We start from the raw sequence: 57,671 nt of genomic DNA on the forward strand, positions 1-57,671 counted from the left end.
CGCGGGGATGGCGACATCCAGGATCGCGCTGGCCGATGCCGCATCGGCCAGCGGCTGCGCAGTCAGACGCAGCTGGCTTGCGTCCAGCGCTCCATCGCCTCGCAGCACGACACCGATGAACACCTTCTGCGCATCCATCGGTACCTGCAGCGCAATGGAGCGGCTTGCACGCGTCGTACCGCCGACCGGATCGGCTTGTGAGCTTTCGAACGCCAGGCGTTTGCCATGCGCATCGTCGGCGCGCATCCATAGCGTAGCGCCCTGCGATGCGTTGGAGGTCGCCAATACACCGGACAACAGCAACGACTGGCCGCGCAAGGAAACCGCGTCCAACGCTGCGGAGGCAGCCCCGAACGGCGCAGTGCGCGCGGCAACTGCGGTCAGACGCAACTGCGCACCTTCACCAGACTGCACGTCGCCTTGCACGGCAGTCAGTTGGTAATCAGTGCCACCGGCAGCCGCGTACCAGTTCGGAATCGCCGCCATCGCATGCACGCTGCACAACAGATTCAGCAGCAGCCACCATCGCATCCATGCGTATTGCATCCGTCACCCGTCGCACGCTGAGGTCGGACGCAACTCTAGCAGCCATTGCATGCGCGGCAAGGCCGTACGCGAGCTGCGACATCCAAGCCGCCGGACGTGGCGACGTGTGGCAACGTGGCCGCAGATCGCGCGCAGCAACCGCAGCGGTTTGACGGCACATGCCGCGTCGCGCAGTCATCGATCCCGCTTGGCGCGGGCGTATGCGCGCCGACCGCTACGCTTACGCGCCCTGCCCGGCCATGCCGTCGTGCGCATGCCGGTCGAGCGGTCGTCACTGGTGCGCGGGCTGCGCGTGGACGGGCTGGGCATGCTGCTGGGCGGCGTGTTCAACGCCTTTCCCGACACTTCGTATTCGCAGAACATCGGCCTGGTCGGTCTGACCGGCGTGGTCAGCCGCTGGGTCTGCGTACTGGCCGGCGCGCTGCTGGTCGTGCTCGGCCTGATTCCCAAACTGGCGATGCTGACCGCCGCGATCCCGCCCAGCGGGCTCGGCGGCGCCGGGCTGGTGATGTTCAGCATGGTCACCGCCAACGGCATCCATACGTTCGGCCAGGTGGACTTCGCCGGCCGGCGCCACAACCTGCTGATCGTCGCGGTCGGCCTGGGTCTGGCGATAGTGCCGGTGACCGCCGAACACTTCTTCGACCATCTGCCGCGCGCCCTGGGCCCGCTGCTGCACAGCGGCATCCTGCTGGGGACGGTGTCGCCGGACACGCAGGCGCTGATGCGCTAGATGGCCGCCGACGGCGAACTCGACACGCTGGTCCCCGAGCGCGTGTGGCAGGAACTGCGGCGGGCGCTGACCTCGACCCAGCCCTCCGCCTTCCTGCGCACGCTGCACGATGCCGGCGCCCTGGGCGCCCTGCTGCCGGAACTGGAGGCGCTGTACGGCGTGCCGCAGCGCGCCGAGTTCCATCCCGAGGTCGACACCGGCCTGCACCAGGAACTGGTCAGCGACATCGCTGCGCGGATCGCGCCCGGCGATGCCTGATCGGCTTCGCCGCGCTCACCCACGACCTCGGCAAGGCGGTGACCCCGCGCGAGCAGTGGCCGCGCCATGTCGTGCACGAGCAGCGCGGCGTGGCGCCGCTGCAATCGCTGTGCGAGCGCCAGAAGGTGCCGCAGGACTACCGCCAGCTCGCCGTCCTGGCGTGTCGCGAGCATCTGAACGTGCGCCGCATCGCCGAACTGCGCGACGCCACCGTGCACGCCCTGCTACTACGCTGCGACGTATTCCGGCGACCGGAGCGCGTCGCGCGGCGGGCGCGCGTCTGCGAGGCGGACAAGCGCGGACGCCTGGGCAGCGAGGACGCCGACTACCCGCAGGCCGCCGAACTCGTGCGGCTGCATGCGGCGGCACTGGCGATCAATGCGCGCGACGCCGGCATCAAACCTCGATTTTCCAGTCCACCCCAGCCTGTTGCTTCCATGTCTCGATCGGCAGCTGTCGAGTAAGCTGATTACCCAGCCCATGCCAGGGCTTCTGGCCAACATAGCCATTGATTCAAGCAAGTGCATTGTCGATTCCCGGCAGTTGAATTCATGAACGCACAAGACCTGGACGAGCCGGGCCTTGTGAGCGGCAATGTCGGTTGTGCCGATCAGTGAGCGAAAGAATCACCGCAGTTCCTGCCGGTAGCCGCCAGCTCGCTGTCAAGATGCGCAAACTGCTCATCGCTGCGCCTGATCCCGAAGAATGTCAGTATTCGGCGATCTATCGTTTTGAAACATGCCGAAAGAACAGTGCCACGGCTGAAGGATTTCCCTATATCCTGATTGATCCTGAAAAAAATCTGCCGACTCCGCCAGTCGATAAAAGTCACTGACACTGCCTCGAATCCAAAGCGTTTTCGCACGTAAGGATAAGCTGCCTTGAAGAAGCTCTCCTTTACCGAGAAAATCAAAGTGAATACCGCGTCTTGAGTCTCTCCCTTCGCCTCGCCCTGTCCTAACAATGGAGTCTCATCCCCATTGACGACCAGTTCCTCAATGTTTCTCCTGATCTCCGGCGCGACAATGTCTTCAACGTCAATGCCAATCGCACGGAAATTCCGCGCATTCGCCGTCATTGCTATGGAATACCCCTGGCAATGACTGATTGAACCGGTAACTTCGCTCGGCCAAAGAGGCATACGCCCTTCTCCAATACCGATCAGATCACGATCACGGGCGGGACTCCATGCCGCAATCGAGCGATGTGCGCAATAACGACCGGCCACGAATTCCGACTTGCGCTTGACAACGGCTTTATCGATAAAAGCGCCATAAGCAGCTCCGATCTCTGCGATCAGGTGCGGCGCATAGTGTGCGCTGTCGAATCCTGTCTTGAAAATGGATAGTCCCGGGTCAAACCAGGAGACATAACCAGGATCGATCAGGAATTCATCCATTCAGAAGCTCCTGAAGACGCGCCATCGCGCGCTGTTCGCCAGGCGCATCACGACAGGATCTACGCGCAAAACCGGCAGTTCATCGACTGCGCCACTCAGCCGCAGCCTGCTGCGCCTTCCACATCGCATCGTATCGGCCAGCGCTGGCCAACAGGTCCCGATGCTGGCCCTGCTCCACCAGCCGGCCGCCCTCTACCACCAGGATGCGGTCGGCGCCGGCGATGGTGGACAGGCGGTGGGCGATCACGATCACCGTCCTGTCGCGCACCAGTGCGTCGATGGCCCGCTGCACCGCCAGCTCGCTCTCGGTGTCCAGCGCGGCGGTGGGCTCGTCCAGAACCACGATCGGCGCGTCCTTGAGCAGCGCCCGGGCGATCGAGATGCGCTGGCGCTCGCCGCCGGAAAGCCGATCGCCGATCTCGCCCAGCCGCGTGTTCCAACCCTGCGACAGGCGCTCAATGAAATCCAGACACTGTGCGGCCCGGGCGGCGGCGCGCACCTGTGCATCATCCGCATCCGGGCGCCCGATGCGGATGTTGGCCAGCACCGTGTCATCGAACAGATGGACGTCCTGAAACACCACCGACACCAGCCCGTTCAACATCTCCGGCTGCATGCGGCGGATATCGACGCCGCCGATCGTGATGCTCCCCGCCTGGGGATCGGCATGGCGCAGCAGCAGACGGGCCACGGTGGTCTTGCCGGAGCCGGATGGACCCACCAGCGCCGTCATGGCCTGCGCGGGCAGCGTCGCTGTGAAATCCGCCAGCGCGGCGCTGCCGGCGGCATCGGCGTACTGGAAGCAGACCCCCTCGAAGCGAACGGCGAAGTGATCCGGGACCGTGTGCGGCGACTGCACGGGTAGCGCGGGGATGGCCATCAGCGCCTCGATCCGCTCCAGCGCAGCCTCCATCATCTCCAGCACCATGGTGTAGCTGACCAGCGTCGCCATCGGTTCGGACAGGCGCACCACGATCACCATGACCGCCGCCACCGCTGCGGGATGCAGCGTCCCCGACACCACCCAGCCGGTCGCCGCAACGACGATCGCCAGCAGCCCCAGCTCGACCAGACTGGCGGTGACCACCGATGGCCGCACGCCCTGGCGGTGAGCGGCGGTCTGGATCTGCCGCAGGCGCTCGAAGCCTGCGTGCAGCAGCGTCACCCGCCCGCGCTGCTGGCAGGCTGCGCGCAGCGCGGACAGGCCCTGGGTGTACTCGACGAGATCGGCATTGCAGCGCCAGTGCGCAGCGTTCAGCTGGCGCATGTCACGGGCGAACGCCGGACGGCGCCAGCGGTGCAGCAGCCACAGCACCGGCAACACCGCCAGCAGTAGCGCCCCCAGGCGCAGGTCGAACGCCAGCACCGCCAGCGCAAGCGCCAACGGGGCGACGGTGGCCATCAGAATCAGGTTGGCGATGGCCACGAGATAGTTGAGCTGTTCGTCCACATTGCCCAGCAGCAGCGCGTTCATCTCCCCGGAGCGCTTTTCGCGCAGCCGCTCCAGCGGCATGCGGCGCAGCTGCTCGCCCAGTTGCAGGCGCAGCGCATGGGTGGCCCGGGCCAGCCGACCGCCGTACTCGAAGTCCTGCGCACGCCAGCGCAGCGCCGTGGCCCCTCCGGCCAGCACCGTCATGGCGGCGAGCCATCGCAGCCCCCGGGCCGGATCCGGCGCCGGAAACACGGCCGCCAACAGCGGGAACACGCAGGCCAGCGCCAGTCCCTGCAGCATCGCAGCTGCGGCGAGCCCCGCCAGGCAACGCCGCAGCGCCGGCGCGTGCGCCCCCATCACCGCCAGCAGCCGGCCCCAGGCCGTGCGGGTGGAGGCCAGCCAGCCGGAGGGCGGCCGCGGCAATCGCCGCCCCGCGCTCACGCGCCTGCCTCGGTCGAGTGATCGGCCGACTGCGCACCGGACGGATGTGACCCGCGCAGGGCCCAGCGCTGCGCCTGCGCGTGGTGGGCCCAAAGCCGCGCATAGACGCCACCGGCGGAAGCCAGCGCCGTGTGCTGTCCGGATTCGACCAGCCGTCCGCGCTCGAACACCAGGATCTGGTCCGCGTCGCGTACCGTGGCCAGGCGGTGCGCCACGATCAGCACCGTCTTGCCGCGCATCAGCGCAGACAGGGCGGTCAGCAATGCGAGTTCGTTTTCCGGATCCGCGAACGCGGTCGGCTCGTCCAGCACCAGAATCGGCCGGTTCTGCAGGATCGCGCGGGCGACCGCGATGCGCTGCCGCTGCCCGCCCGAGAGCGCCGCGCCGCGTTCCCCCACTGGGGTGTCGTACCCCTGCGGCAGCGCCTGGATGAACGCATGCGCCTGGGCGGCGGTGGCGGCCGCGACCACCGCGACCAGGTCCGCATCCGGCGCGCCCAGACGGATGTTGTCGGCCACCGTGCCGGCAAACAGGAAGGTGTCCTGGAACACGAACCCGACCTGAGCCATCAGCACCTCCATCGGCAACGCGCGCACATCCACGCCGCCGATGCTCACCCGCCCTTCCAGCACGTCCCAGAAGCGCGGGATCAGACGGGCCGCGGTGGTCTTGCCGGCGCCCGAGGGGCCAACCAGCGCGGTGACGGTGCCGGGTTCGGCGCGGAAGCTCACCCCGCTCAATGCCAGTCGCTCGGGCGTGTCCCCCACATGGCAGGCACGTTGTGGCCCTTGCGCATAGCCGAAGCTGACGTTCTCGAACACCACTCCAGCATCCGTCGGCGGGGTGACGCACACGGCCGGCACCGGCTGGATGGGCAATGCCAGCACGTCCTGGATGCGCGCCGCGCTCAGCTGGGCCTTCGCCACCATCTGGCGCAGCATCATCATCGGCATCATCGCCTCGGCCATACCGGCGCCCAGCAACAAGGCGCCCACCCAGATACCGAAATCGAGCTCGCCGCGCACCAGCAGCCACGCGCCCATCCACAGCAGCAAGAGCAGTGTTGGCAGCGGGTTCAACACGGCGAAGGAAAAGCGCGCCGAGAATCCCGCCTGGCGGTACCAGAGCGTGAGCACGTCGAAATACCCGTCCAGTGCCTGCCGGTAGCGGCCGAAGGTCGATTGGCCGGTGTCGAAGCTGCGCACCACCGGCATCGCCTGCACGAACTCGATCACCGCCGCACTCACCCGTTCGCGGGCCTGGTTGTAACGCCGGCCAATATCGGCCCCGCCCCGCAGCGCCAGCGCCAACACGCCGAACCCCAGTGCCAACGGCGTCGCTGCGGCCAGCGCCAGCCGCCAGTCGAGCCACAGCAGCGCGATGCCGGCGCAGGCAGGCATCACGAAGGCCCGCGCATACAGCGGCGTACTATCGGCGACGAACACGTGCAAGGCCTTGACGTCATCGTGCAGCACCTTCGACAGCGCCGCCGCCCCCCAGCGCTGGATCTCGCCCAACGGCACGCGCGTCAGGTGCTCGGCCATTTGCTGCCGTAACAATGCCTCCAGGCGGAAGGCGGCGGCATGGGACTGGTTGAACCCGGACAGGCGCATCGCATAGCCGCCTACCACGCACACCAGCGCAACCAGCAGCGGGGCCACCGGCCAGCGGCCCTCCTCGGCAAGTTGGCGTGCCGCCTGCACCAGCGCCAGCAGCGACCCCAGATTCAGCAGCGCGGCGACGGCGGCCTGGCACATCGCCAGCCGGATCCGGCCGCGCACCGGCTGCATGATGCGCCAGGCAAACGGCTCGCCGCCTGCCGGCAGATGCGGGGACGGCGCGGCCGCGGACGACGAACCGGCGCTGTCGTCTGCGCTGCCTGCCGTCCTAGAAGTCATGCCGGACGCCGACGCCCAGCGTGCGCCCGCGCGCGGGCGCTCCCACGTAGGTGGGCACGGCCGGCGCGAACCCGTACAGGTCGTACTGCTCGTCGAGCAGGTTGCTGCCGAACACGTAGATCTCGGTGCCGCCGGAGGCGACGCCGACCCGCATGTCCAGCTTCTGGTACTTGTCCAGATCGAAGTGGTTCTGCGCATCGGCCGCACGCGCGCCGACGTACCCGTAGTCGAGCCGGGCATTCAGGACCGGCGCGGAGAGCCAGCCGACCGCAGACAGCGGCCGGGTATAGGCCGCACCCACGGTACCGCCCCACCTTGGCACGTCGGGCGAACGGCTGCCCTTGCGGATATCGCCGCCGGGCACGCCCTTCACGTTGCTGGTGATCTCGGCGTCGATGAAACTCAGCCCGCCCGACAACGAAAATCCCTCGCCCAGCCGCCAGGTCCCCTGCAGTTCGGCACCCTGGCTGCGCGTGTCCGCATTCACCGTGGAGGTGGAGAGCGTCGCCGGATCGAAGCCCATCAGATGATCGTCCCTGACGCGCGTGGAGAACAGCGCCGCATCCAGCATGAAGCGACTGTCGGCCGACTCGGTCTTGATGCCGACCTCGATCGCGTTGGAAGACGCCGGCTTGAACGGCACGCTGTCGGCCACCTGGGTCGGGAAGTCGCCGATGCCACCCGATTCGTAGCCCCGCGACACTGCGCTGTACAGGTTGGTGGTCGGCGTCAGCGCGTAGGACAGCGCCACTCGTCCGGTGGAATAGTCGTCGCGCAGTCTGCGGTAGTCGGCCACCATTCCGGCGTAGAGCGCATCGTACGACTTGTGGTCCCAGGTATGGCGCAGGCCGCCGGTCAGCTTGAGCACGTCGGTGAGCGGCCAGGTGACTTCGCCGTACACGGCGTGGCTATCGGTCTGGTAGTCCCGGTCCATGGTTTGATTGCTGCCGATGTACAGCTGATCGAAACTGCGCTGCGCGCGCGACAGGTTCACCCCGGTCACCCAGAACACCGACGCGCCCGGCAGCGAGGTCCAGCGCAGGTCCTGGCTGAGCGTGTTGCCGTCCATCCGGCTGTGCTGCATGTTCTCTGCCGGCACGCCGAACATGGCCTGCATCGCGCGGGCGTCGTAACCGCCCACGAAGTCGGTATCGAACCTGGTGTAACCGGTCACCGAGGTCAGCCGCCCCACCGGCAGATCGTGATTGACGGTGGCCGCATAGCGCTCCACCGTCTTGCTGTTGTCGTCGTACAGGCCCGGGGTGACGTCCATGGCCGGCTGTCTGTCATACGGCCGCAGTACCGCCAGGCCGGGGCTGCGCCTGGCGTCCTCGCGATCGGCAGTGAACAGCAGGTTGGTGCCGGCGCGGTTTTCCCATAGCACGCTGCCGCGGAACATCAGGCTGCGCGGCCTGGACAGCGGCTCGCCGGTGCGTGCGTTGTCCACCCAGTGGTCCGAGCCGCTGTTGCGGATTGCAAAACGCCCGCTGAGTGCCTCCGACAGCGGACCGCTGACGACGGCTTCCTGCAGATGCTGGCCTTCCTGACCAATCTCGCCGCGCACGTAAGCCTGCAGATCGCGGGTAGGCTTGTAGGTGATGACATTGATCGCGCCGGCCCGGCTGTTGCTGCCGAACAACGTGCCCTGCGGGCCCTTGAGTATCTCCACGCGCGCGACGTCCAGCGTGCCCAGCGACATGTTGCGCATGGACAGGGGCACGCCGTCGATCGACAGCGCCACCGCGCCATCGTCGGTGCTGACCGGATTGATCGAGCCGGTGCCACGGATAAGCACGTTCGCACTGTGCGGCGAGCCATCGCTCCAGAGGTTCACTCCGGGCGTGGCGCGCAGTGCATCCTCCAGCGTGAGCTGACGGCGGATTTCGAGCTCATCGCCGCCGATCACGCCGATGCCGAAAGGAATATCCTTGGCGTGCTCTGCTGCAAGGCGCGCCGTTACGGTCATCCCTTCCAGCTCCGTCACCTGTCCGTCCACCGGGAGGCTGGCATCTGCCGAGGCAGCGTCGGAGGATCGATCCGACACCATGTCTCGCGCAGCCGACACGCCGGGCGCAACGGCCAGCGCAGCCAGCAGCGCCAGGGTCAAGGGATTCAGCGGTTGGAGACGGACTGGCGGCTTCTGCGCGACGGACGGGTGCTGCACGGACGGGGCTCCTGGGCGGATGAAAGCAAACGGATGCGTGTTCGGTCCCGCACGCTGCCCCGGCAACACCTGCCGACAGCAGTACGAAGAACGTTGAAACAGATATGTCATGTGATGCTGCGCCCGCTGATTCCTTAACCAAGCCGAAGCGACCGTTGTCACACCTCTTCAACAGTTAACGATAATGATTCTTATTTTTCGCACCACCCGGATCGGTTCACACTTCATCCGGATCCGCACCGTCCCATAAAGCAGGTCGCATGAACTCCTCCACCCCCACACCGCACACCGCCTCCGAGGTAACTGTTTCCTCCCTGCTCGCCGGCGCGGCGGTGCCGGATCTGCAACCCGACGCCTCCTGCGGGCTGATCCATGTGACGCCGCAGGTTGGCGTCGACGTACTCCTATGGCGCGCGCACTTCCCGCGACCGCTGACCATGAGCGTGCGCGACGACTGGGACCGGGTGCATTTCTCCTGCGCGCTGCAGGGACGCTGCCGCTTCGCGATGCGCGAACGCGGCGGCGAGATCGAGCGCGTGCTGGAGGAAAACACCAGCTGCATCAACTACACCCCGGGCTGCAGCAGCAAGTCGTCCTATGCGGGGAGTTTCGAGCAGGTCACCGTCTCGGTACGCCCGGATCTGCTGGCCGACTGGATGCCGGAACTGGGCGGATCGCTGCGGCGGGACCTGGCTGCCATGCACTGCTGCAACATGCAGCGCTGTGGCGCCGAAATGCAGACCACGGCGCACGCCCTGAGCCAGGCCCTGCAGGCGGCGTCTGCCCAACCGGACCTGCGGCCCACCGCGTCCCCGCTGTGGTTGCTGGGCCAGGCACTGGTGCTGGTAAGCCTGTCCGTCGAGGCCCACTGCGAACAGACGCCTTCGCAGCAGCAAACGCTGCGTCCGGCCCTCCACAAGAAGCTGTTGCGCGCGCGCGACCTGTTGCTGGCGGATCTGAGCAAGGCGCCCACGATCACCGCACTGGCGCGCGAAACCGGCCTCAGCGTGGCGGCGCTCAAGCGCGGTTTCCGGCAGCTGTTCGACCACAGCATCTACGGGCTCTTCCAGCAGGAGCGGATGCACATGGCGCGCCAGCGTCTATGCAGCGGGCATACCCCGGTCACCGTGGTGGCGGCCGACCTGGGCTACACCAATGCGAGCCATTTCACGGCCGCCTTCCGCAAGCAGTTTGGCGTCAATCCTTGCGCCTTCAAGCACCAGCGCTGAGACATCGCCAGCTCCGGTCGGCTGATCGACGGCTGCGCTGCCGCCCCCCGCAAGCCGAACCTGCCCCAACGCCCCGTCCTGACCGGATACGGGCCGAGAAAAACCCGATCCGGGCGGCAGTGCAACTACGAATACTTATCATTTACCGCTCACCAGGGCGTCGCAACGCCCTGCCTCGGCGGCCGCGCAACGATCGCCGGGCTCGTGCGCACCGTCGCGCTCCTGACACAAGCGGTCCGGCGTGGCGTGCCGCTTCCTGCCGATTGCCCGCTACTCCCTCCAAAGGCGTTGCATGACTCAGTTTGTCGACACCCGGGACTGGCCTCTGGTCGCGCTACATATGCCGGAACATGTCCCCGACGCGCAGGCCGATGCGCTCCTGGCACAGCTCCAGGCCGTCTATGCGCGTGCCGAACCGTACGTACTGCTGATGCAGGGCGCGCAACTGCCGCGCCAGTCGGCGCAGTTCATGGCCGCCTACACCCGCTGGAGCCGGGACAGCTTTGCGCTGCAGCAGCGCTATTGCCTGGGCGCGGTGCGTGTGGTGGAAGACCCCGCCATGCGTGACGAGTACTCGCGCCAGGCCGATGGCTGGAACGCATCCGGGCAGGCCGCGTATCCCTACCGGATCGTCGCCACACACACCGAAGCCCTTGCGCAGGCCGGCGTCTGGCTTGCGGCCGCGCAAGCCACCGGCACGGTCCCAGCGGAACCGGCACAGCAAGCATGAGCACTCGGCAGCCGCCATGTCCCCACCGCAGGCGGCCGCTTCTCCCGGGTACCGGCGTGCGTCATGTCGGCATGCAACGATCCACAGGAGCTCGCCCGTGACATCTGACACCGAACTGGATCTCCCGAGCGAGGACCGCGCGGGCACCGCCGCGTCAGAGGCCAATCCGCCGCAGGCCGAGCAGACCTTGCGTGCCGAGCTCGCGGCGGACCTGGGCATCGCGGCCGCACACCTGGACGAGCACGCCAGCCTGATCCAGCTGGGCATGGACTCCATGCACCTGATGGTCTGGTTGAACCGGCTGCGCCAACGCGGCCACAGGGTGACGCTCAGGGAGCTGTATGCCGAGCCCAGCCTGGCCGGCTGGAGCCGCCTGTTGCGGCGCCGGACCACTGACGTTTCCGCGCTGCCCGCCACGCCACCGGCCTGGCCGTGCATGCACGACGGCGAGGCCTTCGAACTGACGCCGGTGCAGCATGCCTATCTGGTCGGCCGTTCCCCTGGACAGACGCTAGGCGGGGTCGGCTGCCACCTCTACCAGGAGTTCGATGGCGCCGGTCTTTCCAGCCGGGCGCTGGAATCGGCGGTGCAGGCGCTGATCCAGCGCCATCCGATGCTGCGCGTGCGTTTTCGCAGCGATGGGCTCCAGCAATTCGATGCGCAATCCCGATGGCCCGGTCTGACCATCCACGACCTGCGTGCGACGGACGCTGCGACGCGCGACGCCGCCTTGCTGGATCTACGCGAACGCCTCGGGCACCGCGTGCTGGCCGTCGAGCGTGGCGAAACCATCGACTTCCAGCTGTCGCTGTTGCCCGACGGCTGCCACCGGCTGCACGTCAGTATCGATCTGCTGGTGCTCGACGCCGCCAGCTTCACCCTGGTGTTCGAGGAACTGGCTGCGCTGTTGCGCGGCGACACGCTGCCGGCGGCCGACCCGGGCTACGACTTCCGCAGCTATCTGGCCCAACTCGGCCAGGAAACGGGCGCTGCGCGCGAACGTGCGCGGCGCCACTGGCTGGACCGGCTGGATACCCTGCCGCGCGCGCCGGCACTGCCGCTGGCCTGCGAACCGGAGCGGATCGTCCAGGTGCGTATCCAGCGGCGCCGCGCCGACCTGACTGCTGCCGACTGGAAGCGCTTCAAGACACATGCCGGCGCCAGCGGCGTGACCCCCACCATGGCGCTGGCCACCTGCTTCGGTGCCGTGCTGGCGCGCTGGAGCAGCCAGCCGCGCCTGCTGCTCAACCTCACCCTGTTCGACCGCCAGCCGCTGCACCCGTGTGTCGAACGCATGCTCGCCGATTTCACCAATGTGTTGCTGCTGGACCTGTGCTGCGAAGGCGCTGCCTTCGACACGCTCGCGCAACGCAATCAGGACAGTTTCGTCGATGCCTACGAACACCGCCACTGGTCCGGCGTGGAAGTGTTGCGCGAGTTGCGCAAGCAGCAGCGCCATCCCCACGGGGCACCGGTGGTCTTCACCAGCAACCTGGGCCGGCCGCTCTATGGCCACGATACGGGCCCGGTGCTGGGCCAACCCGGCTGGGGCATCTCGCAGACGCCGCAGGTCTGGATCGACCATCTGGCGTTCGAGCACGACTCGGCGCTGTGCCTGCAATGGGACAGCAACCCGGCGCTGTTTCCCGAGGGCCTGATCGACACCTTGTTCGACGCCTACATCGCCCAGGTCCGCCGCCTGGTCGACGATGCGGACGCCTGGCGCACGCAGCTGCCGGACCCGATGCCGGCCAGGCAGCGCCAGCTGCGTGCGCGCATCAACGACACCGCGCGACCGGTCCCGCGGGGGCTGCTGCACCAGGGCTTTCTCGCCGCCGCCGAGCGCAGCCCGCAGGCGGTCGCGCTCATCCACGGCACCCGCTCGCTGAGCTATGCCGCACTGGCCGAGCAGGCACGGGGTTGCGCCGGGGCGCTCGTCGCCCGCGGCGTGCGCCCCGGCGACACGGTCGCCATCGTCATGTCCAAGGGCATCGGGCAGGTGGTCGCGGCGCTGGGTGTGCTGTTTGCCGGTGCGGTCTACGTGCCCGTGGCGCTCGACCAGCCGGCAGAACGTCGCCGCAAGATCCTGCGCGACGCGGGTGTGGCCGCGGTGCTGACTTGCCGCGACGACGCACCGCCCGGCGCCACACAGGACGCCGGCGCCGATGCCACCGATCCGCCGATGGTGTGCTGGCAGGACACGACCGGGCATGCGCCCATGCCCGCTGCCATCGCCGTGGACCCGCGAGCGCCCGCCTACGTCATCTACACCTCCGGCTCGACCGGCACGCCGAAGGGCGTGACCATCGCGCATCGCGCCGCGCTCAATACCTGCGCCGACCTCAACCAGCGCTACCGGCTCGGGGCCGGTGACCGCGTGCTGGCGCTGTCGGCGCTGCACTTCGATCTCTCGGTGTTCGACATCTTCGGCCTGCTGGCGGCCGGCGGCGCGCTGGTGCTGATCGACGAAGCCCAGCGACGGGATCCGGCAGCGTGGTGCGAGATCATCGACACCCACGGCGTCACCGTCTGGAACAGCGTGCCGGCGCTGTTCGACATGCTGCTGACCTACAGTGAGGGCCTGACGTTGCGCGCGCCCGCCCGATTACGCCTGGCGCTGCTCTCCGGCGACTGGATCGGGCTCGATCTGCCGCAGCGGTATCGGGCGTTTCGCCCCGACGGACAGTTCGTCGCGATGGGCGGCGCCACCGAAGCGGCGATCTGGTCGAACGTTTGCGAGGTGCGGGACGTGCCGCCGCAGTGGCGCTCGATTCCCTACGGAGCCCCGCTGGCCAACCAGCGCTACCGGGTCGTCGACGATCAGGGCCGCGACTGCCCCGACTGGGTACCCGGCGAACTGTGGATCGGCGGCGAAGGCGTCGCGCTGGGCTATTTCAACGATCCCGAACGTACCGCCCGGCAATTCGTCGCCGCGGCCGATGGCCGCTGGTACCGCACGGGCGACATGGGCTGCTATTGGCCAGACGGCACCCTGGAATTCCTCGGCCGCCGCGACACCCAGGTCAAGATCGGTGGCCACCGCATCGAACTGGGCGAAATCGAGACCGCCTTGCAGCGCATCGACGGGGTGCGCCACGCCGTGGCGCTGGCGGTGGGCGAGCGCGACAAATCGCTGGTCGCCTTCATCGTGACTCAGGGCGATGCGCTGCATGGCCTGCACCATGCCGACCCTGCACTGCCCGCCGACTATGCCGCCCTGTTCACGCCGGTCGCCGCCGAGGACACGCGCGAGCCCGATGTCGAGTGCCTGGTCGCCGACTTTCTGCTCGAGCATCTGCGCCGGCAGGGGCTGGACTTTGCCGCACCGATCGAGGTCGACACGCTCATCCGCCGGCAGGCCATTGCGCCGCGCTGGCGTAGCCTGCTGCAGCGCTGGCTGGACCTGCTGGTCCGCCAGCAGCGCCTCGACCACGCTCCGCAAGGGCGGGGCTACGTTCGCGGGCTGCGCCACCATCAGGCGCCATGGCAACCTGCGAGCGGCGACCCGCTCGGCGCAACCGCCGACGCGCTGCTCGCCCACCATGACGCCCTGGCGCTGATCCTGCGCGACCAGCGGCCGGCGCTCACCCTGCTCGACCATCCGTTCTGGGCACCCGAACGGTTACTGCTGCAGAGCCGTGGCACGGCCGCCGCGATCGACGCGCTGGCCGCTGCGCTAACCGAACTGTCGCAGGCGCTGCGCCGCCCGGTGCGCGTGGTCGAGATCGGGGCACGCAGCGGCCTGGCCGCCGAGCGGCTGCTGCGCCGCCTGGGCGCGGACCAGTTCAGCTATACCGCGCTGGATGCCTCGCAGGACATGGTACTGCGCGCGGTGGGCCGGCTCGGCGCCTTCCCCCATGCGCGCGTACGGCGCTGGGACCGCAACGCGCAGGCGGAACTGGCCCACCGCGCCGATCTGGTGCTGTCCTGCAATGCCCTGCATCGGCTTGGCGACGACGCACTGGACGCCCTTGTCGCACTGGCGGCGCCGTCCGCGCTGATCCATGTGCTGGAATTGCGCAGCGCCTCCTGCCTGGCCCTGGTCAGCACCGAGCTGTTGGCGCAGGACGGGGAGCCGCTCGGCAGCCGGTTGCGCGACGCCGCAGGCTGGCAAGCGGTACTGCAGACACGCGGCCTGGGCTGCGAACGGACCGATCTGGCAGGCGATCAGCAACGCCTGCTGCTGCGTGCACCCGCACAGGTCCGCCAACCCGATCCGCGCAAGCTCTCCACGGCAATGGCAGCGCAATTACCCGCCTACATGGTGCCGCAACGACTGGTGTTCCTGGATGCGATGCCGCTGACCGCCAACGGCAAGGTCGACCACCAGGCCTTGCGTCTCCTATGTCAGCCGACCAGGGACCCCGACGCCGTACCAGAATCTCCCTGCGGCGATGCCGAGATCGCCGTCGCCGCGGCCTGGCACACGCTGCTGCAGCCGCCGGCGCTGCACCGGCATAGCCACTTCTTCCAACTCGGCGGCGACAGCCTGCTGGCAACCCGTCTGATCGGCGCGCTGGACCATGCCGGCTTCGACGCCCGCCTAGGCGATCTGTTCGATTACCCCACGCTGGCGGCCTTCGCCGCCACGCTGCGGCCGCATGGCGATCGCAGTGCCGAGGTGCTGCGGGCCGACCCGGCCGCGCGGCATGCACCGTTCGCGCTCACCGAGGTGCAGCAGGCCTATCTGGTAGGGCGCCAGCCCGGTTTCCCGCTCGGCGGCGTCGGCGCGCACTTCTTCGTCGAATTCGAGGTCGCGGCGCTGGACGTGGCGCGCTTCGAGGCCGCCTGGAACCGCCTGATCGCCCGCCACGACATGCTGCGCGCGGTGGTGCGCGAGGGCCGGCAGCAGGTGCTGGTCGAGGTGCCGGTGTTTGCGCTGCGGCGCCATCGTCTGCCCCGTTTCGACCACGCCGAGGCCAGCGCGCTGCGCGAGCGGTTGTCCCGACAGGTGCTCGATCCGGCGCACTGGCCCGTGTTCGACGTGCAGGCGGCCGAGGACGGCTGCGGCGCCAGCCGGGTGTTCGTCTGCCTCGATAATCTGATGCTGGACGGGCTGAGCATGCAGATCCTGCTGGCCGAGCTGGAGCAGCTCTACGCCGACCCCGAGCGCCCCTTGCCGGCGCTGGAGATCGGTTTCCGCGACTACCTGGCCCACGTCGCCGGCCAGGCGCCCAGCGCGGCCTCGCTGGCCTACTGGCAGCGGCGGCTGGACGACTTGCCGGCCGCGCCGCAGTTGCCGCTGCGCCGCGCTCCGGCCGACATCGGTGTGCCGCGCTTCGTGCGCCGGTCCGACCGCCTCACGGCAGGCGAATGGACTGCGCTCAAGGCCTGCGCCAACCAGGCCGGGCTGACGCCGTCGGCGCTGTTGCTGTCCGCCTACGCCGCGGTGCTGTCGGCGTGGAGCGCGCACCGCGAGCTGTGCGTGAACCTCACGCTGTTCGACCGGCGTGCGCTGCACCCGCAGATCGAGAGCGTGCTGGGCGACTTCACCTCGCTGCTGCTGTTGGCCTGGCAGCCCGCCGCGGACTGGGGCGCCAGCGCGCAACGGCTGCAGCAGCGGCTACGGCAGGACTTGGTGCATCGCGATGTCTCGGCCATCCGCGTCATGCGCGAACTGGCGCAACGGCGCGGCCAGTCGGCGGCGGCCATGCCGGTGGTGTTCACCAGCGCGATTGGTTTTGCCGGCGACCGTTTCCTGGCGCAGGCCGCGGCGCTGAAACCGCGCTGGGGCATCTCGCAGACGCCGCAAGTCTGGCTGGACCATCAGGTCTACGAATCCGAAGGCGAACTGCGCTTCAACTGGGACGCGGTGGAAGCGTTGTTCGACCCGGCGCAGTTGTCTGCCATGTTCCGGCAGTACGCGGCGCTGCTGCGCCGCCTTGCCGGCGATCCGGCCGCCTGGGATCTGCCGCTCGACACGCTGGTGCCTCCGGCGCAGGGCCACGCGCGGCCACGCGTGGCCGCTGCGCCGGTCGCTTCGGCGGCGACCGCACTCGTCCCGCCCGAACCGCAGCAGGTCGATACGGCGCTGGTGGACGCGCTACGCGCGCAGTTCCGACGCGCCACCGAGCTGCCGATCACGGCCCGACAGAGCTTCTTCGAGGCTGGCGCCTCTTCGTTGCAGCTGGTGCAGTTGCACATCCAGCTGCGCCAGGCGGGGTACCACGACCTGGCGGTCACCGACCTGTTCGCGCATGCCACACCGTGCGCGCTGGCGCTGCATCTGGGCGGGTTGACCACGGCCTCCACCGCGACAAAGCCGTTGCCGGAGCCGGGTCGGCGAACCCTGCTGGATCAGCGCAAGGCACGCGCGCAGCATCGTCGGGGGGAGGCGTGATCGTCCGCTACGTTACGCCTTGGTGTTACTACCTGCATCAGGGCATGCTCACCGCCCTGGTCATGCAGGGCGTGGTCGGCTATTACCGCCACGCCGGCCTGGATCTTGCGCAGCTGAGCTGGCTGTCGCTGGCCATGCTGCCTTGGGTCGGCAAGTTCCTGTGGGCGCCCTGGTGCGAGCGGCACGCGCGGCCCCTGCTGGGCAACCGCTTTCTCGGCAGTCTGGTGCTGCTGCAGCTCGGCATGGCCGCGCTGCTGGCCGGCATCGCGCTGATCGACCCCACCCTGGCCGATCCCACCCGCTCCACCGGCGTAGTGGTGTGCGCGCTGATGCTGCTGACCTTGCTGTCGGCCAGCCACGGCATCTACGCCAACGGCATCGTCATCTGCACCACAGACGCACGCAGCCGCCCGTTCGCCAATGCTGCGCAGGTCGGCGGTAGCTACCTGGGCATTCCGCTGGGGGTGTTCGGCTTCCTGGCGGTGGCGCAGCACGCCGGCTGGACAGCCGGCTTCCTGTGCATGGCGGCATTGTCGCTGCTGCTGCTGATTCCGGTGTTGCTGGTGCGCCAGCCGGTTCCGCACAACGCATTGCCTGCACAGCCCCGGTTCGATCCTTCCAGCCTGCGTCGACTGTGGCCGGCGCTGGCGCTGACTGCGATCTACTACCTGGCCATGCGCGGTCTGATGGCGCTGCAGACCGTGCTGCTGGTGGACCAGGGGCTGAGTCTGGTCGCGCTGGGCCAGGCGATCGCGCTGTTCAGCACCGCCGCCAGCGGCCTGGGCGTGGTGCTGGGCGGCTGGTTCGCGCGGCACGTGGGCGCGACGCGCGGCCTGCTGCCGGTGATGCTGCTGCATGCCGTGCTGGCCTGCGCGATCGCGCTGGGTTATTCGCGTTTCGGGCTGAGCGCCTGGCTGGCGGTGTTCGCGCTGGTCAACACCGCCGCCGCGATCGGCTTTGTGATGCTCTACAACGTACTGATGGGCCTGGTGCGTCCGCACCAGCCAGCCTCCGATTACGCGCTGTTCCAGTCGGTGGACATGGCCGTCGCCCTGGCCGCCTCCATGACCACCCTGCGCATCGCGCACCACGTCGGCTACCAGACCGCACTGAGCCTTCTCGCCGCAGTCGCCGTGCTGTGCCTATGGCCCGCCAGCCAGCTGCGCCACCGTCTCTCCCGCAGCGTCCCTGCGGAGTCGGCATCCCCCCTCGACACCCGCTTGAGTCCCCGCAATGGATGACGCCTCGCCCCGCACCGCGCCCCCCGACTTCCAGGCCCTGGTGACCCAGCATTACCCCGGCTGCGATCCGGTCGCGCTGATCGGCCACGCCGGCCGCTTCGCCGAGACCCCCGACAACGAGGCGCTCTGGCACAAGCTGGTGAACGGACAAGCCTGCAGCAGCCACTTCTCTCGGCAGCAACTGCTCGACGCCGGACTGCCGGCGTCCACCATCGATGCGCCCAACTTCGTCGGCGTCGGCAGTGTGGTCCCCGATGCCGACGCCTTCGATGCCGACCTGTTCGGCTACTCGCGCCAGGAAGCCGAATCGATCGACCCGCAGCAGCGGCTGTTCCTGCAGATCGTCTGGCACGCCCTGGAACACGCCGGCTACGCCCCCCGCGAGGTCCCCCACAAGACCGGGGTGTTCGGCTCCGCCCGGGTCAGTACCTACCCCGGCAGGGAGCCGCTGCACATTGCCGAGGTGGCCCAGGTCAAGGGCCTGCAATCGCTGATGGGCAACGACAAGGATTACGTGGCCACGCGCGCGGCCTACAAGTTGAACCTGCACGGCCCGGCAATCTCCGTGCAGACCGCCTGTTCCAGCTCCCTGGTTGCGGTGCACATGGCTTGTGAGAGCCTGCGCGCCGGCGAATGCGACATGGCGGTGGCCGGCGGGGTGGCGGTGTCCTTCCCCCAGCAGGCCGGCTATCTGCATCAGCCGGGCATGATCTTCTCTCCGGATGGGCTGTGCCGGCCGTTCGATGCGCAGGCCCAAGGCACGTTCGGCGGCAACGGGGCCGGCGCGGTGGTGTTGCGCCGCCTGGCCGACGCGCTGCGCGACGGCGACCCGATCGTCGCGGTCGTGCTCGGTAGCGCCATCAACAACGACGGCGGGCGCAAGGTCGGCTACACCGCGCCCTCGGTCGCCGGCCAGAGCGAGGTGATCCGCGAGGCGATGACGCTGGCAGGCGTGGATAGCTGGCGGGTCGGCCTGATCGAGGCGCACGGCACCGCCACCCCGCTGGGCGATCCGATCGAAGTGGAGGCGCTGCGGTCGGTGTTCCACCGGCGCGACGACGGCCCGGCATGCGCGCTCGGCTCGATCAAGAGCAACCTGGGCCATCTGGACACCGCGGCCGGCATCGCCAGCCTGCTCAAGGCGGTGCTGGCGGTGGAGCGCGCGATCATTCCGCCGTGCCTGCATTTTTCCAGCCCCAATCCGGCGCTACGGCTGCAGGACAGCCCCTTCCACGTCCCAACGCAGGCCGAGCCTTGGGACGCGCCGATCCGCTGCGCCGGGGTCTCCTCGTTCGGCATCGGTGGCACCAATTGCCACCTGATCGTCGCCTCCTTGCCCGAGCAATTGCGCGCAGCCGCGACCGCAGCCGGCCCGGATAGCTGCGCCGATGCCATCCACCCCGGCACCCTGCTGCTCAGCGCCGCCAGCGAAGCCGCATTGCGGCGCCTGGCCGGCGCCTATGCGCAGGCGCTGGACCACTCGCAGCCGGCCGATCTGGCCCACACCGCTCTGCACGGGCGGCCGTTGCAGCTCGGCTTCCGGCTGGCCACGCCGCTCTCCGAGGAAACCGCCGCCGCGCTGGCGGCCTGCGCGGCAGGCGAAGACGACGTACTGCTGCACCGTGGCGACGGCGAGCCCGGCAAGCAGGCCTGGCTGTTCACCGGTCAGGGTTCGCACTGGCCCGGAATGGGTCAGGCGCTGTACCGGCACTCGCCCGCCTTCGCGGCCTGCCTGGACCGCTGTCTGGCGGCCTCGGAGACCGCCGCTCAGCCGCTCACGCCCTCGTTGCGCGAGGCCTTGTTGGGCGAGCACCACGAGTTGCTGGAGCGCACCGACTACGCGCAGCCGGCAATCGTGGCCTTCGAACTGGCGATGGCCGCGCATTGGGAGTCCCTGGGGCTGCAGCCGGACCTGGTGCTGGGCCATTCGGTGGGCGAGTTCGCCGCCGCGGTGGTCGCCGGCCACTACCCGGCCGATGCGGTGATGCGCCTGGTCTGCCTGCGCGGCGCGCTGATGCAGCGCTGCAGCGGCGGCGGCATGCTGTCGGCCTTTGCCGACCACGCCACCCTGCTGCCGCTCGCCGCGCCGCTCGGCCTGGAACTGGCAGCCTGCAACGGCGATCGCCATCTGGTGTTCTCCGGCGAGCGCGAGATCATCGATGCGTTCGCCGCGGTGCTGGATGCACGCGAGATCCGCTGCAACCGGCTGTCGGTCGCCGGCGCGGCGCACTCCCGGCAGCTCGATCCCATCCTGGACGACTTCCAGCGCGCGGCGGCCAGCCTGCGCGCCGCACCCGGCCGCCTGCCGCTGATCTCCACGCTGACCGGCGAGGTCATCGACGCGCACGGACTTGACGCACCCGACTACTGGCGCCGCCACCTGCGCGAGCCGGTGCGTTTCATCCAGGCCCTGCGCACCGCGCTCGCGCAGGGTGCGGATGTTTTCCTGGAACTGGGCCCGGACGCCCCCCTGACCGGCATCGGTACCCGCGAACTGGCGGACGCGGCGACCTGGATCGCCAGCGCCCGCCGCCATCACTGCGCGCCGACCCAGTTGCACCACGCCTTGCTGCAGCTGTACGCAGCCGGGGTCGAGCTGCCCTGGCAATCGCTGCTGCCGACACCGGGGCGCAGGATCCACGCACCACTGTACCCGTTCGACACCGAACGCTACTGGCGCGAGGCCGAGCCTGCATCCACGCCTCAGGCGCAGCCCGGTGCCGGCGCACTGGAGGCCGGCCGGCGCGTCGCCGTGCAGGCCGCCGCGGAACTCGACCTGCCGCGTCTGCGTGCGCTGTACGCCTGCGTGACCAAGCTGCACGCCATCGACGTCGATGCGATGGTGCGGCGCTGCGTCGGCGCGCGCATCGCGCAGGGCGTCAGCGTGCTGGAGGTGCTGCGCGGCGGGCGACTGCTGCCTCGCCATCGCCAGCTGCTCAGGCGTCTGCTCGATGCCTGCGTCGAGGACGGCTACTACCGCCGCGAAGACGACCGCTACCTCGCCGCGGCCGCGCTTCCGCAGGAGCCGCGCGCGGCGCTGATCGAGGCGCTGCGCGCCTGCTGCGAAGGCCTGGATGTGATCGCCGACACCGTCGCCCGTGCCGGCGAGCAGTTGTACGCGATGATGTGCGGGCGGGTGGAGCCGGTCTCGATCATCTTCCCCGAAGGCGCCTCCAGCGGCGTCGAAGTGCTCTACCAGGACTTCAGCTTCGGGCGCTACTTCAACCAGATCGCGGCCGGCACCGTGGCCGGCCTGATGCAGGAGCGCCAGGCACGGCATCGCCAGCACCTGCCCTACCGCATTCTGGAGGTCGGCGGCGGCACCGGCGGCACCACCGCCTGGCTGCTGCCCGAGCTGGCCGACCAGCCCGCCCTGCACTACGACTTCACCGACGTCTCGGCGCTGTTCACCCGGCGCGCCGAGCGCAAGTTTGCCCAGTACGGCTTTGTGGCGTACCGCGAACTGGATCTGCAGCAGGATGCGCAGGCGCAGGGCTTCGACGCCGCCGGCTACGACCTGATCGTGGCCGCCAACGTGATTCATGCCACCCAGCACGTCGGGCGCACGCTCGCCAACCTGTACCCGCTGCTGAAGCCGGGAGGCCGGCTGCTGCTGCGCGAGATCACCCGGCCGATGCGGCTGTTCGATTTCGTCTTCGGCCCGCTGGTCGCACCGTTGCACGACGCCGCAGCCCGCGGCGGCGAACTGTTTCTCAGTACCGCGCGCTGGAAGCAGCACTGCCTGGCGGCCGGCTTCGAGAGCGTCGACTGGCTGCCCGACGATGGCACTCCGGCCGCGGACATCAGCGAGCACATCCTGCTCGCAACCGCGCCGGGACAGGCGCCTGCAATCGCACTGCCCTGGCAGTCGGACGCAGGCGACGGCATCCTCGGCCACGCGCTCACCGACGACGGCTGCTATCTGGCCGACTGGTCGGACTGCGCCGGTCAGGAGGCGCGCTGGCAGGAGCGCGTCCACGCTGCGTGCGCTGAACTGGCGCGTCGCCACGGCAGCGGCCAGGCGCTGGTTCCGGCCGCCACGCCGACAGTGCCCGAGCGGCTGGGGCTGGTGCGGCTGCGCTGGCAGGCGGCCCCGTTCGCTGCGCCGCAAGTTGGCATCGAAGCCGGCGACATCCGGGACCGATGGCGTTTCGCGCTGTCCTCCACATTCCCCGCACCGGGCCTGCCGGCGCCGCTGCCGGCTCCGGCCACCCATTACGCATGGCAGTGGTCCGCCGCTGCGGCATCTACCGCCACGTTGCAGGAATTCGCCCTGTGCGACGCCCCCCCGGAAACTGTCGCGGCGCTGCAGGCGGCGGGCATCCGGTTTGCGCCGCAGGCGCCCTGGAACCTGTTGGTACTGGACAGCGGCGACCAGGATGTGCTGTCGGTCGTCAACCCGCTGCTAGCCGCGCTGGCAAGCGACCAACCGCTGGTGGTGGTCACCCGCTCCGCCTGGAAGATCGGTGCCGACGAACGTGTCGACCCGGTGCAGCATGCGGCCTGGGGGTTGTTGCGGGTGGCCGCCACCGAACAGCCCGGACGTGCGCTTGCGGTGGTGGATCTGGGTGCCCGGACCGGCTGGGCTGAGCTGCTGCCGGCACTCGCCGTCGCGGCGGCGGGCCGGCACTGGATCGCGGTGCGCGACAAGCGCGTGCTGCTGCCGCAGTTGCTCGCCCAGCCCCACGCCGCACCCGCGCTGCCGTCGGCAGGCCTGGCGGACGAAGGCTGGCACGTGGTGACCGGTGCCTTCGGCGGCCTGGGACGGCTCAGCGTGCAATGGCTCGCCCAGCATGGCGCACGCCATATCGCGTTGCTGGCGCCCCGCGCGCATGCGGACTGGGCGGACTTCCAGCACCTGCTGAGCGAACGGCATGGCTGCCGGCTGCATTGGCTGCCCTGCGACGTCGGCGACCCGGCGCAGCTCGGCCAGGCACTGGAAGAACTGCAGGCGGACGGCGGTATCGCCGGGGTCATCCATGCGGCCGGCATGCTCCACGACGCCCCGCTGGCCTCGCTGGACCGGACGGGGATGGCACCGGTGCTGGCGGTGAAGGCGCAGGCGGCCCGCCTGTTGCACACCTGGCTGCAGGCAAACCGCGGACGCTACTTGCTGCTGTATTCATCCGCCGCCGCCGCGCTGGGTGCCGCCGGCCAGGCCGCGCATGCACTCGCCAGCGCCTACCTGGACGGTCTGGCCCTTGCGCAGGACCAGAGCGGCCTACCCCAGGTCGTCTCCATCGCCTGGGGCGCCTGGGGCGAAACAGGCCGCGCCACCGATCCTGCCCTGCAGGAGCAACTCGCGGCCGGCGGCATGGGACTGCTGACAAGCGCCGAAGGCCTGTGGCATCTGGATCAGGCGGTGATGCGCGCGGCGCCGTACCGGCTGGCCATGCGTGTGCTGACCGAGCGGCTGGATCCCCAGCGTCGCGCCCTGCTGATGCCGGCCACCGGCGCCACTCCATCTGACCCCGCCGCCGCCCCGGCCACCCGCCACGCCACATTCGAACAGGCCACGCCGGCCCCGACCGACCTCCACGACGCCGAGGCGGTGAGCGCCTGGCTGAGCCAGCGCATCGCCACGCAACTGCGGCTGGATGACCCCGGCCGGCTCTCGCCTGGGCGCGACCTGCTGCAGCTGGGGCTCGATTCGCTGCTGTTCCTGGAGCTCAGCAGCGACATCCAGCGCCAGCTCGGTGTGCACCTGGACGCCGAACGCGCCTATCGCGACCTCAGCGTGGCTGGGCTGACCCGATTGATCGCCGCGCTGGCCGGCGAACCTGCCGCCGGCACGCCGGCCGCGCAGGCCCAGACCAACCTGGAGCATGACGCGCCGGGCCGCCACCAGCCATTCCCCCTGACCGCGATCCAGCACGCCTACTGGCTTGGCCGCACCGATCTGATCGACTACGGCGGCGTGGCCTGCCACGTGCTGTTCGAATGGGACCTGCGCCACGACGCCTTCGACCTGGCGCGCCTGGAGCAGGCATGGAACGCGCTGGTGCAGCGCCACGACATGCTGCGCATGGTGGTGGATGCCGACGGCCAGCAACGCATCCTCGCTCAGGTGCCGGTCTACCGGATCGAGCGCCACGATCTGCGTGCGCTCTCCGCCCAGCAGCGACAGCAGGCGCTCGAAGACACCCGCCAGGAGATGTCCTACCGCGTACCGCCCACCGATCGTTGGCCCATGTTCGAACTGGCCGCCAGCGAACTGGATGGTCGCCACTACCGGCTGCACATGAATCTGGACCTGCTGATGTTCGACGTGCAGAGCTTCAAGGTCATGCTGGACGACCTCGCCCGTGCCTACCGTGGCGAAGCGCTGGCGCCACTACCGGTCACCTTCCGCGACTACGTGCTGGCCGAGCAGGCCCACCGTCGGCAGGACAGCTGGCAAGCTTCCTGGCAGTACTGGCAAGGCGTGCTCGCCGACCTCCCGCCCGCCCCGCGCCTGCCGCTGGCGGCCGCCCCCCCGCCGACCCAGCCGCGCTTCACCACCCATCAGGCCCGGCTGGACGCGACCACCTGGGCCGCGCTCAAGCGGGAATGGCAGAGCTGGGGGGTGACGCCGTCGGCGGCGCTGCTGACGCTGTTCGCCCACACCCTGGAGCGCTGGTCGCGGCAACCGGACTTCACGCTCAACCTCACCTTCTTTGATCGCCGGCCGATCCACCCGCAGATCCGCGAGCTGATCGGCGACTTCACCTCGGTGCTTCTGGTGGACTTCGACCTCGCTCGCCCGGTATCGCTGCGCACGTCGATCGAACGCACACAGCAGCGGCTGTGGAAACGCCTCGCGCATAGCCAGGTCAATGGCGTGGACCTGCTGCGCGAACTCGGCAAGGGCCGCGGCCGCCAACGCCAGCCGCTGATGCCGGTGGTATTTACCAGCATGCTCGGCATGTCGCTGGACGGGCTGGCGATCGACCAGGCCCTGACCGGGCTGCTGGGCGATCCGGTGCATGTGTTCACGCAGACTCCGCAGGTCTGGCTGGATCACCAGGTCATGGAGATCGACGGCGACCTGGTGTGCAGTTGGTACTGCATGGACGAGGTGCTCGAAGCCGGTGCGGCCCAGGCCATGTTCGAGGACTACCGTGCCGTGCTGGGGGCGGTAGCGGCCCGGCCGGAGTTGATGCAGCAGGCCGGATTGATGCAGCTGCTGGAAGACGGCAGCCTGGCCGCGTTCGCGCGCGCGCCCTGGCCTGCACTGGTGCACGATGCCGAGCTGGACCTGCGCGATCTCGAAGATGCACTGCGCGAACGCGGCGATGTCGCGCAGGCCGAGGCCGTGCCAGCGTCGGAGGGCGACGGGCTGGACGTGCGACTGGTCGCCGCCGACCGCGACTGCCTGCCGCCCGGGCAGGCGCCCTGCGATCCAGGCCTGCTGGCGCCGCTCGACGCCGCACAGCAGGGCGAACTCGATGCCGCCTGGAGCTGGCTGGAAGCGCGCGCGCAGCGCGGCATCGCCGCCACGCTGCGGGGCCATGGGCTGTTCGAACGGCCCGGGCAACGGCACCGTCTGGACGACGTCCACACCCGGCTGCACGCGCTGCCCCAATACCGTGGCCTGCTACGGCAATGGCTGAAGCTGCTGTGCGCACGCGGCTGGCTGCGCCAGGACGGCGACGCCTTCGTCTGCGACCGCGCCCTGGCCGATCCTCCCGATCAGACGCAGGCGCTGCCGGACGCGCCGTGGTGCCGCAGCATCGCCTACTATCTGGACAGCTGCATCGACCAGCATGCCGCGCTGCTCACCGGCACCCGCTCGCCGCTGGAACTGCTGTTCTCCGATGGCGATGCGGTCACCCACGCGCTGTACATCGACAATCCCGCCTCGCGTTGCCTCAACGGGCATGCCGCGCAGGTGGCAGGAGCGCTGAGCGCGGGACGTTCGGACCTGCACGTATTGGAAGTCGGCGCGGGCATCGGCTCGACCACCCGGCAACTGCTGCCGGCGCTGAAAGGCCGGCTCGCGCTCTACCGCTTCACCGACGTCTCCACGCTGTTCCTCGACGATGCACGCCGGTTGTTCGCCGAGACGGCCCAGGTCGATTACGCCCTGCTCGACATCAACCGCCCGTTCGACTTCGACGCGCACCCCGCGCAGGGCTACGACCTGATCTTCGCCGGGCAGGTACTGCACGATGCCGGCCATGTGGTGCGCACGCTGCGCCGCCTCGGCATGCTGCTCAGACCGGGCGGCAGGTTGATGCTGACCGAGGCCACCGAACGCGACAGCGCCTTGCAGATGGCCAGCGTCGGCTTCATTGAGGGCCTGGTCGGCTATCAGGACGCGCGCGTGCTCGACGACAAGCCGATGCTCGACCTGCCGATGTGGCGCGACGCCCTGGAGCAGGCCGGCTTCGGGGTGGAGGTGGCGTGGCCGGACCAGGCCTGTTCACCGCTGCGCCAGCACCTAATCGTCGCCCGCGCCGAGCGCGTCGGCCGGCTCGACCTCGACGCTGTCGCCAGCGGCCTGCAGACCCGCTTCGGTGCGCGACTTCCCGCCCTGCGGCTGCGCCAGTGCGAACGCCTCGGCAACGACGCCGAACCGGCGCCGGTCCCCGTGCCATCCGGCACCGGCGCTGCGCAACCCGCCGGCATGGAGGGCGGCGACGCAGCGGACCGGGCCGCGCTGGAACGGCAGGTCGCCCTGCTCTGGCAAGAGCTGCTGGCCCGGCCGATCCAGCGCGACAGCGATTTCTTCCAGTGCGGCGGCGACAGCCTGATCGCCACCCGCATGATCGCCAGGCTGCATCGGCAAGGCCTGCGCGGCGCCAGCCTGCAAAGCGTGTTCGCCCACCCGGTGCTGGCCGCGTTCTGTGCGCTGCTCGAACCGCCGCGCGAGGCCGCCAGCCACACCGCCCCCATCGCGCTGGCGCGGGGCCGCCGCCCCGGTTGCATCTTCGCGTTGCACGCCTCCGATGGCGAGCTCGGCGCCTATCTGCCGCTGGCCCGGCATCTGGACACCGAGGTGCTCGGCCTGCAGGCCCCGGAGGTCGTCACCGCCGCAAGCCTGAACGCGCTGGCCGCAGACTACGTCGCCGCAATCCAGCGCAAACAGCCGCAGGGGCCTTACAGCTTGATCGGCTGGTCCTACGGCGCCTTCGTCGCCGCCGAAACCGCGCGTCAGCTCCATCAGGCCGGTGCCACGGTGGAGCTGGCGCTGATCGATCCGGTCTGCCGCGCCGACTTCGCCTTCTCCGATCGCACCGCGCTACTGCGCTTGATCGCCAACGGCCGGGTGCAGGTGCCGCTGCCGGACGACCTGGAACAATTGAACCCCGACCAGCAGCTCGCCTGCTTTGCGCGCAATGCCGCCGCGGCCGGCCTGCTGCCCGCCGAGCCCGATCCGGCCCAGGCACGCGTCTGGATCGATCGGCTTGCCCGCTTGCTGGAGATGCTGGCCCGGCATCCGGCGCCCGACCCGTTGCCCATCCCCTGCCTGTGGCTGAGCGCCAGCCGGCGACCGACGCACTGGACACCCGCCGAGCACGACTGGGCGCGTGTGGCGCCGCACGCGCAGCGCCACACGCTGCAGGCCGATCACTGGCAACTGCTGCTGGACGACGCCGCCGCCCGGCACGTCGCCGGCCTGATCCGCCAGTGGCAGCAGCACCACCCTCACCTGCTCGAGCAGACCGCATGAACGCCTCTTCCCCCAAGACCCGGCGGGTGCTGATCGTCGGCGCCAAGTTCGGCGAGATGTACCTCAATGCCTTCCTGCAGGACCCGCCCGGCCTGGAGCTGGCGGGCCTGCTGGCGACCGGCAGTGGGCGCGCCCAGCAGTTGGCGCATGCGTTCGGGATTCCGCTGTACACCGCTATCGAACAACTCCCGGACAACATCGACATCGCCTGCGTGGTGGTGCGTTCGACCGTGGTCGGCGGCACCGGAACGGCCCTGGCCGAAGCTTTCCTGCGGCGCGGGATGCAGGTGGTTCAGGAACACCCCATGCATCCGGACGAAGCCGAGCGTCTGCAGGCGCTGGCGCAGGCACAGGGCTGTGCCTACTGGATCAACGGCTACTACGCACACACGCCTGCCGGCGCGTGCTGGATCGATCGGGCGCGCCGTGTGCGCCAGCTGCTGGACGGCGAGACCGCGCAGTTCGCCCAGCTGACCACCAGCCGGCAACTGCTCTATTCCGCGCTGGATCTGCTGCTGCAGGCCTGCGATATCCCCGACACCGCTGAAACCGTCACGGTGGACGCCACCGCCGAGGAGGATGCGGCCTTCCGCCTGTTGCGGCTGACCCTGGGCGGCTGCCGGGCGGCACTGCGCCTGCAGACCTATCTGGACCCCCGGGATCCCGATCTGCACAGCCTGACCATGCACCAGCTCACGCTGGGCTGGCCGTCCGGCTACCTGTCGCTGGAAGCCAGCCATGGGCCGGTTCTGTGGACATCGGCGCTGTACGACCCGCATCACCACGACACCGACCGGAGCCTGTACCGAGGCGCGCGGGACCCTGCCAACGACCCGTTCGCTCGCCCCAGCACGCAGTTGCTGCATCCAGCACCGCCGGACTGGCGGCACGCCTTCGAGGTCGACGGTCCCTCCGGCGTGGGTCGGGTGCTGCAGCTGTTGGGCCAACATCTGGATGGCGCCCCGGTGCCGTCCGCGTTCAGGCCCGAGTACCAATTGACCCTGGCCCGCCTGTGGCAACAGACGCTGCGCTGCGCCGGCCCGGCGCACGAACGCAGCCTGCCTGCGCCGCGCCTGCTCGACCCGCGCGAACTGGCCACCCTGCTCCATTTCGCGCAGACCACGACGCCATGACGCAGGGCGACATGCTGCGCACCCTGGTGACCGCGTCGGACCCGGCGCTGCACGTAGTGCTATGCCCGTTTGCCGGTGGCAGCGGTGCCGCCTTCCGCAGCTGGCACGGCATCGACAACGGCAGATTGAGCGTGTCCCTGGCGATCTATCCCGGCCGCGACCACCGTCGCCACGAGCCCTGCAGGACGGACATCGAAACACTGGCCACCGAACTGGTCGCAGCGCTCGCGGAGGCCGGCATCGCTGCGGATCGGGCCGTACTCGCCGGCCACAGCATGGGCGCGCAGGTGGCATTCGAGGCCTGCGCGCTGCTGGAGCGCCGCGGCGACTTCCCGGCCGGCCTGGCACTGTCCGCTTGCCACGCGCCCCACCTGCGTGGACGCCGGCTGCTCAGCCACCTGGACGACCACGCCTTCCTGACGCAGTTGGTCGCCATCGGCGGCTGCAGCGCCGAACTGCTGGCCGAGTCCGCGCTGCTGGCGCTGTTCCTGCCGATGCTGCGCGCCGACTTCCGCGCCACCGAACGCTACCAGCGTCCCGCGCCATCGGGCCGGCAACGCCTGCGCACGCCCGCCCTGCTGATCCACGGCAGCAACGACGCCGAAGCCCACCACAGCGAGGTGGCGGCATGGACGCGGTGGCTGTGCGACGCCGAAGGCCCGGTCGGCATCGCCGGCGACCATTTCTACGCAACCCGGCGGCCACGCGCCTTCCTCAGCCATCTGGCGCGCCGTTTCGCTTTCCACTCCATCGGCATTCCACGTCAGGTGAGCTCATGAACGCACTCAGCAGCACCACGCTTGCAGACGCCGCGCCGGCCTGCGGCCACCCCGACCAGCCGCCCACGCTGGGCGACTGCCTGCGCCAGTGGGCCCGCCTACATGCCTCGCGCACCGCATTGGTGGACGAGGACATGCGGATCTCGTTCGCCGACCTCGACCGCCGCGTGGATCGGCTGGCGGCGGGCCTGCAGGCGCTGGGACTGCGCAGCGGCGACCGCGCGATGCTGCAGCTGCCCAACGGCACCGGATTTGTCACGGTCTGTTTCGCGCTGTTGCGTCTGGGCGTCATTCCAGTGCTGGCGATGCCGACCCAGCGCGCGCACGACATCGACGCGCTGTGCCGCCTGGCCGAGCCGGCGGCGTATTTCATCCCCGACCAGCTCGGCGGTTTTGATTACCGGCCGCTGGCCGCGCAGATGATGCATGCGCATCCCTGCCTGCGCGCGCTGGTTGTCGATGGCGCGCCCGATCCGCAGGTCTCCAGCAGCTACGCGCTCGCCTCCCTGGATGGCGAGCCAGGGCAATGGCCGGCTCCTGCGCCCGGCGATATCGCCTTGCTCCTGCTATCCGGCGGCACCACCGGCGTGCCGAAGCTGATTCCGCGCACCCATCGCGACTACGCCTACAACTTCACCGCCTCGGCCGAACTGTGCGGGCTGGACGAAACCACGGTGTATCTGGCGGTGCTGCCGATCGCCCACAACTTCACCCTGGCCTGTCCAGGCATCCTCGGCACACTTGCACACGGCGGGACCGTGGTGCTGTCGCGTACCGCCAGCTGCGACGAGGTCATGCCGCTGATCGCACACGAGCGCATCACCCATGTGGCGCTGGTGCCGCAGCTGGCGCAGCTGTGGGTGCAGGCACGCGACTGGGAGGACAGCGACCTGTCCAGCCTGCGCCTGGTCCAGATCGGCGGCTCGCGGCTGGAACCGGCGCTGGCACGTCGCGTGCCGGACGCGTTGGGCCCGCTGCAGCAGGTGTTCGGCATGGCCGAAGGGCTGCTCTGCTACACCCGGCTCGACGATCCGGCAGCCACCATCCTGCATACCCAGGGGCGGCCGTTGTCGCCGCAAGACCAGATCCGCATCGTCGACGAACACGAGCGGCAGGTGCCGCCCGGCGAGGTCGGGCAACTGCTCACCCGCGGCCCCTATACCATCGGCAGCTACTACCGCTCCGCCGAACAGCACGCGGCCAGCTTCACCCACGATGGCTATTACCGCACCGGCGATCTGGTGCGCCAGGACCCGGCCGGCAACCTGGTCGTCGAAGGTCGCATCAAGGAGCAGATCCAGCGCGGCGGCGAGAAGATCTCCACCGCCGAAGTGGAGCTGGCGCTCGGCCAGCTTCCCGGCGTGGGCGAGGCGGTGGTGGTCGGCGTGCCCGACGCCCTGCTGGGCGAGCGGATCTGCGCCTTCGTGCAGCCGAGCGACGGCGGCATCGACACGACCGGCCTGCGCCAGGCCCTGCGCGCGCGGGGCCTGAGCGCCTTCAAGCTGCCCGACCAGGCAGAAACCATCGCGCATTGGCCGCTGACCCCGGTGGGCAAGATCGACAAGCAGCGGCTGATCGCGATCGCCCAGGAGCGGCGTGCCGGTGCATCCGAAACCTCCCCGCCGCCTGCCGCACACTATGCGGAACGCCGCATCGACGTGGTCACCCCGCCGCTGGAGTTGGCGGTCGGACTGGCCGCCAGCCTGCAGTCGCGGCGCTACACACTGTATGAGCGTGGCGAGGAATGGAGCCTGGGCATGGATTCGGCCCTGGATGTCGTGATCGACCCGGACGGTACGGTGCGCCGCAGCGACACCGGGGTCTGCACGGCGTCCTCGCCGTGTGAGGGCGTGGCCAAGGCCCTCTCGGACATTCCGTTCGAAGGCTGGCGCGCCTATGGCCGCGCCGATTTCGAACTGGCCCATCTGATCCATGGCCCCGGCGGCATCCAGGGCAGCGGCCCGTTGCTCACCCTGTCCATTCCACGCTGCGAAATCCGCCTGCGCCCGGGGCATGCCGTGCTGCGTGCGCTGGATCGCGCCGATCTGACCGCGCTCAAGGCGCTTGTGGCCGCCTGCGATGCCGGGTGCGCGGCGCAGATCGGGCCCCCCATCCGAATCGCCTGCGACCCGGCCCACGCGCCCGTGGGCGACGGGCACGCTTACAAACAGCGGGTCGCCGCCGCCGTCGCCGAGATCCACGCGCATGCCTATCAGAAGGTCATCCTGTCGCGAACCGTCGAAGCGCCGGCCGGCCTCGACATGCTGGCCAGCTATCTTGCGGGACGCCGCGCCAACACCCCGGCGCGCTCCTTCCTGCTGCACGACGACGACTTCCAGGCGTATGGCTTCAGCCCCGAAACGGTGGTGGAGATCGACGCGCTGGGTCGAATCTCCACCCAGCCGCTGGCTGGCACGCGCGCGCTGTGCGGCGATCCCGCCGCCGATGAACGGCTGCGCGGCGAACTGCTTGCCGACCCCAAGGAAATCGCCGAACACGCAGTCTCGGTGAAGCTCGCATTGCAGGAAATGGCCGATATCTGTCGCCCCGATTCGCTGGGCGTCAGCGAGTTCATGGAGGTGTCCCGCCGAGGCAGCGTGCAACACCTCGCCTCGCGCGTAACCGGCCAGCTGGCGCCGGACCGCGATGCCTGGAGCGCCTTCGCCGCGCTGTTCCCGGCGGTAACCGCTTCCGGCATCCCCAAGCGCGAGGCGCTGGACAGCATCCGACGCCACGAACCGGCACCACGCGGGCTCTATAGCGGCTGCGTCCTGCTGGTCGACAGCGACGGCACGATGGACGCCGCGCTGGTCCTGCGTGCGGTCTTCCGACGCGGGGAGCGCTGCTGGCTGCAGGCTGGCGCCGGCCTGGTGCCCTCCTCCACATCAGAGCGGGAATGGACCGAAACCTGCGAAAAACTGGCGTCGGTATCCAGCCATCTGCGGCGCGGCAGCTTCCCGACCGAGGGCGTGGACGAGTCACCCAATGCCGCGCCCAGCATCGATCACCAGGAGCAGCCATGACGGACAACCTCGCAACATCCCAGCACGACTACACCCGGTCGGCCGAGTGGTAAGACATCCTGTCCGAACGGCATCGGAAGGCGCGCCATGCGTCGGTGGTCGATGCCTTGCGCCGCCCGTCTCGACGCGGACGTCGTACTGGACACCGGCACCGGCACCGGCATGGCACTCAAGCTCATCGCAGATGCCCTGCTGCCAGCCGATCTGCGGGCCGTGGAATCTTCCGCATCGATGCGCATGGGGGCTGATGGCGCGCGTGCTCCGTTCGTGCCTGCGGCTCCTCGACCGCAGGGCGCATGCAGGGACATCATCGGGATCTCCTGGCTGGATGGATCGGAGCCGACGCGGCGGCTGTGGCGGCGATCCTCTCAACACGCAACGGACACGCCGCAGCGGATGCACTGCCAGACCCGCGATACGCTGCTGATAACATCATCAGCGAAGGCGCCTGCAGCGGCCGCACGCTGTCCAGCCGCACGCGCCACCCTCCGGCAAGCGCGGCTCTCCCCGCCACATCCGGACGCGTGCAGAGCGGCCCGGGGGAACCGGCGAGGCGTCCACGCTTCCCGGCGTTCTGAAGGGATCGCAACTCGGATGGCAAGTCAGCCGGGCGGAAGTGATCATCAGCCGTGCCTGAAGCGATCACCGGAAAGGGTGACGGGGTCGGCCAGGAGGCGCCAGCACGTCCGGGCAGGGGCTGCTGGGCTCGGCCAGCCCTCCTGTCGGATTCGCCGTCGCGGCACGTCCAGCCCACGACCCATCGGTCTGCTGCCTCTCCCGATTTTCCTGGCGCCGCGCCTGGACCTGTGCGGAGCGGCCCGGGGGAACCGGGGGCGGGACGTAGAACGCCGGCTTCGATGCTTCAGGTCCCGCGACAGGCGGCGAGGCGTGTCCCGTCCCGGTTTCACCGGGCTGCTCCCCCGCGAACGCGCGAGGCGCCCGCGCGCCTCGGCTTGTCGCCAGTGACGCGGCAGCTTATCGATGGGGATCGCAGCCGGTCGTGCAACCGGCCCACCCGTCAGTCGCGGCTGCCCGCGATCCAGGTGGCAGTCACCTGCAACTGCGCGTCCAGCAACACCAGGTCGGCCTGATGACCGGCGGCGATCCGGCCGAGCCGATCGTCCAGGCCCAGGCACTGCGCCGGATACAGCGAGGCCATCCGCGCGGCCTCCTCCAGCGGTACCCCGAGCCACTGCACGCTGTTGCGCACGGCTGTGGCCATGTCCAGCGCCGAGCCGGCCAGTGCGCCGTCGGCATTGCGTACCACGCCGTCCACGGCGGTGATGGTTTCGCCGTACAGGTCGAAACTGGGGCTGTCGGCACCGACCATCGGCATGGCGTCGGTGACCAGCAATAGCTTGCCGCGCGGTTTGGCGGCCAGCGCCACGCGCAGGCTGGCCGGGTGCACGTGCACGCCATCAACGATGATGCCGCACCACACATCGGGGTCTTCCAACGCGGCGCCGACTGCGCTGGGCTCGCGCCCGGCCAGTTGCGACATCGCGTTGTACAGATGGGTGAAACCGCTGACGCCGGCGGCAATGCCGTCGCGCGCCTGCTCGTAGCTGGCCGCGGTGTGGCCGGCAAACACGATCGCGCCGCCGGCGACGAAGGCGCGGATGTCGTCCAGCGGTACGCGCTCGGGTGCGAGCGTGATCAGGGTGACGCCGTTGTCCAGCGAGGTATCGACGGCAATCTCGTGCGCGTCGGGCAGGCGGAACTTGTGCGCGTCGTGCGTGCCCTTGCGGGCCGGGCTCAGGTACGGGCCTTCCAGATGGATACCGAGCACGCCGGGCACGCCTTGCGCGATGGCCTGGCGCGTGGCGTCGATCGCCTCGGCCATGACCTCGGCGGTGTCGCTGATCAGCGTCGGCAGCATGCCGGTGGTGCCGTAGCGGCGATGCGCCGCCGCGATCGTGGCCAGGGCCTGCGGGTCGCGCGCATTGTTGAACAACACGCCACCACCGCCATTGACCTGGATGTCGATGAAGCCGGGCAGCAAGGTGGCGCCGCCCAGATCCACGCGCGTATGCGCCTGCGCAACGCGCGCATCGTCGGCCGCCACCACCGCCTGGATCTGCGTGCCGGCCAGCAGGACCACCAGCCCATCCTGCAAGCCATCGTCGGTGAGCACGCGTGCATTGCACAACGCTTGAATCGGGGAAGCATCCATGTTCAAACGGTTTCCGTGACCTTGTTCAAGTGCGGCGGCAGATCGGGATTGTTGCCACGTTGCAGGGCCAGCGCGTTGATCGCGCGGTAGAAGCTCTGCACGGTCAGCAGCGGCGCGCTGGCCGGATGCGCCGCATCCACGAGCGGCAGGTCGCCGTCGGGCGCCGCCAGCCATACCTGCGCACCACGCGCGCGGAATTCGGCGGCGAGCGCACGCGTGCCGGCACCGGTTTCGTCGGGCTGGGCGAACACCAGCACCGGGAAGCCCGGCCCCACCAGCGCCATCGGGCCGTGCTTGACCTCGGCCGAGCTATACGCCTCGGCATGCAGGCCGCAGGTTTCCTTGAACTTCAGCGCCGCTTCCTGCGCCGCGCCCAGGCCCAGGCCGCGACCGAGCACGAACAGGTTGTGTGCGGGCACCAGGCCGGCAGTGAGCGCGGACCAGTCGGCCTGCCAGGCGTCGCGCAATTGCTGCGGCAATGCCTCCACCGCCGCGAGCAGGGCCGGATCGTTCTTCCACACCGCGCCCAGGTGCAGCAGCGCAGCCAGCGAGGCGAGATAACTCTTGGTGGCAGCGATGCTTTTTTCCGGGCCTGCGCCCAGCGCAATCACCACCTCGGCCAGCTGGGCCAGCGGCGAATCCTCGACGTTGACCAGGGCGACCACGCGCGCGCCGGCCGCCTTGGCGGCCTCGGCATTGCGCAACAGGTCCGGGCTCTTGCCCGATTGCGAGATCACGATGTACAGCGCGCCGCGCAACTGCAGCGGCGATGCATAGACCGAACCCACCGATGGCGATGCCGAGGCAGTGACGATGCCGAGCTGGGTTTCGAACAGATACTTGGCGTAGGTCGCTGCGTGATCGGAACTGCCGCGTGCGCAGGTCACCACGAACGGCGGCGGCGTGTCGCGCAGCGACTGCGCGAGTGCGGCGACAGTGCCGGCGTTACGGGCGAACTGCGCGGCGACCACGTCGGCGGTCTGCGCCGCCTCGCGGAACATCAAGGTCTCGGTTTCGGTGGGAAGGCTCATCGGGCTCAGGCGGATTCGGGGGGGAAGGATTTGGCGGACGGCGTCTGCGCCGGTGCAGTGGAACCGCGCACCACCAACTGCGGCACGAAGCCGCGGTTCTGCAATTGCGCGGGCTGGTCGTCGTAGGCATCGCTGCGCAACTGGCTGATCAACAGGCGTGCGGCATGCCGCGCGATGTCGTCGGTGGCCTGCTTGGCGGTGGTCAGGGCCGGCCAGGACTGGCGCGAGAACGGGCTGTCCTCGAAGCCGGCGATCGACAATTGATACGGCACGTTCATGCCGGTGGACTTGGCCGCGGCCAGCACACCCGCGGCGATTTCATCGTTGCTGCCGAAGATCGCGGTGGGCGGCTCGCGCAACGACAGCAGCCGGCGCGCGCCACGGAAGCCGTCGTCGAAGGTGTAATCGCCGGGAATCACCAGGTGCTTGTCCAGGGTGATGCCGTAGTCCTTCAACGCGGCCTCGTAACCGGCATAGCGCTCGCCGCTGGAGCGGTGCTGCGGGCCACCCCACAGGAACCCGATGCGCTGATGGCCCAACTGGACCAGATGCTCGGTGATCTCGTAGGCGGCAGCGCGGTCGTCGATATGGACGCAGGGGCCATCGCCCGGATCGTCGGTGGCGGCGATGATGCGCACGCTCTTGATGCCGCGTGCGGCCAGGCCGGCCATCAGCTCGGGGCGCTCGGACATCGGTGCGGTCAGCACCACGCCGGCCAGCCGCGAGCGCTGCACCCATTCGGCCAGTTCTTCGGCCAGCAATGGCGAGGTGGAATCGCAGGGATGGATCTGCAGCCCGAAGCCGGTTTCGCGGCAGGCGGCCAGCACGCCGTTCTGGATGCCGATGATGTGATAAGGATTGGGATTGTCGTAGACCAGGCCGATCACGAACGGCGTGCCGCTGCGCAGATTGCGCGCGGACGGATCGGGCTCGTAGTCGAGATCGGCGATGGCGCGCAACACGCGCGCGCGCGTGGCCTGCATCACCGACGGTTCGTTGTTGATCACGCGCGACACGGTCTTCAACGAGACCTTGGCGCGCTCGGCGACATCTTTGATGGTGGGCCTGCGCATGGGTGTGCCTTGTTCGTCGGAACGCATCATGCTGCCTGGTTCACTTGGCCTGGGCCGGCAGGCCCACGCGGTGACCACGCAGCGAATAGAACAGGATGTACAGATAGCACGGCACCATCAACGCGGCGAACACGGCCTGGAAGTCGTGGTGCTGTTTGAGAATGGCGAACAGCTGCGGAATGATCGCGCCGCCGGCAATGCCCATGACCAGCAATGCCGAACCGATCTCGGTGAAGCGGCCGAGCCCGCGAATGGCCAGCGGAAAGATCGCCGGCCACATCATCGCGTTGGCAAAACCGAGCGCGGCCACGAAGCCCACCGACACATAGCCGTGGGTCAGCAGCGCGCCCAGCGAGAACAGCACGCCCAGCAGCGCCGACACGCTCAGGTACCGCGCTTGCGAGATCACGCCCGGAATCAACGCCAGGCCGACGATGTAGCCAACCAGCATCGCGCCCAGCGTGTAGGAGGTGAAGATCTTGGTGCTGTCCAACGGCAGATTGAAGCCGCGGCCGTAGGTGCCGATCGCATCGCCGGCCATCACTTCCACGCCCACGTAGACGAACAGGCACAACACGCCCAGCCACAGGTGCGGGAACTGGAAGATGCTGGACTTCTGCACGCCGGCCGCGCTGCCGGGCGTGGCATTGGCCTCGGAGGCCTGCAGCTCCGGCAGCGGCGAGAACAGCACGCCGATCGCCAGCAACAGCAGCACCCCGGACATCACCAGATACGGTGCATGGATCTTGGCGGCGAACGCAGTGAGCAACTGCTGCTTGGTCGCCGCATCGGCGCTGGCCACCTGCGCGGACAGATCGCCGATGCCGTGCAGCACCAGCGAGCCGATCAGGATCGGCGCCAGGATGCCGGCGATCTTGTTGCAGATGCCCATCAGCGCGATCCGCCGCGCCGCGCTCTCGATCGGCCCGAGGATGCTGATGTACGGGTTGATCGCCGTCTGCAGCAGCGCCAGGCCGCTGCCGATCACGAACAGGCCGCCCAAGGCGCCCGGATACCAGCGCTGGGTGGCGAACTGGCCGAAGCCGGCCGCGCCCACCGCCATCACCACCAGACTCAGCGCCAGCCCCTTCTTCATGCCGGTGCGCTTGAGAATCCACGACGCCGGCAGCGCCAGGAAAAAGTACGACAGGTAGAACACCATCAGCACCAGGAAGGCATTGACCTCGTTGAGGTCGAACGCCAGCCGCACGAAGGTGATCAGCGGCCCGTTGATCCAGGTGAAGAAGCCGATGATGAAGAACAGCACGCCGACGATGGCGATCGAGACAACGGGATTTGCGGGCCTGGCGGTAGTCATGGATCGGCTGGCTCTTGAGTTGTCGGTGGGGGACGCCGCGCTGGATCAGCGACGCAGTTCGGCGACGAAATCGTAGAAATCGTTGTGGCAATAGGTGTCGGTCAATTCGATCGCGCTGCCGTCGCGCGCATAGCCCACGCGCACCACATGCAGGATCGCCTCGCCGGTCTTCATGCGCAGGTGCTCGGCCAGCCGCGCAGGCAGATTGATCGCGCGGAAGTACTGCAGCGCACGCACTACCGGGGTGCCCTGCGCATCCAGATAGCTGTAGAGCGAGTCGCCGATCTGCTGCGGGTCGGCGACGATGCGCTGCGGCAACACCGCGTGTTCGTAGGCCATGACACGGTCGTCGGCGCTGCGCAGGCGGGTCAGCGAGGCCACCGCCGCATCCGGCGACAGGCCCAGCCGCAGGATCTCTTCGCCATGCGCCGGGCGCAGCCGCCGCTCCAGCCAGCGCGTGCCGGGCTCGTAGCCCTTGATGCGCAACGTCTCGCTGAAACTGGTCAGGCCACTGAGCTGGTGCTGGATCTGGGTGGTGACGAAGGTGCCGGCGCCCTGCCGACGCGAGACCAAGCCCTGTTCGACCAGCACGTCCACGGCCTGGCGCAGGGTCACCCGCGAGATCTGCAGCCGCTCGCACAGCTGGCGCTCGGCCGGCAGCGCTTCGCCGGCCTTCCACTGCGCGCTGCGGATCTGCTCGTCCAGCTTGCTCGCCAGCTGCAGATACAGTGGCGTCGGCGCGGAGGCATCCAGCGTCAGCGCGTCCATCCGGGGGTCGGTGTCCGTCCTGGCTTCGGTTTTCGGTTTGGCCATTGCCCGTCCTCCGGACCGACTTGGATTCGTTAGGTCCAATATAGTACCAATTTGCCCGGAGCGCATTAGCGGCCGCCGCTCCCGGCAGACGGCGCAAGGTGCCGGCTGCAGGCGCCATTGAACTCGCGGACGGGCCGCGGCCCGGCAGGCAGCAGGGAGAGGACACCATTGCACCTGCGCGCGACCTGGATCGGTGTCACCACATGTCCGGCTGAGAAGACGTCCGCAGCAGGGACTGCCCCTGCCGACCCATCTGTCGCTCACCGTCGTCGAACGCCACGCACTCGCCGAACTGCACCCCTGCGGCGCCGCCAGGCGTCTGCGCTGGCTTGGAGGAACAAACACCAGCGGCGAGGAACTCCCGACAACGCGGGGGCGACACCCAGCCCGCACCTGTACAAGGACCCGGGCATTCCCCTGCGCGCTTGATGCACATGGCCAGTCAGCCGGCCCGTTCGCCAGCCATCCGCCGTCAACGTAATTGCCCTTGGTCGATGCGCAGCAAGCCCCGCTCCGGGGTGGCAGCGAAGCCCAGCAACTGCAGACCCACGCCCAACACTGCGTCCTGCCCTGGATCGACGCGTGACTGCAGCCGCCAGCGTCCATCGCGCCACAGGTGCAGCTGTGCATCGGCCTGCACGCCGGCAGGCAACGCGGCGTCGGGCAGCAGGGTCAGCACGGCGCTGTCGTCCACGCAGCGCGGCTGCCCGGACAAGCGCAACGGCGGCAGACCGGGCAACTCGCCCGCGCCACTTGCCAGCAGTTGCAGGCCGACCCGCCCACGCGCCTGCACGCAGCCGGTGGCATCGAACAGCAGATCCACCTGCTGCAGCTCCACCGCCAGATCGATCAAGGCCATGCCCGCCGGCTGGCGCAACAGCAGCTGGCCCTGCGCATCGCCGATACCGTATTGCGCGCCATCCACCAGCAGCAGTTGCAGCTGCGTGGCCTGCAAGTATACCTGGCGCTGTCCACGCAACAACGGCCAGACACGCGGCCGTACCGTGACATCGCCGAAGGCGATGCCTTGCCATTGCACCTGCCGCAAGGTGCCGGCCCATACCGGCCCATCCACGTCCAGCGCCGAGAACGGCAGGCCCTCGCGTGGCAACACCAGGCGCAGCGGCAGCCACGCCAGCAGCGCGACAGCCACCATCACCAGGAAGACCAGGATCCAACGCAGGCGCGTCACGGTGCAGGCTCCGCAAACCCGCAGCGTACCCGCAGTTGGCCCTGGTCGCGCACGATGCTCAGCTGCGTTGGCGCCAGGCCATGCGCCTGGCGCAGCCGCTCCAGCCAGCCGAACAAGCTGGCGGCGCTGACCGCATCGATCTGCACGTCCACCCCGCCCGCTGCGTTGCGCTGCTGGGCGGTGATGCCGACACCGGCATCGCGTGCGCTGCTGGCGATGAGCTCGTTCAGTGCCGCCGTACCAGGTGCAGCGGTACGCCTGCTCGCCGATGCCTGCGCAGATGCGTCGAGCACCAGCTGCGCCGCAGCGGCATAGCGCGCCTGCGCCTGGGCATGCCAGTGCCGCAACGGGGTGTAGAGCGCATACCAGGCGACGAACGCGGCCACGGCAGCGCACATCACGCCCAGCATCAGCCGCTCGCGCGGCGCACGCGCCTGCCACCACTGCGTGCAGCGTTGCACAGGTGCAGTCATCGCAATGGCTCCAGCACGAATGACGTCCGCAGGCGATCGTCCTCGCCCTGGCTGCTGCCGGGCTGCAGTTGCCACCCCTGCCCGGCCAGCCGCGTGGACAACTTTTGCAGGCTGGCGCCATCGGCGTGCAGCAGGGTGCCGCGCAGCGGCTGTGTGGCGTGATAGTCGATCTGATCCAGTTCCGCCGCCGGCATGGCATCGACCGCCGCGAACAAGGGACCGAGCTGCACGGCCAGGCGATCGGCCGCTGCACCGGTATGCCGGCGTGCCTGCAGCGCGGCCGGCACCGCCGCTGCATCGCGCACGCCCAACTGCGCGGCAGCGCGCGATTGCAGCATGCGCGCACCGATTTCGTAGCGCAGTGTCTGCGCCAGCAACAGCACCAGCGGCGACAGCAGCACCAGCGCGGCCAGCACCGCAAGACGGCGCGCAGTGATTGTCTGCGCAGCGGCCGGCCTTGCAGCGAACGCGTGCTGCAGCAGGTTGATCGGCACGCGCATGGCGCCTTGTGCCAGGCAGGCAATGTGCGCGGTGGCGTGCGCTGGCGGCTGTGCCGGCACGCGCTCGCCCAGCAGCATGCGCGCGGCCTCCGGCTCCAGGCTGCAGGCCAGGCCTGCGCCGCGGATCAGCCAACGGCCATCCCAGTCCATCACCGCTGCCGCAGCATCCGTGGCCGGCTCAAGCAACAGGCAATCGGGCACCACCGCATCGGGGACGACGCCCAGCTGCGTTGCGCGCGCCAACCACTGCTGCAGTACTGCGCTGTCCACCGCAGCGACCAGGCGCGTGCCATCGGCCTCGCTGCGCTCGGCGATCACCACATGCAAGGCCGGCGTCTCCACAGCCAGATGCTCGGCCAACTGCAGGCGTGCAGCCGCGACCGACTGCGCGATGCTGCGGCCGGGCAGGCTCAGCCAGCGCAGATGCACGTCCACGCCCGGCACCACCAGCACGGTGCGCGTGGACGGTTCATACGGCGCGCTGGCTGCACGCTGCGACAGTACCTGGCCATGCGCGTCTACACGCACGGCAATCGCGTGTGCCGTGGCATCGGCGGGCAGCAACAGCAAGGTGGTACTCATTCGTCGGAACTCCATTGACGCGCCACCAGCCGCACGCGGCCGGCAGGATCCTGCTGCAGCAAGGCGTCCAGTACGACTTGCGCGCCGGCGTGGTCGACCTGGCTGTAGTGGGAAAAATAGCGGGTGCGTAGTTCGATCTGCTCCAACACTGCATTGGAAGGTTCGGCCTGGATCAGCGCAGGCTGGCTCAAAAAGGTGTTGGCATCGCGCCATCCCCCAGCCGGCCGCGCGGCAATGACGCGGCGCGCGGCTGCCAGCTCCAGAGCGCCTTCGGTCAGCGCCACCAGGACCGGCGCATCTTCCGGGCGCAGCGTATTGATATTGATCGGCGACAGGCGCGCCTCCGGCAATGCGCACACATGCGGCCGCAACTGCGCGATCACCTGTGGCGTATAGCCGGCGATGGCGCGCAGCTCGCTGACGCCCGCCAGCAGGGTCGCCCCGCTGCGCAACGGCACTGCCGATTGCAGATAACGATCGTCTTCGGCGCCCTGCGCACCGGGCTGGCTGTCGCTGTCGATCCAGTCCACCAGCGCATCGGTCAGCGCCTGTGCCTGTTGCGGTGCGATGCCTAGCACCTCCAGCAAGGCGCGGTACTGTTCTGCGCCGTCGTCGCTGCGCTGCCATTGCTCGGGCGCACCGGCGACCACGCTGTTGAGATTGAAGCAGCCGCCGCGGTCGCGCAGCCGCACACTCACTGCGCCGTCGTCCAGCGGGAAGGTCACCGGTTGATCGTTCCAGCCGCCCTCCAGCGTGGTGCGCATCGGGTCGCGCCTGGCCAGTGCCTGCAGGCGTTGCCGGGCGATGGCTTCGGTGCCCAGCGCATACCACTGCGCCTGCGTCATCGCCTCGCCATTGCCGCTGCGGCGCAGGCCGAAGCGCAGATCGTCCAGCACTGCGACCATCAATAGCGTCATCACCGCCACCAGCAACAACACCGTCAGCAGTGCGACGCCACGTTGCTCGGCATGTGCGTTCAAGGTCTTCATCCGCGCCCCTCCGGCAGCAGGAACAACTGGCGCACGCGGCCCCATTGCTCCAGCTCCAGCTCCAGCGAGATCGCATCCGGCAGCGCGTCGAGCCCGCCGCTCCAGCCATCGCTCCACTGCGCGCGATAATGGAACCCGACCGCTGCCGAGCGCACGCCACGCAACACCACCTGTGGCGTGCCGGCGACTGCACCGTCGAGTGCGGGACGCGCACTGCGCTCCAGGCGTCCGTCGACCACGCGGTATTCCACGTACTGCAGCGACGCGCGCGGCGCCTGATCCGGATTGCTCCAGCCGCGTCGCACAAAACCGAACAGCGGCCCCGGCACACCGGGCGGGCTCGCGACGAACGCGGTGCGTGCTGCGCCGCCCTCGCTGTTGCGCGTGCGTCGCACTGCGGCCTGCTGCAGGTCGCTGCGCAGCAGGCCATGTGCAAGCTGGAACTCGCGAACCTGCTGCAAACGTGCACGCACCGCATCGCGCTGGTCGATGCTCTGGCGCATCACCACCACCGCGGCGACCGCCACCAGCGCGAACACCGCCAGGGCGACCAGCAGCTCGATCAAGGTGAAGCCCGCGCTGCCACGGGTGCCCGCTGCGCTGCGACGTGCGCGGATCATTCGGCGCTCCGCAGGACACTCACGCTGGCGATCTCCTGCGCCTGCGCTGCGGCGCGCACCTGCACCTGGATGCGCACGATGCCGGTACTGCCGGCCGGCATCGACGTGCGCCGCCAGTCCCAGCTGCGTCCGCCCAGCATTTCCTGCCCGCTCGCCGGCGCCACTGCTGCGGCGGTGGGCGCCAGCATTGCGTCGATCGCCTGGTTCTCCGCAACCACCGCAGCCAAGGCGCGCTCTTCCAGCACCACCGCAGTGCGCGTGCTTTCGCCGGACAGGTTCAGCAGGCCAACCACGGCCATGCCGAAGATCGCCAGCGCGACCAGCAGCTCGAGCAGCGAAAACCCGGCGCAGGCATGGGGCTTACCGCAGGGGCGCATCGACCCGCACCACGCCGGCGGCATCCACCACCACCTGCAGCTGTTGCTGGCCGTCGGCCAGCGCGATGCGTTGCGGCGTGGCCGCACCGGTGGGATCGAAGCGCACGCTCAACTGGGTCCCGCCCACCGGCAACTGCGTCTGCACGCCGGCAGGCCAGCGCATCGCGGCGAAAGGCTTTTCATCCAGCGGCATCCAGCGTTGCTGCGCCTGGCGGCGGAACCTGTAACCCCCCGCATCCACGGTCACCTCGACCATGCGCAGGCTCAGGATGGCTTCGTCGCGCGCGTGCAACAAGGCACTGGCCAATGCATCGGCCTGGTCGTGCAGGTCACGCCGCGTATCCGGCAAGGTCAGCACCACCAGCGTGCTGGCGAGTGCGGTGATCACCAGGACGGCGAGCAGTTCGAGCAGGGTGAAGCCGTGCACCTGCGTCCGCGATGCGCGTGCCCGTGAGTGCCTTGCCATGGCCGTTTGCGCGAGCACTGCTGCGACTCAGCGCCAGTTGCCGATATCGGCATTGTCGGCGTCGCCGCCTTCGGCGCCGTCGGCACCGAACGAGTAGACGTCGAAACCACCACTGCGACCCGGTCGACGGTATTGGTATGCGTGGCCCCACGGATCTTCCGGCAGGCGGCGGACATAGCCGCCCTGGCGATAGCGCTCGGGCCGGGTCAACCCGGTCGGCGCATTGAGCAAGGCCTGCAGGCCCTGTTCGGTACTCGGGTAGCTGAGGTTGTCCAGCCGATAAGTTTCCAGCGCCTGCTCCAGCACCGCCACGTCGGCACGCGCCTTCTCGACCATGGCGCGATCCTGGCTGGGCATCACGTTGATCATCACCACGGTGGCCAGCAGGCCGATGATGACGATGACCACCATCAACTCGACCAGGGTGAAGCCGCGCGTTCGCGCTTGCGAGGACAGCGAGCAAGGACGGTGGCGATGATGGATGGACTGCATGAGGATCTCCAGGGATAAGCGTCCGCGCTCAACCAAGCGCGAGGGTGTTGAATTGCAGGATGGGCAGCAGGATCGACAGCACGATCACCGCCACCACGCCGCCGAGCAGCACGATGATGGCCGGCTCCAGCAGGCTCATCGCCGCGGTGGTGAAGGACTCGAACTCGCGCTCCAGATAATCGGCGGCGCGCTCCAGCATCGGCGCCAAGCGCCCGCTGTTTTCGCCGCTGGAGGCCATGTACAGCAGCGTCGGTGGAAACACGCCCGCGCGCTTCATCGCCGCGGCCAGGCTGCCGCCCTCGCGGATTGCCGTGACCATGTTGTCGGTGGCCAGGCGCAAGGCGCGGTTGTCGACGGTGCGCGCGGCGATCATCAGGCCTTCCATCAGCGGCAGCCCGCTGTTGACCATGATCGCCAGCGTGCGCGCCATGCGTGCGGCGTGCAGGTCGCGGATCAACCGGCCGAGCAAGGGCGCGCGCAGCACCGCACGGTCGGCCGCCAGGCGTAACTCCGGGCGCTTGAGCAGGCGCAGCGCTGCGATCACTGCAATGACCAGTGCAATCAGCAGCGGAATGCCAGCCTGCAGCAGGAAGTTCGACACGCCGATCACCGCGCGCGTCAGCCATGGCAATGCGCGCCCCATCGAATCGAACTGGTCCACCACCTTGGGCACCACAAAGGTCATCAGCACGATGACCACCGCACCGGCGGTCAGGGCCAACGCCGCCGGATACACCAACGCAGACTGCAGCTTGCTGCGCACCTGCGCCTGCCGCTCCAGCAGGTCGGCCAGGCGCTCCAGCACCTGTGGCAGCGCCCCGGCACTTTCGCCCGCGGCCACCATCGCGCGGTACAGCGGCGGAAACGCAGTGCCCTGGCGCGCCATCGCATCGGACAGGCGGAAGCCCTCGACCACCAGCCCGTGCGTCTGGCCGGTGACCCGGCGCACGCCGCGCCGCTCGGACTGCGTGCCGATGGTGCGCAGCGCTTCTTCCAGCGGCGCGGTTTCCACCAGCGTGGCAAGTTGACGGGTGAACAGCACCAGATCCTTGCCGCTGAAACGCGCCGGACGCACGCCGCTGGCCGCCACCGCCGCCTCCACGCGTACCGGCACCCACTGCCGCTGCTCCAGTTGCGCACGCGCAGCCTGCGCCGTGTCCGCGCTGATCACGCCCTGGCGGCTGTGCCCGTGCAGGTCGAGCACGGTGTAGTCAAACCGCGGCATGCGCATCGTCCTGCTGGCGGGTGACCCGCAGCGCTTCTTCCAGCGTGGTGAGGCCTTGCAGCACCGCCGCACGCGCGGCATCGCCCAGGCGCGCTGCGCGTGCGAAGGCCGCTGCAGCCAAGGCATCCTCGTCGGCGTTGTCGCCGATCAACCGGCGCATCGCATCATCCACCGCGATGGCTTCGTAGATGCCCACCCGCCCGGCATAACCGCTGTGGTGGCAAGCCGCACAGCCCACGGCGGCGTAGATGGTTGCATCGTCGGGCGCCTGCAACATCTGCCGCGGGCTGGCATCCAGCGGGCGCGGTGCACGGCACTGCGTGCACAGGCGACGGACCAGGCGCTGCGCCAGAATCAGCCGCAGGCTCGACGCGAGCAGGAACGGTTCGATGCCCATGTCGCGCAGCCGCGTGACTGCGCCCACCGCATCGTTGGTGTGCACGGTGGACAGCACCAGGTGGCCAGTGAGGCTGGCCTGCACGGCGATCTGCGCGGTCTCGGCGTCGCGGATCTCGCCGATCATCACCACGTCCGGATCCTGGCGCAGGATCGCGCGCAAGCCGGCTGCGAAGGTCATGCCGACACGTGCATTGACCTGGGTCTGGCCGACGCCGTCGATGGCGTATTCCACCGGGTCCTCCACCGTGAGGATGTTGCGCGAGCCGTCGTTGAGCAGGCTCAGCGCCGCATACAGCGTGGTGGTTTTGCCCGAGCCGGTCGGCCCGGTCACCAGCACGATGCCGTTGGGCACCTGCAGGGCGCGCTGCACGGTGTGCATCACCGCCGGTGGCATGCCGAGCTGGGCCAACGACAAGGTGCCCTGCTCCTTGTCCAGGATGCGCAGCACCACGCGCTCGCTGCTGCGCGTCGGCAGCGTGGACACGCGCACGTCCAGCGCCTTGGCACCCATCACCAGCGACACCCGGCCGTCCTGCGGGATGCGTTTTTCGGCGATGTCCAGCCGCGCCATCACCTTGACGCGCGACACCAGCAACGGCGCGATGCGTCCGGGCAAGGTGGCCGCCTCGCGCATCACCCCATCCACGCGCAGGCGCACGCGCAGCCGCGCTTCGTAGGATTCCAGATGCACGTCCGAGGCGCCCAGGCGCGCGGCCTCGGCGATGATGCCGTTGATCAGGCGGATGATCGGCGCATCGTCCTGGCTGTCGAGCAGATCGGCGGTGGGGATGTCGTCGATCAACGAATCCAGGCTGTCGTGCAGGTCCAGCGCCTCCACCTGTACGCCCTGCTCCATGCCGGCATCGGCGTAGATCTCCGACACATGCCGGTCGAACACCGACGGCGCCAGCGTGCGCACCTGCAACGGCATGCCCAGGGCACGCCGCAGCTCGATCAGGGCCTGCACATCGCCGCCTTCGCGCAGACCGATCTGCGCGGCACTGTCGCTGCCGAGCAGCACCACGCCGTGGCGCTTGGCGAACGCGTAGGAAATGCTGGCGCGCGCGGTGTTCATGGCATCAGCGCTGCGCGGGACGCACGCCGGGCGCGGGCATTGTTGCCGGCGCAGGCACGGCCGACGCTGGCGCGGCCGGCAGCTGCGGCGGCGGCGCGCGCAGGTAGTCGCGTACCAACGCATCGAGCGCGGCTTCCGGGTCGCCGTCGGCCAACTGGCGGTCGCGTAGATAGGTGTAGCGCGGTGCGGTCATGCGCTGCGCATCGGCCGCATCGCGGATGATGGTGGGGCGGATGAACACCATCAGATTGGTCTTGTCGCGATTGCGCGACCTGTGCCGGAACAGCGCGCCCAGGCCGGGCACATCGCCCAGCAGCGGCACCTTCTCCACGGTCTGCCGGTCGTTCTGGTCGAGCAGGCCGCCGAGCGCGACGATGGCGCCGTTTTCCACCACCACGCGGGTTTCGATCTGGCGCTTGTTGAACACCAGCTCCGACGACTGCGCGCTGACCGGCCCGGCAATGGCCGAGACTTCCTGCTTGATCGCCAGGGTGATGCCGCCGGCGGTATTGATCTGCGGGCGTACTTCCAGCTCCACGCCCACGTCCTGGCGCTGGATGGTGCGGAACGGGTTGTCGTTGGCCGCGCCCAGCACTTCGCCGGTGGTGATCGGCACTTCCTGGCCGACCAGGATGCGCGCCTGCTCGTTGTCCAAGGTCATGATCGACGGGGTCGACAACAGGTTGGAGCCGGTGTCGCTCTTGACCGCATCGATGATCATGCCGAACACCGCATCGTTGCTTTGCCCGGCCAGCCCGATCAGGCCGCCGCTCAGGCCCAGCAAGGATTGCGCGGCCACATTGCGCGCCTGTTCCAGCACCGAATCGTCTTGGCCGTTATTGCTGCGCGTGCCGGCCGCCGCTGCGGCCAATGGCACGATGCCCGGCGAGGCGCCGCTGTACTGCGTGGCGATCAACGGCACCGTGCCATTGCGCCCGGCCAACAGCAGCTGCACGCCCAGGCGCTTGGCGGCGGTGTCGGAGATCTCCACCACGATCGCTTCGACCAGCACCTGCTCGCGATGCACGTCCAGCTGACGGATCACCTCCATCAAGGCACGCTGGGTTTCCGGGTCGGCATTGATGATCAAGGCGTTGGAGCCGGGGTAGCGCACGATCACCGGGCGCTTGCCGGCGGCCGGTGTGATCACCTGCGTCTGTGCAGCGCCCGCAGCAGCGGCGGCCACATCCACCGCGTTGGAGCGCGTGTCCTGCCCGGGCTGTGCCTCGTTGCCCGGGCTCTGCCCGACCAGCTGCTGCAACACCGGCAGCAATTGCTCGGCGCTGGCGTGCTGCAGCCGCACCACGCTGACATCGCCGCGACGTTCGGCGCGCCCGTCCAGATCCACCGCGGTGCGCACCACGCGCTGCACCAGTGCCGGGTCGCCGCGCACGATCAGCGAATTGCTGCTTTCCACCGGCAGCACCGACAGCACGTTGCTGCGCTCGCCCGCCTGCCCGAACAGCGAGGTCAGCGTGCGCGCCAGTTCCTGTGCGGAGCTATTGCGCAAGCTCACCGTGTCGATCGCCGCGCGGTCGGTGTCGATCTGCGCGACCAGGCCGCGCACGCGGCGCAGGTTGTCGGCGTAGTCGGCAATCAACAGGCTGTTGCCCTGCGGCATCGCCATGATCACGCCGCCGCGCCCGATCAGGGGCTTGAGGATCTCCGCGGCGCTGCGTGCATCCACGCGTTGCAGGGTGAACACCTGCGTGGCGAATCCCAGATTGCCGTTGGCAGCGCTGGCCGGTTGCTGTGCAGCGGTATCGTCGGGAATGATGCGGTAGGTCGACGGCCCGCTGGACACCGCGATCAAGCCATTGGCGCGCAAGACCGCCAGCAGCATGCCGAGCAGATCCTGTTCCGACATCGCCTGCGCACGCGCCACGTTGACCGTGCCCTGCACGCGCGTGTCCACGATGAAAGTGATGCCGGTGGCACGCGACACGTCCTGGATGAACGCGCGCAGGTCCACGTCCTGCAGGCGCACGGCCGGTGCGTCGGCGGCATGCAGCGACACCATCGGCACCGCCGGCAGGGCGAGCAACAACGCGGCCGAAAGCAGCCATACGGGGCGGGCAGCGGTCATTGCGGGCGCTTCAGGGTCATGGTGTGGGTCTGGCCGTCACGGCGGTAGGTCAGCGTGGCTGCCTGGCCATCGCGTAGTTCGTCCTGCAGCTCGCGCAGATGTTCGGCATCGAGCGTGCGGCCATTGAGTTGGGTGAGCACATCGCCCGGCGCCAGGCCGGCCTGGCGCAGCAGTGCGCCATCACCGCGCGGCATCACGGTGAAGCCGCTGCCGTCTTCGCTTGCACGCAGGCCGGCGGTGGTCAGCAGTTGGTGCGGGTCGACGGCCGTCGCTGCGACCGTGCCAGCGGCTGTGCCGACATTCGACGTCACTGCAGGCGCGGCGGCGCCTGTCGCTGCGGTCGCGGCCGTTGCTGGCGATGTGGCCGACGACGACGCCGTGGTCTCCACCAAGCTCAGACGTCGCACTCCACGGCCGGCGCGCAGCAGCACGTGATCGCTCGCGATCGCCTGTACCTCCACGCCAGGTACCACGCCATCGCCAACGCGATACGCCCCCTGCCTGCCGTCGCCGCTGCTCAGAAACGCAGCCGCTTGCCCGCCGCCCGCGCGCACCCCATGCAACACGATGCCGTCGCTGCTGGCCTCGGGAACGCTGCGATGGAACACATCGCGGCGCAGTGCCGGCAGCTCCGCATGTGCAGGCGTGGCGACCTGGACAGTGCCCCACGGCCCGATCGGGGTGATCACCACCCACACCACGCGCGCGCACTGCAGGGCGAGCAAGGCCAGCAGCACGCAGCCCAATGCAGTGCGGCCACGCGCCGACATCAGGGGTTTCAAGGAGGGCAAAGCGCGCTGCAAAGCGGACATCCGTCTCAGGATTGCGGTCGAATGACAGAATGCGGCAGCAATGTGTCAGTTCGAAGAAAGTGATGACACAGCCCGACACACGGCGACACGAATCCATCTGCACACGCCCGCCATGCGAGGCAGGGCGGGCATGTGCGATACCGGCAGCGGGCGTCGGATCAGAAGCGCGCTGTCACACTCAGGTCATACGTCACGCCGGGCTGGTACTCGTACAGGTCCACCCGGTTGCTGCCCAGGCTCTGATACTCCTGGTAGCGGGTCTTGAGCAGGTTGCGTGCGGCAAAGTTCAACGACAGCGTATTGCCCGACCACACCAGGCCCTTCTTGATCACCAGATCCAGCGAGGTGCCGGGCTTGTCGATGTAATCCGGTTGCCCCGGGCGACCACGCGCGGACACCCGCTCGCCGACATAGTTGGCGATCAAGGTGGCCTGGCTGTGGGTGCTTTCGCTTTCCACACCGATCTGCAGGTTGGCGATGTCATCGGACTGCCCCTGCAAGGCCGAGCCATCGCGGATGAACAAGGTTGCCTGCACCGGTGCGGTGAAGCCGAACGGCTGCACGGTATCGCCATCGCCGGCGCTCACCTCCGACTTGGTGCGCGTGTAATTGCCGGACACGAACACCCGGTTGTCGCCCCACCAGTCGGCCGCGATCGGCAGGTCCAGATACTTCTTGGCTTCCAGCTCGATGCCATACAAAGTGGCCTCTGGCGCATTGATGAAGCTCTGCACGATGCCGCCGCCGGGCGCATCGTTGACGATGGCTTCGATCGGCTTGTCGATGCTTTTGTAGAACGCGCCGACGGTGAAATACTCGCCCGGCTCGAAGAACCACTCGTACCGCGCATCCAGGTTGACCAGCTCGCTGTCGACCAGGAACGGGTTGCCGAAGAACTGGCGGTCGATATCCGGGTCCAGGTACTGCTGCGGCGCCATCTCGCGGAACTGCGGGCGCGCGATGGTCTTGGACGCACCAACGCGCAGCTGCTGGTTCTCGGCAAAATTCCAGGTCACCGTGGCCGACGGCAACGCGTAGCTGTTCTCCAGCGGGGCCACGCTGTCCTGGCGCACGCCGGTGAAGATGTCGTACGGATGCACCGCCTGCGTGGCGTCCTCGTAACGCATACCGACGGTGGCGCGCAGGGTCGGCACGATCTCGCCCTCGGCCTGCAGATAGGCCGCCTTGACCTTCAGGGTCGCGTCGTACGCGGCCGCACCGAAGCTGCCGGTGGTCTCGCGCAGGCGCAGCAGATCGTTGCTGAGGTTGTAATCGGAGATCAGATAATCCACACGCTGGAACTGGTTGTAGAACGGCAGCGGGCCATCCAGCGCCAGGAAGCGGAACTCCCGGCTCCACGCGCTGCGGTCGTTGTCCAGATAGGCCAGACCGCCCTTGACGGTGAAGTCGTGCTCGATCGGCAAACGCCAGGTCACATCCACCCCGCCGCTGGCGACGGTGTCGTCGACCTTGCTGAAGCGGGTGTAGTTCTGCACGCGCGAGGCATCGTGCGCCCAGTAGCCATCCAGCAACTCGTAGCGAATGCCGGTTTCGTACGGCACATCGCGGCTGGCATTGGCCACCGCTGCGCGCCATTCGATCTTGAGATCATCGTATTCGCCGAATGCATGCGTGCCGCGCAGTTGGTTGTTGATCAGCTGGCGCTCGTACCACTCGGTGTTGTCGTCGCGTACGTCGAAACCGGCCAGCTCATCGCGGCCGGCGCGGCTGCGCGCCACCTTCAAGGCGTCGTGTACATACAAGGTGGTCCAGCCGATAGTGTGGCTGCCGTATTCCCAGCCCAGGCCCAGCATGCCGTTGGTGCGCACATTGTTGCGCGTGGTGGCGAAGTCGTAGTTGGAATTGAACTCGACCGCATCGCCGACAAAGATGCCGTCCTGCTGCCTGCCGGTGCGCGTGCGCCACTCGTTGTCGTAGCTGGCCACCGCGATGATGCCCAGCTTGGCCTCACCCACATCCATGCTGTAACCGGCACTGCCACCGACATTGACGTCCGGGGCGATGCTGTCTTTTTCCTGCAGCACATACAGGTTGGCGTCGTTCAAGCTGCGCCCGATACGGCGGATGTCCTCACGCGAGAAACTGCCCAGATCCACGCGCCGGCCACTCTGGATCGCATCGCGCAACGCGGCAGGCTGCTTGCGCGTGCCGTCGTCGTAGCCCCACTCGTCATCGCCGGAGCCGTAATAGGTCAGGCCTTTTTCGCCGGTGCTGACGCTGTTGACGCCGCCACCCACGGTCAGCGACAGGAACGGTTTGTCCGGCACCGCCATCGATTGCAGATCGATCACGCCTCCGCCGAATTCGCCCGGATAATCGGCCGAATAGGTTTTCTGCACGGTCACGCTGGCCAGTACATCGCTGGGAAACAGATCCAGCGGCACCACGCGCTGCATCGGCTCGGGGCTGGGCAGCGGCGAGCCGTTAAACAACGCCGACGAGTAGCGCTCGCCCAGGCCGCGCACATACACGTACTTGCCGCGCGACAGGCTCAGCCCGGTGACACGCGTCAGCGCAACGGCGGCGCTGCTGTCGCCGGTACGCTCCATGTCCTCACGGGTGACAAACGATGCCACCTCCGAGGTCTGCAGCATCGGTTGGGGAATGTACTCGCCACGCACCACGACCTGGTCGAGTTGCTTGGGCGCACTGGTGGCGGTGCCGCCGCTGCTGGTGTCGGCATCGGTGGTGGTCGACTGCGCCAGCGCAGCGCCGGAAAACAGCAAGGTGGAAATGGAAAGAGACAGGCCCGTCCGCGAGAGACGGGCGACAGCGGAGGTTCGCATCGTGGGAGCCCTGGCAACTGAAAGATGACGCTGGACGCATCGCAAGACAGCGCGTGGGCTGCCTTGCGATGCTGTACCTCAGCAGGGACGATCGGCGGTCAGGCCGCAGGTCCAGCCCTGCCACCAGGTATCGTTGGCATCGCGCACGCCACCGATGTAGTTCACCTGCTGGAAGAAGCTGCTCACCCCGTTCAAGCCCTGGAAGGCCGGCACGGCGCTTTCGTTGGCGCCATTGACGAAGGTGTTCTGCAACGTGGACACGCCGTTGGCAACGTTGTTGGTGCCAGCCGCAAACTGGGTGGCCGCACGTGCATCGCTGCCGAAGGCCGTCGGGCAGGCGAAGAACACCGAGTTGAAGGTACCGAGCGTGTCGGCATCGGCCAGGTTGAAGCACACCAGGCCATCACCGCTGCCACCGGCCGGACGCGTGACGACCGAGTTGTAGAACGCGGCCTGCGTGCCCTGGTTGAGCATGATCGCCGCGCCGGCGCGCGCGTTGCCGACGTAGGTGAAGTTGGCCACCTTCGGACGCGAATACGGCTGACGGCGCAGGCTGCTCCACTCGTTCATGCGGTCGCCGCCACCGGCGCGCTGCACCACGATGCCGAACTGCAGGGCGCCGTTCCAGCCGGCATCGGTGTCCAGCGAATCGTCGTCGGCGCCGGTGATCACGATGTGGCTGCCGTTGACGGTGCCACCGAACCATTCGATGCCGTCGTCGGAGCTGTTGTGGATCTGCACATGATCCAGACGCGTGCCGCTGCCCGCGCCGGCCAGGGTGATGCCCTGCAACTCGTTGTTGGGCGAAATTTCGAAGCCCGAATACATCACCCGCAGGTAGCGCATGGAGCCGCTGTTGTCGGTGGCGCTGTTGCCGCCGTAGAACGCGTTGGTACCTTCCACCTGCGCCTGGCATTCCGGCGTGCCGGAGACCGTGCTGCCCGGGCAGTTGTTGATGGCCGCACGGCCCAGCACCACGATGCCGCCCCACAAACCGATGGTATTGGCGCTGACCTGACCCTCAAGCGCCTGGCGCGCGGTGAACACGATCGGGGCGGTGGCGCTGCCTTCGGCAAAGATCTGCGAACCGCGGTTGACCACGATGTAATCGCTACCCGCCGAACCGAACAGGGTCACGCCCGGCTCGATGGTCAGGATGCCCTGCGTGCTGCCGGCGGCCGGTGCAATGGCGTTGCCGCCGCGGTCGGTGCCCACGTTGACGCGTCCGCTGATCGAATACGCCGTGCCCGCACGTGCCGGCACCACCAGGTTGCCGTTGATGGTGTCCGGCAGCTGGCAGGCGCGCAGCGTGTTGTTGGCGATGGTGCCGACGTTGGAGAAACCGGTCGGGCAATCGGCGGCCGGGCCGGTCGGTGTCGGAGCGGGCGTGGGTGCAGGCGTGGGCGCCGGGGTCGGTGCGGGGGCCGGCGTCGGTGCCGGCGGAAATGCGCCCTCGCCGGGCGAAGCGACACGATCGGCACCACCACCGCAGGCCGACAACGCCAGCGCGGTACCAAACGTCATGAGAAGTGTCTTGCTGCTATTGCGAACGGACATGCGGCTGATCTCCAGGTCAAGGAAGGTCCGGTATGAAGAGGAGTCGTCAAGAATTGGTTGCGTTCCGCTCACTGCAGTGGCGAGCACGTTCAAGATCCCCGTCACTTTTATAGGGGCTGTCTGTGTCATTTGTCTTACCACGACACAATTGACACATGCCTGCCACACACTGACATGCACTGTAGAAGGATGACCTCGACCCCCATCCCCACTGCCCTGGGCAACTGGATCATTGCGCAGGCAGTGGCCGGCCAGCCGCCGGAGCAAGCGCTACAGCCGCTCTTGGATCAAGGCTGGAACGAACAGGACGCCATCGACGCAGTCGAGGCATTGGTGCGCGACCACATCCAGCAGCACGCGCAGGCACATGGCCTGCCGATGCCGGTGCGCGTGCCGGCAGTGGTGCAGGACAACGATGCCTCGTTGCTGGACCTGGGCGATCGCCAGGTGCACGTGCTGGTCAGCCTGTTGCTGCCGCGCGTGGTGGTGCTGGGCGATTTCCTGTCCGATGCAGAATGCGAGGCATTGATCGCACTGGCGCAGCCACGCCTGGCGCGTTCGCGCACGGTGGACAACGACAACGGCGCGCAGATCGTGCATGCCGCGCGCACCAGCCACAGCATGTGCCTGCAGCTGGGGCAGGATGCGCTATGCCAACGCATCGAGGCGCGCATCGCCCGCCTGCTCGATTGGCCCGTGGACCACGGCGAAGGACTGCAGGTCTTGCGCTATGCCACCGGCGCCGAGTATCAACCGCACTACGACTACTTCGACCCCGCTGCCGCCGGGACGCCGGTGCTGCTGCAGGCCGGCGGTCAGCGCGTCGCATCGCTGGTGATGTATCTCAACACCCCGGAACGCGGCGGCGCCACGCACTTTCCCGATGCGCACCTGGACGTCGCTGCCGTGAAAGGCAATGCGGTGTTCTTCAGCTACGACCGCCCGCATCCGATGACACGCAGCCTGCATGCCGGCGCCCCGGTCCTGGCCGGCGAAAAGTGGGTCGCAACCAAGTGGCTACGCGAACGCGCGGTCCGCATGCCCGGCTGAGAGCGAAGATTGGAAGCTACGCAATCGCCAGGTGGACGACCATCGCGCACTGCTCTCGACATTGCACGCCGACCATCCCGACCGGTCCTTGCCTGCCCATCGTCGCGCGACCTTACGCGGCATGGATGCCGCGTAAGCGCCTACACGGACGTACTTGCGGCGTGTCCTGCGAGGGTGGGCGGGCAATGGCCTTGCAGCAAAGTCACAGACCAGCTGTTCTACAACAGATCTACCCGCGCGGCCCAAACATGCGCTGATCGATCCGCAACATCACCAACCGCAGCGGCGTCCATGCCAGGCACAAGCCAGCGAGGATACCCAACGTATCGGCAAGCGCATCGTACGGATCCGCGCTGCGATTGGTGGTCAGTGCCCCTTGCGCGATCTCGATCCCGATCCCCAACAGCACCAATCCGAACGCCGCAAGCAACAGCGCGCGACGGGTGGCGAACAGCTGCACCGCCCCCCAGCACAACAACGCGAACGTCAAGAAATGCTCGGCCTTGTCGCTGTTGGAAGGAAGTTCCGGAAACTCTGGTGGCGGCCCCATGCATACCGCAATCACCATCAGGATTGCGGCGATCCACAGGCCTACCCACAACCGTGGCCGCCGGAATGGACGCAGCGCCGCGCTCACAGCCGCCATGTGAGATCGCCCGCCAGAAATGCCGGCGCAAAATCGACATCGCGCGCAAAGCCCATCACCTGGAAGCGCTCGCCCATTTCGCTGGGCAAGGTCAGCCGCTTGATCTGCTCACGCAGCCGCATGCGCCCCACTTCGTCGGTGCGCGTGTCGGCCTGCGCCAGCAGGGCATCCAGGCCGTTGCCGAGCAGAAAGCTCGCTTGCGTGCAGTATCCGGCCAGTTCGAAACCGGCCCCGGTGCCGGCCTCGGCCAACGCCGTGAAGTCCACCGACGCAGTCAGATCCTGCAGGCCCGGCCAGCGATACAGGTCCTCATGCATGCGATGGCGATAGAACGCGCGCAAGGTGCCGTCTTCGCGCTGCGCGCGATAGAACTCGCCACGCGGGTAACCGTAGTCGACGAACAGCATCGCGCCGCGCTTCAGACCGCCAGCCACCGCCTGGACCCAGTAAGGCAACTGCGGCAGCAACTCGGAGCGATAACCATCGGCGAAGGGCTGCTCCAGATAGCGCTCCAGATGCCGCACCGCCGCGCCCAGCAAGGCATCGGCCGGCTGCTCGCCGCGCGCGAATTGCTGCTGCGCGTCCAGCACCACGGTTTCCTCATACACCTCGCCATCGCGCAGCGTGAAGCGCGGCGTAGGCAATGCATCGATCACTTCATTGGCGAACAGCACCCCATCCCAATCGTCCGGGAATGGACCGTCCAGCCACTCCACCAGATCGAAGACCGGCGGGATCAGGCTGCGTCCCAGGCGCTCGCGCTGACGCTCGCGCAGGTCGGCGCTGGGTTCCAGGATCGCGTAACGCTCCGGTAGCGCATCCAGCTCGAGCAGGCGCTTGAGCGTGACTTCGGCGAATGCACCGCTGCCGCCGCCCACTTCCAGCACGCGCGCCTGTGGCCCGAGCTGCTGCAG

Annotated in this window: 35 protein-coding genes and 2 pseudogenes (2 of these 37 only partly in view); 11 read left to right on the top strand and 26 right to left on the bottom strand. The window is 68.7% G+C overall.

Features of this window, described 5'->3' with window-relative positions; all coding sequences use genetic code 11:
- Window positions 1-531: the start of a S41 family peptidase gene (locus FHT09_RS09780; protein ID WP_258077287.1), read on the bottom strand. It extends 825 nt beyond the left edge of the window; only the first 531 of its 1,356 coding nucleotides appear in the window; it begins with the start codon at window positions 529-531; its stop codon lies beyond the left edge, outside the window.
- 268 nt (window positions 532-799) lie between these two features.
- Here FHT09_RS09780 and FHT09_RS20235 point away from each other — a divergent pair.
- Window positions 800-1,162 (top strand): annotated as a pseudogene (locus FHT09_RS20235) (solute carrier family 23 protein); the annotation flags it as partial.
- An 81-nt stretch (window positions 1,163-1,243) separates the two neighbouring features.
- Window positions 1,244-1,926: pseudogene (locus FHT09_RS20240) on the top strand (HD domain-containing protein); the annotation flags it as partial.
- Window positions 1,927-2,147: 221 nt separating this feature from the next.
- Here the strand turns inward: FHT09_RS20240 and FHT09_RS09800 are convergent.
- The 4 genes from FHT09_RS09800 to FHT09_RS09815 all read right to left on the bottom strand — a co-directional run bounded on the left by FHT09_RS09800 (window position 2,148) and on the right by FHT09_RS09815 (window position 8,871).
- Window positions 2,148-2,936, bottom strand: coding sequence for a 4'-phosphopantetheinyl transferase superfamily protein (locus FHT09_RS09800; protein WP_104607310.1), 789 nt, complete (start codon window positions 2,934-2,936; stop codon window positions 2,148-2,150).
- Window positions 2,937-3,015: 79 nt separating this feature from the next.
- The gene (locus FHT09_RS20440) at window positions 3,016-4,809 is read right to left on the bottom strand and encodes an ABC transporter ATP-binding protein (RefSeq protein WP_258077286.1); all 1,794 of its coding nucleotides are present in this window, start codon (window positions 4,807-4,809) and stop codon (window positions 3,016-3,018) included.
- Window positions 4,806-6,707, bottom strand: coding sequence for an ABC transporter ATP-binding protein (locus tag FHT09_RS09810; protein ID WP_258077285.1), 1,902 nt, complete (start codon window positions 6,705-6,707; stop codon window positions 4,806-4,808). The genes FHT09_RS20440 and FHT09_RS09810 overlap by 4 nt, the downstream gene beginning before the upstream one ends.
- The gene (locus FHT09_RS09815) at window positions 6,697-8,871 is read right to left on the bottom strand and encodes a TonB-dependent receptor (protein ID WP_219843000.1); all 2,175 of its coding nucleotides are present in this window, start codon (window positions 8,869-8,871) and stop codon (window positions 6,697-6,699) included. The genes FHT09_RS09810 and FHT09_RS09815 overlap by 11 nt, the downstream gene beginning before the upstream one ends.
- A 260-nt stretch (window positions 8,872-9,131) precedes the next feature.
- On the opposite strand from FHT09_RS09815, the gene FHT09_RS09820 reads away from it, so the two are divergent.
- The 8 genes from FHT09_RS09820 to FHT09_RS20405 all read left to right on the top strand — a co-directional run bounded on the left by FHT09_RS09820 (window position 9,132) and on the right by FHT09_RS20405 (window position 33,001).
- Window positions 9,132-10,100: an AraC family transcriptional regulator gene (locus FHT09_RS09820; RefSeq protein ID WP_104607309.1), complete on the top strand. Its 969-nt coding sequence runs from the start codon at window positions 9,132-9,134 to the stop codon at window positions 10,098-10,100.
- A gap of 292 nt (window positions 10,101-10,392) precedes the next feature.
- On the top strand, window positions 10,393-10,830 hold the full coding sequence (locus FHT09_RS09825) for a hypothetical protein (RefSeq protein ID WP_104607308.1): 438 nt from the start codon (window positions 10,393-10,395) through the stop codon (window positions 10,828-10,830).
- Between the two features lie 97 nt (window positions 10,831-10,927).
- Entirely contained in the window at window positions 10,928-17,170 is a 6,243-nt protein-coding gene (locus FHT09_RS09830) for a non-ribosomal peptide synthetase (protein WP_219842999.1), read from the top strand.
- 44 nt (window positions 17,171-17,214) lie between these two features.
- Window positions 17,215-18,411: an MFS transporter gene (locus tag FHT09_RS09835; protein WP_219842998.1), complete on the top strand. Its 1,197-nt coding sequence runs from the start codon at window positions 17,215-17,217 to the stop codon at window positions 18,409-18,411.
- Complete coding sequence (locus FHT09_RS09840; RefSeq protein ID WP_184416932.1) at window positions 18,404-28,066, top strand: type I polyketide synthase; 9,663 nt, start codon at window positions 18,404-18,406, stop codon at window positions 28,064-28,066. The genes FHT09_RS09835 and FHT09_RS09840 overlap by 8 nt, the downstream gene beginning before the upstream one ends.
- Window positions 28,063-29,199 carry a Gfo/Idh/MocA family oxidoreductase gene (locus FHT09_RS09845; RefSeq protein ID WP_104607033.1) on the top strand — a complete coding sequence of 379 codons (1,137 nt, stop codon included), beginning with the start codon at window positions 28,063-28,065 and terminating at the stop codon, window positions 29,197-29,199. Before FHT09_RS09840 ends, FHT09_RS09845 begins: the two co-directional genes overlap by 4 nt.
- 11 nt (window positions 29,200-29,210) lie before the next feature.
- Window positions 29,211-29,978, top strand: coding sequence for a thioesterase domain-containing protein (locus FHT09_RS09850; RefSeq protein WP_258077261.1), 768 nt, complete (start codon window positions 29,211-29,213; stop codon window positions 29,976-29,978).
- Entirely contained in the window at window positions 29,975-33,001 is a 3,027-nt protein-coding gene (locus tag FHT09_RS20405) for a salicylate synthase (protein ID WP_184416934.1), read from the top strand. The genes FHT09_RS09850 and FHT09_RS20405 overlap by 4 nt, the downstream gene beginning before the upstream one ends.
- Window positions 33,002-34,019: 1,018 nt before the next feature.
- Here FHT09_RS20405 and nagA read toward each other — a convergent pair.
- The 19 genes from nagA to FHT09_RS09950 all read right to left on the bottom strand — a co-directional run bounded on the left by nagA (window position 34,020) and on the right by FHT09_RS09950 (window position 55,061).
- The gene (gene nagA, locus FHT09_RS09860; RefSeq protein ID WP_104607035.1) at window positions 34,020-35,174 is read right to left on the bottom strand and encodes an N-acetylglucosamine-6-phosphate deacetylase; all 1,155 of its coding nucleotides are present in this window, start codon (window positions 35,172-35,174) and stop codon (window positions 34,020-34,022) included.
- A 2-nt stretch (window positions 35,175-35,176) separates the two neighbouring features.
- Window positions 35,177-36,205: an SIS domain-containing protein gene (locus tag FHT09_RS09865; RefSeq protein ID WP_104538552.1), complete on the bottom strand. Its 1,029-nt coding sequence runs from the start codon at window positions 36,203-36,205 to the stop codon at window positions 35,177-35,179.
- Between the two features lie 5 nt (window positions 36,206-36,210).
- Window positions 36,211-37,278, bottom strand: coding sequence for a LacI family DNA-binding transcriptional regulator (locus tag FHT09_RS09870; protein WP_104538851.1), 1,068 nt, complete (start codon window positions 37,276-37,278; stop codon window positions 36,211-36,213).
- 40 nt (window positions 37,279-37,318) lie between these two features.
- On the bottom strand, window positions 37,319-38,596 hold the full coding sequence (locus FHT09_RS09875; RefSeq protein WP_104607036.1) for a sugar MFS transporter: 1,278 nt from the start codon (window positions 38,594-38,596) through the stop codon (window positions 37,319-37,321).
- A 45-nt stretch (window positions 38,597-38,641) separates the two neighbouring features.
- Window positions 38,642-39,364, bottom strand: coding sequence for a GntR family transcriptional regulator (locus FHT09_RS09880; RefSeq protein WP_166775447.1), 723 nt, complete (start codon window positions 39,362-39,364; stop codon window positions 38,642-38,644).
- 517 nt (window positions 39,365-39,881) lie between these two features.
- Entirely contained in the window at window positions 39,882-40,592 is a 711-nt protein-coding gene (gspN, locus tag FHT09_RS09885) for a type II secretion system protein N (protein WP_104607064.1), read from the bottom strand.
- A 5-nt stretch (window positions 40,593-40,597) separates the two neighbouring features.
- Complete coding sequence (gene gspM / locus FHT09_RS09890; RefSeq protein WP_104607038.1) at window positions 40,598-41,074, bottom strand: type II secretion system protein GspM; 477 nt, start codon at window positions 41,072-41,074, stop codon at window positions 40,598-40,600.
- Complete coding sequence (gspL, locus tag FHT09_RS09895; protein WP_104607039.1) at window positions 41,071-42,156, bottom strand: type II secretion system protein GspL; 1,086 nt, start codon at window positions 42,154-42,156, stop codon at window positions 41,071-41,073. The genes gspM and gspL overlap by 4 nt, the downstream gene beginning before the upstream one ends.
- Window positions 42,153-43,145: a type II secretion system minor pseudopilin GspK gene (gspK, locus tag FHT09_RS09900; protein ID WP_104607040.1), complete on the bottom strand. Its 993-nt coding sequence runs from the start codon at window positions 43,143-43,145 to the stop codon at window positions 42,153-42,155. The genes gspL and gspK overlap by 4 nt, the downstream gene beginning before the upstream one ends.
- Window positions 43,142-43,765, bottom strand: a complete 624-nt coding sequence (gene gspJ / locus FHT09_RS09905) for a type II secretion system minor pseudopilin GspJ (RefSeq protein WP_104607041.1) — start codon at window positions 43,763-43,765, stop codon at window positions 43,142-43,144. Before gspJ ends, gspK begins: the two co-directional genes overlap by 4 nt.
- Window positions 43,762-44,142: a type II secretion system minor pseudopilin GspI gene (gene gspI / locus FHT09_RS09910; protein WP_104607042.1), complete on the bottom strand. Its 381-nt coding sequence runs from the start codon at window positions 44,140-44,142 to the stop codon at window positions 43,762-43,764. Before gspI ends, gspJ begins: the two co-directional genes overlap by 4 nt.
- The gene (locus tag FHT09_RS09915) at window positions 44,126-44,608 is read right to left on the bottom strand and encodes a GspH/FimT family pseudopilin (protein ID WP_184416936.1); all 483 of its coding nucleotides are present in this window, start codon (window positions 44,606-44,608) and stop codon (window positions 44,126-44,128) included. Before FHT09_RS09915 ends, gspI begins: the two co-directional genes overlap by 17 nt.
- Before the next feature lie 27 nt (window positions 44,609-44,635).
- Window positions 44,636-45,100 carry a type II secretion system major pseudopilin GspG gene (gene gspG / locus FHT09_RS09920; protein WP_104607044.1) on the bottom strand — a complete coding sequence of 155 codons (465 nt, stop codon included), beginning with the start codon at window positions 45,098-45,100 and terminating at the stop codon, window positions 44,636-44,638.
- A gap of 28 nt (window positions 45,101-45,128) precedes the next feature.
- Window positions 45,129-46,325, bottom strand: coding sequence for a type II secretion system inner membrane protein GspF (gspF, locus tag FHT09_RS09925; protein WP_104607065.1), 1,197 nt, complete (start codon window positions 46,323-46,325; stop codon window positions 45,129-45,131).
- Window positions 46,312-47,853 carry a type II secretion system ATPase GspE gene (gene gspE, locus FHT09_RS09930; protein ID WP_104607066.1) on the bottom strand — a complete coding sequence of 514 codons (1,542 nt, stop codon included), beginning with the start codon at window positions 47,851-47,853 and terminating at the stop codon, window positions 46,312-46,314. The genes gspF and gspE overlap by 14 nt, the downstream gene beginning before the upstream one ends.
- A complete protein-coding gene (gene gspD, locus FHT09_RS09935) occupies window positions 47,804-49,885 on the bottom strand; it encodes a type II secretion system secretin GspD (protein WP_104607045.1) in 2,082 nt (693 codons plus the stop codon). The genes gspE and gspD overlap by 50 nt, the downstream gene beginning before the upstream one ends.
- Window positions 49,882-50,697: a type II secretion system protein N gene (locus FHT09_RS09940; protein WP_104607046.1), complete on the bottom strand. Its 816-nt coding sequence runs from the start codon at window positions 50,695-50,697 to the stop codon at window positions 49,882-49,884. Before FHT09_RS09940 ends, gspD begins: the two co-directional genes overlap by 4 nt.
- A 158-nt stretch (window positions 50,698-50,855) precedes the next feature.
- Window positions 50,856-53,504 carry a TonB-dependent receptor gene (locus FHT09_RS09945; RefSeq protein WP_104607047.1) on the bottom strand — a complete coding sequence of 883 codons (2,649 nt, stop codon included), beginning with the start codon at window positions 53,502-53,504 and terminating at the stop codon, window positions 50,856-50,858.
- A gap of 78 nt (window positions 53,505-53,582) precedes the next feature.
- Window positions 53,583-55,061 carry a hypothetical protein gene (locus tag FHT09_RS09950; RefSeq protein ID WP_047128095.1) on the bottom strand — a complete coding sequence of 493 codons (1,479 nt, stop codon included), beginning with the start codon at window positions 55,059-55,061 and terminating at the stop codon, window positions 53,583-53,585.
- Between the two features lie 189 nt (window positions 55,062-55,250).
- Between FHT09_RS09950 and FHT09_RS09955 the strand changes: the two genes are divergently transcribed.
- Window positions 55,251-56,111 carry a 2OG-Fe(II) oxygenase gene (locus FHT09_RS09955; RefSeq protein ID WP_104607048.1) on the top strand — a complete coding sequence of 287 codons (861 nt, stop codon included), beginning with the start codon at window positions 55,251-55,253 and terminating at the stop codon, window positions 56,109-56,111.
- Window positions 56,112-56,340: 229 nt separating this feature from the next.
- Here FHT09_RS09955 and FHT09_RS09960 read toward each other — a convergent pair whose 3' ends face one another.
- Complete coding sequence (locus tag FHT09_RS09960; protein WP_104538568.1) at window positions 56,341-56,757, bottom strand: VanZ family protein; 417 nt, start codon at window positions 56,755-56,757, stop codon at window positions 56,341-56,343.
- On the bottom strand, window positions 56,745-57,671 hold the 3' portion of the coding sequence (locus FHT09_RS09965; protein WP_181141416.1) for an SAM-dependent methyltransferase. It continues 327 nt past the right edge of the window; 927 of the gene's 1,254 nt are visible here — the last part of the coding sequence; the start codon falls outside the window, past its right edge — the gene reads right to left on this strand; it ends in the stop codon at window positions 56,745-56,747. The genes FHT09_RS09960 and FHT09_RS09965 overlap by 13 nt, the downstream gene beginning before the upstream one ends.

The sequence above is a fragment of the Xanthomonas sp. CFBP 8152 genome, from assembly GCF_014199025.1.
In the GTDB taxonomy this organism is placed as follows: domain Bacteria; phylum Pseudomonadota; class Gammaproteobacteria; order Xanthomonadales; family Xanthomonadaceae; genus Xanthomonas; species Xanthomonas arboricola_B.

Excerpts from the sequence above, each read along its gene's own strand:
- FHT09_RS09800 (WP_104607310.1), bottom strand. The coding sequence starts at position 2,936 with ATGGATGAATTCCTGATCGATCCTGGTTATGTCTCCTGGTTTGACCCG.
- FHT09_RS09810 (WP_258077285.1), bottom strand. The coding sequence starts at position 6,707 with ATGACTTCTAGGACGGCAGGCAGCGCAGACGACAGCGCCGGTTCGTCG.
- FHT09_RS09820 (WP_104607309.1), top strand. The coding sequence starts at position 9,132 with ATGAACTCCTCCACCCCCACACCGCACACCGCCTCCGAGGTAACTGTT.
- FHT09_RS09825 (WP_104607308.1), top strand. The coding sequence starts at position 10,393 with ATGACTCAGTTTGTCGACACCCGGGACTGGCCTCTGGTCGCGCTACAT.
- FHT09_RS09835 (WP_219842998.1), top strand. The coding sequence starts at position 17,215 with ATGCTCACCGCCCTGGTCATGCAGGGCGTGGTCGGCTATTACCGCCAC.
- FHT09_RS09840 (WP_184416932.1), top strand. The coding sequence starts at position 18,404 with ATGGATGACGCCTCGCCCCGCACCGCGCCCCCCGACTTCCAGGCCCTG.
- FHT09_RS09845 (WP_104607033.1), top strand. The coding sequence starts at position 28,063 with ATGAACGCCTCTTCCCCCAAGACCCGGCGGGTGCTGATCGTCGGCGCC.
- FHT09_RS09850 (WP_258077261.1), top strand. The coding sequence starts at position 29,211 with ATGCTGCGCACCCTGGTGACCGCGTCGGACCCGGCGCTGCACGTAGTG.
- FHT09_RS20405 (WP_184416934.1), top strand. The coding sequence starts at position 29,975 with ATGAACGCACTCAGCAGCACCACGCTTGCAGACGCCGCGCCGGCCTGC.
- nagA (WP_104607035.1), bottom strand. The coding sequence starts at position 35,174 with ATGGATGCTTCCCCGATTCAAGCGTTGTGCAATGCACGCGTGCTCACC.
- FHT09_RS09865 (WP_104538552.1), bottom strand. The coding sequence starts at position 36,205 with ATGAGCCTTCCCACCGAAACCGAGACCTTGATGTTCCGCGAGGCGGCG.
- FHT09_RS09870 (WP_104538851.1), bottom strand. The coding sequence starts at position 37,278 with ATGCGCAGGCCCACCATCAAAGATGTCGCCGAGCGCGCCAAGGTCTCG.
- FHT09_RS09875 (WP_104607036.1), bottom strand. The coding sequence starts at position 38,596 with ATGACTACCGCCAGGCCCGCAAATCCCGTTGTCTCGATCGCCATCGTC.
- FHT09_RS09880 (WP_166775447.1), bottom strand. The coding sequence starts at position 39,364 with ATGGACGCGCTGACGCTGGATGCCTCCGCGCCGACGCCACTGTATCTG.
- gspM (WP_104607038.1), bottom strand. The coding sequence starts at position 41,074 with ATGACTGCACCTGTGCAACGCTGCACGCAGTGGTGGCAGGCGCGTGCG.
- gspL (WP_104607039.1), bottom strand. The coding sequence starts at position 42,156 with ATGAGTACCACCTTGCTGTTGCTGCCCGCCGATGCCACGGCACACGCG.
- gspK (WP_104607040.1), bottom strand. The coding sequence starts at position 43,145 with ATGAAGACCTTGAACGCACATGCCGAGCAACGTGGCGTCGCACTGCTG.
- gspJ (WP_104607041.1), bottom strand. The coding sequence starts at position 43,765 with ATGATCCGCGCACGTCGCAGCGCAGCGGGCACCCGTGGCAGCGCGGGC.
- gspI (WP_104607042.1), bottom strand. The coding sequence starts at position 44,142 with ATGCGCCCCTGCGGTAAGCCCCATGCCTGCGCCGGGTTTTCGCTGCTC.
- FHT09_RS09915 (WP_184416936.1), bottom strand. The coding sequence starts at position 44,608 with ATGGCAAGGCACTCACGGGCACGCGCATCGCGGACGCAGGTGCACGGC.
- gspG (WP_104607044.1), bottom strand. The coding sequence starts at position 45,100 with ATGCAGTCCATCCATCATCGCCACCGTCCTTGCTCGCTGTCCTCGCAA.
- gspF (WP_104607065.1), bottom strand. The coding sequence starts at position 46,325 with ATGCCGCGGTTTGACTACACCGTGCTCGACCTGCACGGGCACAGCCGC.
- gspD (WP_104607045.1), bottom strand. The coding sequence starts at position 49,885 with ATGACCGCTGCCCGCCCCGTATGGCTGCTTTCGGCCGCGTTGTTGCTC.
- FHT09_RS09940 (WP_104607046.1), bottom strand. The coding sequence starts at position 50,697 with ATGTCCGCTTTGCAGCGCGCTTTGCCCTCCTTGAAACCCCTGATGTCG.
- FHT09_RS09945 (WP_104607047.1), bottom strand. The coding sequence starts at position 53,504 with ATGCGAACCTCCGCTGTCGCCCGTCTCTCGCGGACGGGCCTGTCTCTT.
- FHT09_RS09950 (WP_047128095.1), bottom strand. The coding sequence starts at position 55,061 with ATGTCCGTTCGCAATAGCAGCAAGACACTTCTCATGACGTTTGGTACC.
- FHT09_RS09955 (WP_104607048.1), top strand. The coding sequence starts at position 55,251 with ATGACCTCGACCCCCATCCCCACTGCCCTGGGCAACTGGATCATTGCG.
- FHT09_RS09960 (WP_104538568.1), bottom strand. The coding sequence starts at position 56,757 with ATGGCGGCTGTGAGCGCGGCGCTGCGTCCATTCCGGCGGCCACGGTTG.